The sequence below is a fragment of the Xenorhabdus sp. TH1 genome (genome assembly GCF_037260955.1).
Classification (GTDB): domain Bacteria; phylum Pseudomonadota; class Gammaproteobacteria; order Enterobacterales; family Enterobacteriaceae; genus Xenorhabdus; species Xenorhabdus griffiniae.
Map to the genome: position 1 here is coordinate 1,644,352 of NZ_CP147734.1, position 57,671 is coordinate 1,702,022.

46 protein-coding genes and 1 pseudogene (1 of these 47 running past the window's edge) are annotated in these 57,671 nt (G+C 48.7%); 38 read left to right on the top strand and 9 right to left on the bottom strand.

The features are described from left to right. Positions 1 to 64: 64 nt before the first annotated feature. The 35 genes and pseudogenes from WDV74_RS07590 to WDV74_RS07760 form a co-directional block, all read left to right on the top strand. A pseudogene (locus tag WDV74_RS07590) lies at positions 65 to 322 on the top strand (site-specific DNA-methyltransferase); the annotation flags it as partial. Between the two features lie 139 nt (positions 323 to 461). Continuing rightward, the gene (locus WDV74_RS07595; RefSeq protein ID WP_273559885.1) at positions 462 to 1,229 is read left to right on the top strand and encodes an MW1434 family type I TA system toxin; all 768 of its coding nucleotides are present in this window, start codon (positions 462 to 464) and stop codon (positions 1,227 to 1,229) included. A gap of 259 nt (positions 1,230 to 1,488) precedes the next feature. Beyond that, on the top strand, positions 1,489 to 1,803 hold the full coding sequence (locus WDV74_RS07600; protein ID WP_338885557.1) for a phage holin, lambda family: 315 nt from the start codon (positions 1,489 to 1,491) through the stop codon (positions 1,801 to 1,803). Then, positions 1,803 to 2,198, top strand: coding sequence for a structural protein (locus WDV74_RS07605; protein ID WP_338885558.1), 396 nt, complete (start codon positions 1,803 to 1,805; stop codon positions 2,196 to 2,198). Before WDV74_RS07600 ends, WDV74_RS07605 begins: the two co-directional genes overlap by 1 nt. Next, entirely contained in the window at positions 2,195 to 2,587 is a 393-nt protein-coding gene (locus WDV74_RS07610; protein ID WP_338885301.1) for a hypothetical protein, read from the top strand. Before WDV74_RS07605 ends, WDV74_RS07610 begins: the two co-directional genes overlap by 4 nt. Before the next feature lie 28 nt (positions 2,588 to 2,615). Further along, the gene (locus WDV74_RS07615; RefSeq protein ID WP_338885302.1) at positions 2,616 to 2,738 is read left to right on the top strand and encodes a hypothetical protein; all 123 of its coding nucleotides are present in this window, start codon (positions 2,616 to 2,618) and stop codon (positions 2,736 to 2,738) included. An 884-nt stretch (positions 2,739 to 3,622) separates the two neighbouring features. Beyond that, positions 3,623 to 3,778 (top strand): hypothetical protein, encoded by a 156-nt coding sequence (locus tag WDV74_RS07620; RefSeq protein ID WP_338885303.1) that lies wholly within the window; start codon positions 3,623 to 3,625, stop codon positions 3,776 to 3,778. Next, positions 3,756 to 4,166, top strand: a complete 411-nt coding sequence (locus WDV74_RS07625) for a KilA-N domain-containing protein (protein ID WP_338885304.1) — start codon at positions 3,756 to 3,758, stop codon at positions 4,164 to 4,166. Before WDV74_RS07620 ends, WDV74_RS07625 begins: the two co-directional genes overlap by 23 nt. 309 nt (positions 4,167 to 4,475) lie before the next feature. Then, on the top strand, positions 4,476 to 4,655 hold the full coding sequence (locus tag WDV74_RS07630) for a hypothetical protein (protein ID WP_273559872.1): 180 nt from the start codon (positions 4,476 to 4,478) through the stop codon (positions 4,653 to 4,655). Between the two features lie 12 nt (positions 4,656 to 4,667). Then, a complete protein-coding gene (locus WDV74_RS07635) occupies positions 4,668 to 5,150 on the top strand; it encodes a DNA-packaging protein (RefSeq protein ID WP_338885305.1) in 483 nt (160 codons plus the stop codon). Beyond that, positions 5,131 to 6,357, top strand: coding sequence for a PBSX family phage terminase large subunit (locus WDV74_RS07640; protein ID WP_338885306.1), 1,227 nt, complete (start codon positions 5,131 to 5,133; stop codon positions 6,355 to 6,357). Before WDV74_RS07635 ends, WDV74_RS07640 begins: the two co-directional genes overlap by 20 nt. Before the next feature lie 4 nt (positions 6,358 to 6,361). After that, the gene (locus tag WDV74_RS07645) at positions 6,362 to 7,849 is read left to right on the top strand and encodes a DUF1073 domain-containing protein (RefSeq protein WP_338885307.1); all 1,488 of its coding nucleotides are present in this window, start codon (positions 6,362 to 6,364) and stop codon (positions 7,847 to 7,849) included. 37 nt (positions 7,850 to 7,886) lie between these two features. Continuing rightward, entirely contained in the window at positions 7,887 to 8,600 is a 714-nt protein-coding gene (locus tag WDV74_RS07650; protein ID WP_338885308.1) for a phage minor head protein, read from the top strand. Between the two features lies 1 nt (position 8,601). Next, on the top strand, positions 8,602 to 9,879 hold the full coding sequence (locus tag WDV74_RS07655) for a DUF2213 domain-containing protein (RefSeq protein ID WP_338885309.1): 1,278 nt from the start codon (positions 8,602 to 8,604) through the stop codon (positions 9,877 to 9,879). A gap of 2 nt (positions 9,880 to 9,881) precedes the next feature. Continuing rightward, entirely contained in the window at positions 9,882 to 10,376 is a 495-nt protein-coding gene (locus WDV74_RS07660; RefSeq protein ID WP_338885310.1) for a hypothetical protein, read from the top strand. 2 nt (positions 10,377 to 10,378) lie between these two features. Further along, complete coding sequence (locus WDV74_RS07665) at positions 10,379 to 11,446, top strand: major capsid family protein (RefSeq protein ID WP_338885311.1); 1,068 nt, start codon at positions 10,379 to 10,381, stop codon at positions 11,444 to 11,446. A gap of 54 nt (positions 11,447 to 11,500) precedes the next feature. After that, positions 11,501 to 11,851, top strand: coding sequence for a hypothetical protein (locus WDV74_RS07670; RefSeq protein WP_338885312.1), 351 nt, complete (start codon positions 11,501 to 11,503; stop codon positions 11,849 to 11,851). A gap of 2 nt (positions 11,852 to 11,853) precedes the next feature. After that, positions 11,854 to 12,291 carry a DUF4054 domain-containing protein gene (locus WDV74_RS07675; protein ID WP_338885313.1) on the top strand — a complete coding sequence of 146 codons (438 nt, stop codon included), beginning with the start codon at positions 11,854 to 11,856 and terminating at the stop codon, positions 12,289 to 12,291. Then, entirely contained in the window at positions 12,282 to 12,743 is a 462-nt protein-coding gene (locus WDV74_RS07680) for a hypothetical protein (RefSeq protein ID WP_338885314.1), read from the top strand. The genes WDV74_RS07675 and WDV74_RS07680 overlap by 10 nt, the downstream gene beginning before the upstream one ends. 2 nt (positions 12,744 to 12,745) lie before the next feature. Next, positions 12,746 to 13,114, top strand: a complete 369-nt coding sequence (locus WDV74_RS07685) for a hypothetical protein (RefSeq protein ID WP_338885315.1) — start codon at positions 12,746 to 12,748, stop codon at positions 13,112 to 13,114. Then, positions 13,104 to 13,616: a hypothetical protein gene (locus WDV74_RS07690; protein ID WP_338885316.1), complete on the top strand. Its 513-nt coding sequence runs from the start codon at positions 13,104 to 13,106 to the stop codon at positions 13,614 to 13,616. Before WDV74_RS07685 ends, WDV74_RS07690 begins: the two co-directional genes overlap by 11 nt. A gap of 9 nt (positions 13,617 to 13,625) precedes the next feature. After that, on the top strand, positions 13,626 to 15,113 hold the full coding sequence (locus tag WDV74_RS07695) for a DUF3383 domain-containing protein (protein ID WP_338885317.1): 1,488 nt from the start codon (positions 13,626 to 13,628) through the stop codon (positions 15,111 to 15,113). Positions 15,114 to 15,123: 10 nt separating this feature from the next. Continuing rightward, positions 15,124 to 15,576: a hypothetical protein gene (locus WDV74_RS07700; protein WP_047961534.1), complete on the top strand. Its 453-nt coding sequence runs from the start codon at positions 15,124 to 15,126 to the stop codon at positions 15,574 to 15,576. Between the two features lie 55 nt (positions 15,577 to 15,631). Beyond that, on the top strand, positions 15,632 to 16,090 hold the full coding sequence (locus WDV74_RS07705; RefSeq protein WP_338885318.1) for a hypothetical protein: 459 nt from the start codon (positions 15,632 to 15,634) through the stop codon (positions 16,088 to 16,090). Between the two features lie 94 nt (positions 16,091 to 16,184). Next, positions 16,185 to 18,401 (top strand): hypothetical protein, encoded by a 2,217-nt coding sequence (locus WDV74_RS07710; protein ID WP_338885370.1) that lies wholly within the window; start codon positions 16,185 to 16,187, stop codon positions 18,399 to 18,401. Further along, positions 18,398 to 18,934: a phage baseplate protein gene (locus WDV74_RS07715; protein ID WP_338885320.1), complete on the top strand. Its 537-nt coding sequence runs from the start codon at positions 18,398 to 18,400 to the stop codon at positions 18,932 to 18,934. Before WDV74_RS07710 ends, WDV74_RS07715 begins: the two co-directional genes overlap by 4 nt. Next, on the top strand, positions 18,934 to 19,251 hold the full coding sequence (locus WDV74_RS07720; protein WP_338885321.1) for a hypothetical protein: 318 nt from the start codon (positions 18,934 to 18,936) through the stop codon (positions 19,249 to 19,251). Before WDV74_RS07715 ends, WDV74_RS07720 begins: the two co-directional genes overlap by 1 nt. Next, positions 19,217 to 20,032 (top strand): hypothetical protein, encoded by an 816-nt coding sequence (locus WDV74_RS07725; protein WP_338885322.1) that lies wholly within the window; start codon positions 19,217 to 19,219, stop codon positions 20,030 to 20,032. Before WDV74_RS07720 ends, WDV74_RS07725 begins: the two co-directional genes overlap by 35 nt. Before the next feature lie 2 nt (positions 20,033 to 20,034). Next, on the top strand, positions 20,035 to 20,730 hold the full coding sequence (locus WDV74_RS07730) for a Gp138 family membrane-puncturing spike protein (RefSeq protein ID WP_338885323.1): 696 nt from the start codon (positions 20,035 to 20,037) through the stop codon (positions 20,728 to 20,730). Beyond that, complete coding sequence (locus WDV74_RS07735) at positions 20,727 to 21,071, top strand: hypothetical protein (protein WP_338885371.1); 345 nt, start codon at positions 20,727 to 20,729, stop codon at positions 21,069 to 21,071. The genes WDV74_RS07730 and WDV74_RS07735 overlap by 4 nt, the downstream gene beginning before the upstream one ends. Continuing rightward, complete coding sequence (locus WDV74_RS07740) at positions 21,064 to 22,251, top strand: baseplate J/gp47 family protein (protein WP_338885372.1); 1,188 nt, start codon at positions 21,064 to 21,066, stop codon at positions 22,249 to 22,251. Before WDV74_RS07735 ends, WDV74_RS07740 begins: the two co-directional genes overlap by 8 nt. Next, positions 22,248 to 22,901 carry a DUF2612 domain-containing protein gene (locus WDV74_RS07745; RefSeq protein ID WP_338885326.1) on the top strand — a complete coding sequence of 218 codons (654 nt, stop codon included), beginning with the start codon at positions 22,248 to 22,250 and terminating at the stop codon, positions 22,899 to 22,901. Before WDV74_RS07740 ends, WDV74_RS07745 begins: the two co-directional genes overlap by 4 nt. A gap of 1 nt (position 22,902) precedes the next feature. Then, positions 22,903 to 24,105, top strand: a complete 1,203-nt coding sequence (locus WDV74_RS07750; protein WP_338885373.1) for a hypothetical protein — start codon at positions 22,903 to 22,905, stop codon at positions 24,103 to 24,105. Positions 24,106 to 24,458: 353 nt separating this feature from the next. Next, positions 24,459 to 24,635 carry a hypothetical protein gene (locus tag WDV74_RS07755; protein ID WP_338885374.1) on the top strand — a complete coding sequence of 59 codons (177 nt, stop codon included), beginning with the start codon at positions 24,459 to 24,461 and terminating at the stop codon, positions 24,633 to 24,635. Between the two features lie 4 nt (positions 24,636 to 24,639). Continuing rightward, on the top strand, positions 24,640 to 25,704 hold the full coding sequence (locus WDV74_RS07760; protein WP_338885375.1) for a hypothetical protein: 1,065 nt from the start codon (positions 24,640 to 24,642) through the stop codon (positions 25,702 to 25,704). Between the two features lie 73 nt (positions 25,705 to 25,777). Here the strand turns inward: WDV74_RS07760 and WDV74_RS07765 are convergent, their stop codons facing one another. The 5 genes from WDV74_RS07765 to guaB all read right to left on the bottom strand — a co-directional run bounded on the left by WDV74_RS07765 (position 25,778) and on the right by guaB (position 32,820). After that, entirely contained in the window at positions 25,778 to 26,434 is a 657-nt protein-coding gene (locus tag WDV74_RS07765; protein ID WP_338885376.1) for a glycosyltransferase, read from the bottom strand. Beyond that, positions 26,418 to 27,458, bottom strand: coding sequence for an IS630 family transposase (locus WDV74_RS07770; protein WP_338883023.1), 1,041 nt, complete (start codon positions 27,456 to 27,458; stop codon positions 26,418 to 26,420). Before WDV74_RS07770 ends, WDV74_RS07765 begins: the two co-directional genes overlap by 17 nt. Before the next feature lie 95 nt (positions 27,459 to 27,553). After that, positions 27,554 to 28,102, bottom strand: a complete 549-nt coding sequence (locus tag WDV74_RS07775) for a hypothetical protein (RefSeq protein WP_338885378.1) — start codon at positions 28,100 to 28,102, stop codon at positions 27,554 to 27,556. Positions 28,103 to 29,694: 1,592 nt separating this feature from the next. Continuing rightward, positions 29,695 to 31,272, bottom strand: coding sequence for a glutamine-hydrolyzing GMP synthase (gene guaA, locus WDV74_RS07780; protein WP_338885380.1), 1,578 nt, complete (start codon positions 31,270 to 31,272; stop codon positions 29,695 to 29,697). Between the two features lie 81 nt (positions 31,273 to 31,353). Continuing rightward, the gene (guaB, locus tag WDV74_RS07785) at positions 31,354 to 32,820 is read right to left on the bottom strand and encodes an IMP dehydrogenase (RefSeq protein WP_338885381.1); all 1,467 of its coding nucleotides are present in this window, start codon (positions 32,818 to 32,820) and stop codon (positions 31,354 to 31,356) included. 173 nt (positions 32,821 to 32,993) lie between these two features. Here guaB and xseA point away from each other — a divergent pair, with 173 nt between their 5' ends. Further along, positions 32,994 to 34,343, top strand: a complete 1,350-nt coding sequence (gene xseA, locus WDV74_RS07790; protein WP_338885382.1) for an exodeoxyribonuclease VII large subunit — start codon at positions 32,994 to 32,996, stop codon at positions 34,341 to 34,343. A 33-nt stretch (positions 34,344 to 34,376) separates the two neighbouring features. After that, positions 34,377 to 35,285 carry an alpha/beta fold hydrolase gene (locus WDV74_RS07795; RefSeq protein ID WP_338885559.1) on the top strand — a complete coding sequence of 303 codons (909 nt, stop codon included), beginning with the start codon at positions 34,377 to 34,379 and terminating at the stop codon, positions 35,283 to 35,285. A 22-nt stretch (positions 35,286 to 35,307) separates the two neighbouring features. On the opposite strand, the gene fghA is transcribed toward WDV74_RS07795, so the two are convergent. Both fghA and WDV74_RS07805 read right to left on the bottom strand, forming a co-directional pair. Next, a complete protein-coding gene (fghA, locus tag WDV74_RS07800) occupies positions 35,308 to 36,171 on the bottom strand; it encodes an S-formylglutathione hydrolase (protein WP_338885383.1) in 864 nt (287 codons plus the stop codon). Positions 36,172 to 36,271: 100 nt separating this feature from the next. Beyond that, on the bottom strand, positions 36,272 to 37,381 hold the full coding sequence (locus WDV74_RS07805) for an S-(hydroxymethyl)glutathione dehydrogenase/class III alcohol dehydrogenase (RefSeq protein ID WP_273557401.1): 1,110 nt from the start codon (positions 37,379 to 37,381) through the stop codon (positions 36,272 to 36,274). Between the two features lie 651 nt (positions 37,382 to 38,032). Here WDV74_RS07805 and sfnG point away from each other — a divergent pair. Further along, entirely contained in the window at positions 38,033 to 39,115 is a 1,083-nt protein-coding gene (gene sfnG / locus WDV74_RS07810) for a dimethylsulfone monooxygenase SfnG (protein WP_273557402.1), read from the top strand. A 146-nt stretch (positions 39,116 to 39,261) separates the two neighbouring features. Here the strand turns inward: sfnG and WDV74_RS07815 are convergent, their stop codons facing one another. Both WDV74_RS07815 and WDV74_RS07820 read right to left on the bottom strand, forming a co-directional pair. Beyond that, positions 39,262 to 50,754 carry an amino acid adenylation domain-containing protein gene (locus WDV74_RS07815; RefSeq protein WP_338885384.1) on the bottom strand — a complete coding sequence of 3,831 codons (11,493 nt, stop codon included), beginning with the start codon at positions 50,752 to 50,754 and terminating at the stop codon, positions 39,262 to 39,264. Next, positions 50,754 to 57,671, bottom strand: the end of a protein-coding gene (locus WDV74_RS07820) for a non-ribosomal peptide synthase/polyketide synthase (protein ID WP_338885385.1). The gene runs 15,747 nt beyond the window's last position; only the last 6,918 of its 22,665 coding nucleotides appear in the window; the start codon falls outside the window, past its right edge — the gene reads right to left on this strand; its stop codon occupies positions 50,754 to 50,756. Before WDV74_RS07820 ends, WDV74_RS07815 begins: the two co-directional genes overlap by 1 nt.

The following is a 57,671-nucleotide window of genomic DNA, read 5'->3' on the forward strand; positions in this document are numbered from 1 at the left end:
AAACACTACTTAGATTTTTCACGTCAGTATAAAGAATTATGACAGGAATATGATTCATGTAACTTATACCGATGTCTGGCATTTTGTTCCTGTGCAGTATTATCCCGGCAAACACCCCTGCGAAAAGCCGGCTGACCTGATGGCACATATTATCCAGTCCAGCAGCCGTGAAGGGGATATGGTCGCCGATTTCTTTATGGGGTCTGGGGCAACACTGAAAGCGGCTTTGAAGTTGAATCGTCGCGTGTTGGGTGTTGAACTGGAAAAAGCGCGGTTTAAGCAGACGGAGCAAGAGATCAACTTAGAGTTGACCACTCAATAAGGCACCATCGTCTATCAAATTTTATGCCTATCGATAGGGAAGATATCGTTGAGATAAAAATTTGGCTTAAATAAAATTTCTGGTTATTTAGCAGCGGAATGAAATGGCCTTTATTAATTCATCGTTAAATGAGGTGCTTATGTCTGAAGTTAATAATCCAGAAAAGCAGTGCAAAATTATTCCCGCACAATACAAGATTAACACAGTAACCGCGCCTGTCGGCTCTTGTCCGTGGGCGATCATACAGGTGTACCTGGGAAATAAATTACACCGCAGTGATTGGGATGCGCCGGGTGAACACATGCGTCTGACGTCTCAATCATCAGTTGATGAACCTGTTTATATAGAAAAGAGCAATAAGCATGGTGAATGGTTTCCTTGGCAGCCCACCCCCGATGACCTGATGGCATGTGACTGGCATCTGGTGAACTCAGGGGTAAAACCACAGCCTGCTGATTGTATGCTGAGCTTTGATCTTGCAGTGGATACGGGATCTTTTTCTAACAAAGATCAAATGTGGGGATACCTGGCTGACGCTGAATTTGAACCTGCTGGTGAACATCTAGGTCCTTTCGGTACATTGATTAACCTCCAAAATAAAACAATTATCACAAAATTCTCGTTGTTCGTATGGGATGGGTTAAACCAGAAAATCTTTATCCGAGTTTCTTCGGATAATAATCAAGACGGTTATCAGAAGCTGGTGGATTTATTTAAGAAAAGCCTCACGATAACGGTGGACGGCGTCGCTTATCAATTGGGTGGCAGTATCGACAGCCATTTATTTGGTAAGCACGAATACGAGTTTATTGGCGAGTATGATAACAGTGATGCCAAAAAGTTAGGTAGTCTATTGCAACAACCAAATGCAGGCAATCCGCTTCCTTACTGTTTCAACTGGAAATAACTCGCCTCAATTTACACGTTGAGTTTTGGGCTGCGCTTCATTTGGCGTAGCTTTTTTATCGCCACTTTCCGTTTTTGCTCCCTCATTTGAGGGGGGAAATAAGAAGTGGCCATCAATTCATTAATCGAATTTGCCACCGCAATCACTCACAGAACCTCAGTATCGCTATTGCGGCTGGCAACCCACTTACTACAACTCACAGGGGCGAACCTATTTCACCCCACGGACGCCCATTATTCTAATGGGGTGGAATATGAAGATGAAAGAAAATCCTGATTTATGGGCTGACATGTTAAATGGCCTAAAAAACTCGTGGCCGCAAATATCCGGCTCAGTGTTGGCAATAGCCATTTGTTACGGCCGACTAATTTACGACGGTGTGGAACGTAAGAACCGCTGGGTAGAGGCGCTGCTTTGTGGGGCCTTATCATGGAGTGTATCCAGTGGTCTGGAGATGTTTGGCATTCCTATCAATTTTGCACCGGCTATCGGGGGCGCCGTTGGTTTTATTGGCGTTGAGAAAATACGCGAGTTTGCTGTTCGTGCGATTAACAAACGGTTGGGGGATAAATGATGCCCAGAGGCATTGGCAATAACAATCCGGGCAATATCCGCCACGGTGACCAATGGCAGGGACTGTGCAGCAGGCAGACTGATCAGTCATTCTGTCAGTTTATTGCACCAGAGTACGGTATTCGGGCGATGATCAAGATCCTGCGCAATTACGTGAAACTCTATGATGACAGGACCATCCGCCAATTTATTTCCCGTTGGGCGCCACCGAGTGAGAATGATACCGAGAGTTACATCACCTATGTGAGCCGCTCAGTCGGTATCGATAGTTGTGCAGTGATTGATGTTAACGATCAGCGTGTTATGACAGTATTAGTCAAGGCGATGATCCAGATGGAGAACGGCCAGCAACCCTATTCACCGGAGACGTTCGAACGGGCGTTTGAGTTGCTATGAAATGGCAATTGAAATTTGGCGTTGTGATTATAGGTATCGCGCTGATTGGTTATGCTGCACACTCCGTCTATTCGGTATATGCAGAAAACGGTCGGCTGGCGAGTGAAAATGAATCACTGACCCAGCAGAACCAGCGCCAGCAGTCCATCACCGATAACGCCTACCACTCTATCAGGTTATTCAATGACATCTCACGCATTAATAGCGAAAACCGACAGCGGTCAGCCGTGGATTCTGAGAAAACGCAGGCTGCCATCAAAACGGTTGTTGTCAATCATGATTGTGCCCATCGTACTATTCCTGATGGGGTTGTTAGCCGGTTGCAGCAGCACACGAACCGAATACGTTCAGATTCCGCCAATACCGATCCCGGCGCATCTGCTCGCTGACTGTCAGCCGCCTGCAATACCGGACAAAATGACATGGGGTGACAGCCTGATTTTAAATGAACGGTTATTGACGGTGATTGAACAGTGCAATCTGGATAAACGGGCGATACGGGAAATTGAAGAGAGCACCCCACCACCTCAGAGCAAATAATACTGAGGTGGTGGGGTGCATTCAGATACAGTGTCAAGTTAGTTGTGATTAAATTATCGGGTTGGGGGATATCCATGCATTACCCAATTTAATACACTTTGTTCTACTAAGGTGTTTTTAGTTGGATAGTCAAGGCTATTAATTGCAGCACCATATATTTGTTCAGTATGCGCACGCTGGGTATAATCAGCTAGCTGCTTAACCCTCTCACAAAAGCGTGAACTGTTAAACGCTGTGGTGGACATGTATGGAAGTACATCTTGTCGGTATCTATTAATAGTTATATTTATGGTGTGTGGACATTGTGGACATAAAACATATTTAGCCATGGCACCAGTAGCTCCGCGACCATGCTCCGACATGAATCCCAAGCAAGCAAGATAGGATCTTATAAAAGTATAAGAGCAAGAAGTGCCCCATGCGTCGTTAATTGTTTGATTTACACGTGTGGCGATTTCACACCGCAGAGAAATAACTCCATTGCGTCGGTATTCTGATACAAATCCATGCGCGACTAATCTTTCAAAAAATTCGCGACAGTTCATAAGAAAAGGCTCCCTAAGAAATCTTTGCATTCAAAAATATCTACCCATCCTCAACCAATAACAAGCGAATAATGCTTAACAATTAGTTACTCACTGAAACTAAACCCAATATTTCTCTATCCATTCCCTGAGTGACTACAGAAATAACCCATGCTGCCACCCGTTCCTATCGCGTACGGCTGGTGGCATTTTTTATATCTGAATTTCACCGCGCATTCGTACGCGCACATCTAATCCGAGAACCTTCCAGAAAGTGAGCCTGAGAAAACCGCTAATAGCGTAGTTGTCTCGGGGCGGCCTTTCTGTACGAACAGGTTCACTTTCTATAAGGAACTACGCATGAAAACACTGACTTTGTTTAATACCCCTGTCCGCATCAATGATGATGGAATGGTTTGTTTAACTGACATGTGGCGTATAGCTAAAGCCAGAGTCGAAGCGGGTGATAATGATTTCTTGGGTGGCAGGGATATTGAAAAACCTTCGCCCAAGTAAATTCAAACGACTGGAATCAACTCAATTATTTATCAAGGAGTTATCTAAATGGGATTCAAAAGCCCATTTAGAAACTATACAAGGAAAGCATGGCGGTACATTCGGAAGTCGATTTGTTGCTTATGAGTTTGCTGGTCATATTGATCCGGCATTCAAAGTTGGTGTGTATACCGTTCTTGATAAATATTTCTCTGGTGAATTGATTTCAGTAGCGAGTTACATGGCAGAGGCAAATATGGCTGCGTACACCTACAACCAAGAAGCTACAATTGTCAGCGATTGCGCCCGCACTCTTAATTATTGGGGAAGAGGTGGACGTAAGGCTCATTTGCTCGATAACAAGAAACAAGCGGAAAACAGATTACAGCTCGCCATGCAATATAAATAACAGGCAGGCTCTAAAATTGGAGCCTCCTCAAAATTGAGTGGACTGATTTCATTAGTGAAAATGGGAATGCTGTCGAGGTCCTCAGTTTGGTGACCTCGGGGTATATCGATATCGATACTCCTTTGTGTCGGGGTATTGCTTGCCCGTATTAGCAATGCAGCCAGACCAAAGTCCAATTATCGGATATTGGACGATAAATCACTTTCTGAACATTTTCTCAGCATTTTATATCACCACAGTGCAAAAATTGTCGGGGTTATATCAACCGAGGCAGTTGTTTATTCTGAATTCAGCAACAGAGAGGTAAATATGCCTGAGCACCAGATACGGACACGTATTACTGCACCAGGACTAATACGGGACCTTGCATCCAAGGAAGAACGAAAAGCCAGGATGTTGCTGGGTATCGTCAAACTAAAGCGATATCACGGACTCAATAATGAAGAACTCGAGCAAGTGATGAAAATAGCTTGTGAATTATCGAAGTAAAAGGAAACGAAAATGGCCGCGCCAAAGGGCAATCGGTTTTGGGAGGTCCGAAGCAGTCATGGGCGGAACCCGAAGTTTGGTTCGCCTGAGGAACTGTGGAAGGCATGTTGTGAATACTTTGCATGGGTAGAAGAAAATCCGCTGTATGAGACAAAGGCGTTTCATAATCAGGGTGAAATCGTCTACGCGAAGATGGCAAAAATGCGGGCGATGACCTTATCCGGTCTGTGTATTTTTCTGGATATTTCACGCTCAACATGGACGGAATATACCAAGCGCGAAGATTTTTCGAATATCACTACGCGCGTGGAACAAATTATCTACGACCAGAAGTTTTCAGGTGCAGCCGCGGATTTACTCAATGCGAATATCATTGCGCGGGATTTGGGGCTGAAAGAGCAAACGGTGAATGATCACCTTTCCACTGACGGCTCAATGTCTCCCGCCAAAATCATTCTGGTTGCCGGAGGCCAGCATGACGACAGCACGGATTGAACTGCCACCGAAATTGATCCCGGTATTCAGTGGTAATTATCGTTATCGTGGTTCATACGGTGGACGTGGTTCGGCAAAGACGCGAACTTTTGCATTAATGACAGCCATCCGTGGCTACATGGCTGCACAGAATGGACAATCAGGCGTGATACTCTGCGCTCGTGAATACATGAACTCTCTTGAAGAATCCTCAATGGAGGAAGTGAAACAAGCAATACGCTCTGTTCCGTGGCTGGCTAGCTTCTACGATATTGGCGAGAAGTACATTCGGACAAAGTGCAGGTCAGTCAGCTATGTCTTTGCCGGCTTACGTCACAATCTCGACAGTATCAAATCAAAGGCCCGAATCTTAATCGCATGGGTCGATGAGGCGGAGTCAGTCTCTGAAATAGCCTGGACAAAACTCACTCCAACCGTGCGTGAAGAAGACTCTGAGATTTGGGTGACATGGAACCCCGAAAGAGACGGCAGTGCTACCGATAAACGGTTCAGAAAGAACCCGCCGAAAAATTCAATCATTGTTGAAATGAACTATGGCGATAATCCGTGGTTCCCGTCTGTGTTGGAAGAGGAGCGACTGAGTGATCAGTCACGTCTTGACCCGAATGCTTATGCTTGGGTTTGGGAAGGTGCGTATCTGGAGAACTCAGATAAACAGGTACTGGCGAACAAATACCAAATTAAGGATTTTCCGGATGAGCTGTGGCAGCAGGCTGACCGCTTGTTATTCGGGGGCGACTTCGGTTTTGCCAAAGACCCCAGCACACTGATCCGCATGTTTACGCTAAATGATTGCCTGTATATCGACTATGAGGCTTATGGTGTTGGCGTAGAGCTGGACCACATGCCTGCGTTTTATGATCAAGTGCCGGAGTCACGTAAATGGCCTATTAAAGCCGATTCTGCCCGACCGGAAACCATCAGCTATCTGCGCCGACAGGGGTTTAATATCTCCGCCGCTAAAAAGTGGCAAGGTAGCGTTGAAGATGGTATCAGCTATTTACGCGGCTTTAAGCAAATCATCATTCACCCGCGCTGTAAGCACACAGCAAAAGAAGCCCGGCTCTATGCCTACAAGACAGACCGTATTACCGGCGAAGTGCTGCCGGTGATTGAGGATGCGAACAACCATTGTTGGGATGCGAGCCGTTACGGGTTGGATGGCTATATCAAGAAAAAAGGCAGTTTCTTTACAACCAAGAGGTAATGTTATGTGGCCATTCTCAAAACGAAAGCCTATGGCACCCCCTGTCCAGCGTTCAGCATTTTCCACCGATTTATACCCAGCGCTTGTTAAAGATAATGGCTTTAAGGGGCTGGAATTGCCACAACCCACAATGGCAGGCGTGGCGATGGATTCCGTGGATGGCTCGATCCCCTCATTTAAAGCAGGCAGCTTATACGGTGTGCCGGAAGCACAAGCCGCGTGGTATAGCAATCAGCTCTTTATCGGTAATAACTTGTGTGCGGTGATTGCCAAGCACTGGCTGGTGGATAAAGCTTGCAATATGCCTGCCCGTGATGCTATTCGACAGAGCTACGACATTGACTGTGAAGACAGCGCCATTATCGACAGACTGAAAAAGCGCGATAAAAAGTACCGTATCAACAATGCCATGAAAGAGTTGGTGCATTTCGGGCGCGTATACGGCGGACGCATTGCGCTGTTTGTGGTGGAAACCTCTAACCCGAAGGAATTCTACGAAAACCCGTTCAATCCTGATGGTATCCAGAAAGGGGCATACAAAGGTATCAAACAGATTGATCCCCAATGGGTGACACCGGAACTGACCGCCGATAATGTGCAAGACCCAGCGTCGCTGAACTTCTACGAACCGACTTATTATCGCATTGGCGGGCGGCGTTATCACAAATCCCATCTGGTGAAGTTTGTCCCGTTCCCCGTGCCGAATGTCTTAAAGCCGATGTACAACTATTTTGGCGTTTCTGTACCGGAGCGGGTCTACGAACGGGTCTATGCCTCCGAACGCACCGCCAACGAAGCCCCGCAACTGGCGATGACTAAACGCTTACTAACACTGGGGATGGCCGATGCAGAAAATGCTGATAAGGGCGTGATTGCGGAGAATATCGAGTATTTCGCCTTGATGCGGGATAACTATGGGGTACAGGTCACGAGCAATCAAGACACCGTTCAGCAGTTTGATACGTCACTGGCCGATTTGGACGCCACCATTATGACGCAATATCAGCTTGTCGCGGCTGCCGCTAACGTGCCTGCCACCAAATTATTGGGTACCACGCCCAAAGGCTTTAATTCCAGTGGCGAGTATGAAGAAGCGGCCTACCGCGAAGAACTGGAGAGCATTCAGGCTAACGATTTGGAAGACCTGCTCCAACGTCATTATGAAATCCTGTTACGCAGTGAGGGGTTGCCGGTTGTCGATATCAGTATCTCATGGCGACCGCTAGACAGCCCAACCGGCGCCGAATATGCCGATATCGAGCTGAAGAACTCCCAGACGGCCGTCAACTACGCCAATATTGGTGCGGTGGATGGTCATGATATCCGTCAGAAACTGGCAGCGGATAAAGAATCCAGTTACTTCGGTTTAGACATGAGCGAGGATGATGATGTTGAAGCAGATCCGCCTGAAGAAGAGCCGGGCACAATGGGCCACGGCGCGGCAGGCGGTTATGAAGGGCAAGCCGCTGCACTATTCGGCGGCGGCAACTGACCGTTACCAGCGTGACCTGTCACGATTAATCAAACGGATGCTCAGGGATTATGAGCAGACGTTAACCCGGTTACAGGATGATGTCGAACCGATGGCGATGGATGCCAGCATTGCCAGCCAAACCCGTATTTGGCTCAACAAGTTAAAACGCCGCTGGGACGGTATTTTTAACCGTAAGGCCACAGAGATGGCAAATAGATTGGTCAGCCAGACCGATTTAAACGCCAAACGCAATCTGGATGATTCGCTCAAACAACTCTCTGGGGGTTTAACCATTAAAACTCTGGTCATGCCAGCCGCCATGAAAGACCGACTCACCGCCGCCACCGCTGAAAATGTCGCCCTGATCAAATCCATTCCACAACAGTTTCACTTTCGTATTGAAAGTGCGGCGCTGCGTTCAATTAGTCAGGCGGGTGAGGGGGCAAAAACCTTGCTGGAGGAAATCAAAGCCATTGGCGGCGTGACCGAGAAACGGGCGCAGTTTATCGCCGTTGACCAGACCCGCAAGATCACCACGGCGGCGAACTATGAGCGCATGAAATCAGCAGGCATTAAAAAGGCGGTCTGGCATCACTCCGGCGGCAGTGCTGAACCGCGCAAACTGCATCAAAAGCTGGATGGTCAGGTTTTTGACCTGGATAACCCGCCAATTATCGACGAACGAACCGGTCAACGCGGTTTACCGGGCGAATTACCGAACTGCAAATGCTTCTGGACGCCCATCATTGATTTTGGAGACAACGGATGACATGAGTAAACGCACTTACGACCTGAACGGCTGGCTGGAAGTCAAAGACAACCCCATCTCAAAAGTGGGGGTTTTTGATTATTTGGGGGCGGAAATTGGCGCACCGGTCGCCGATAAAATTTACAAGGTATTGCGCCCGCAAGAAGAACTGGAAAACCTCGCAACCATTAACTCTTTCAAACTGATGCCCTTTGTGAATGAGCACGAGATGTTAGGCCGGGAAGCTACACCCGCCGAACAGAAAGGCATTGAGGGCGTGATCGGCGAGAACGTTTATTTTGAGTACCCGTACCTCAAAGGCAATATCAAGATCTTATCCAACTCAGCGTTAAGCCAAATCAACAGCGGAAAGATTGAACTCTCACCGGGTTATCGTTGCCGCTATGACTTTACGCCCGGCACCTTTAACGGCGAGCACTATGACGCCATTCAGCGCGACATCCGCGCCAATCATCTTGCCCTGGTGGACGAGGGACGAACCGGCCACGATGTCGCCGTGCAGGATCAACGCATTATCACTATCGATACCAAGGAGTTAGTCACTATGGCTACCGAAGAAGACAAAGACAAAAAAGACACCATCGACGATAACGGTTTCACCCCGGAGCAACTCGAACAGTTGAAGGCACTGATTACTCAGACAATCGCCGGACAACAAGCCCCTGCAACGGATGACGACCCGGAGAAGAAAGAGACCAGTGATAATGATCCTGACCCCGATAAGACCTCACAGGATGAAGAAGAGAAAGCTGAAGACGCGGTAGAAGAAGCGGAATCCGCCGCCGAAACTGCCGAATCTGGTGACCCGGAAGCCGTGGAGAATGCCGAAGTTGCCATTGAAGCGGCAGAGCAGGCGATTGAGGAAGCGAAAGAACATTTGGATCAGGCTACGACCGACAGCCTGAACCGCCGCCTTAAGCGTCTGCGCCGTGGCATGCAGGCAATGGATGATATTTCCCGCCTGAAACGCAAGGTGAATAAGCTGGAGAAAGCCAAACCGACTTATGACACGGGTGATTTGATCAAACAATTGGCAGGCCGTGACACGCTGGCGCACAAATTGACCCCGTTTGTGGGGGTATTTGACCATAGCAGCCTGACCAAGCAGGGCGTGGCGGAATACGGCGTCAAACAACTTGGTATTCCCTGCCAGAAAGGGCAAGAATTGGTCGCACTCGATGCCTGGATGCACGGGCGTGTACCGGACTCGCAAAAACCGACCAGTACGATGGACAGCATTACCCCCCAACAATCCATCAAAGACAAGTGGAGTAACTAATCATGGCAATACCCAACAGCATTCTTAACGGGCTGGTTAGTGGCGTAGTCGGGGAACTTTCCCATACTGGGCCAATCCGTGTCACCAGCGCCGTACTGGCCTCCGATGACGAAACCCAAAATCTATTTGGACGGGCTTACACCTACCATGATTTTGGCGTGGAATCGGTGCAGGTCGGTGGCACAGGTGCATTTGCAGGCATCATGATTAACCCCAAAGCCTACCGTATTGGTGCCCTGTATGCCGAAAACGGCAGCACGGGTGAATTTCTTACGATGGGCGAAGTAAACGTGCAACTGGAAGCTGGCATCAAGCGCATTAACGCGCCCGTGGTGTTTGATGTTTCCGGCAAACTGTCTGCCAAAGACAGCATTAGTGACGGGGACAGAGTCATTGGTTTTGTTTCCCGTCATCTGGAGTCAGCCGAAAACCCACACCTGTGTGTCATACGTTTGACCGAAATCCCTTATACCTCAACCCGCAAGGACGGTAACTAATTATGGCTGTCAGCAAAGAAAAGTTTTATCAGTCAGGCCGCGAAATTCGCCAGCGCGGCGCACTCAATATCAAGCCTGACCAGAAGTGGACGTATGGCGAACTGGCGCAAATCGGTTTCGGCGGATTGCAGGCAATGGATAGCGCGCTAACCGGTCCGGCAGGCGCGGGCGGTTTTATTCAGCGTCATATGCTGCAGCATGTGTTGCCGGGGCTGGTACGCACTGCCACTCGTATTCGCATTCTGGATGAAATCACTGGCGTGATGACGGCGGGCGAATGGCATCATGAAGAAATTGTGCTCAATGTCGCCACACCCTCAGCGAAAGCCGAGCTGTACGGTGATTATACCAATATTCCGCTGGCCAGCTATGAGAATGATATCGAACGTCGGGGAATTGTGCGTTACGAACAGGGTTTTCAGGTCGGTAAACTAGAAGAGGCGCGCCAAAATGCTGCCGGGTTCGAAGCCGCTGCTGAAAAACGCAACGCGGCGACCGAATCGTTGGAAATGTCCCGAGAGCGCACCGGCTACTTTGGCTTTAACAGCGCGGATACGCGGGTGTTTGGTCTGCTCAACGATCCGAACTTGCCTGCCTATGAAACCAGCCAGAAAAAATGGCAGGATGCCACCTTTGCTGAGATCACGCGTGATATTACCGCGATGTTCTCACGCATTGAGCTGTCGTCCGGCGGGCGTATTAAAGACGACACGCCAATGACCCAAGTGTTACCGCTAGGCTTTCGTTCGGTACTGAATATCGCTAACCCGGTGGCACGCGGGGAAACCGTCATGCAGTGGGTGAAGGAGAACTACCCGAATCTGCGCTTTGTCTTCTCGCCGGAGTTCCGTGAGGCCAATGGCGGGGCCAATATCACATACTTGTTTGCTGATAGCGTAGACGATGGCTCTACTGCCACCAATGCTACGCTGTTGCAGGTCGTGCCAGTCAAATATCAACTGCTGGGTTCCGACAATGGCATCAAGGGCTATCTGGAAGATGCGACCAATGCCACTGCTGGTATTTTTGTGACACGCCCGTGGGCGATCACCCGCTTAACCGGTATTTAATCTCAGCCCTCGGCTGAGGGCATTTTGTTTATTCTTTAAGGCAGGAGTTTCTTCATGTCTCAATCTCTCTACGTCTATTGCACGCTGTCCAACGACCAGAACTATGCCGTGCGTAATGGTGCGGTGTTTATCCACGGGCAGGCCAATATTCTGACCAAAGCGCTGCATACCCCACGTGGGCGCGTGACCGAAGTCAGTGCTGAGCAGTATGCGCAACTGAAAGACAACCACGTCTTTAAGCTGCACAAAGAAAACGGCTTTATTTTGGTCGAAAGTTGCAAAACCGAACCGGAAAAAGTGGCCACCAATATGGAAGCCAGCGATCAGTCTGCACCCGATACGCCGGAATCACTGGAAGCGGAAGGTAAAGACACCCCGAAAACCAATAAAGGTAAGGGCAAATAATTATGGAGGCGAGCACATTTCCGCTTAAATCATTCCGTGTGCTCCGCCCACAATTCAATGCGGTGCCCGATGATGACGTATTAATTATTGCCCAATCCGCCTTGAATTATTTTTCCCCTTGTCGTGGTGTCTGCACCAATGAGCTGTGGCAATTGGTCGTGGCCCATATGCTGGACTTAGGCCGGTTAATGGCTCAGGGTGAATCGCCCACCGGTGTTGTCACTGCGGCAACCATCGGCAGTGTGAATGTGTCGTTTACTGCACCGCCGGTGGGTTCCAATACCTCTCACTGGTTCAACCTGACCCCCTTTGGTCAGCAATACCTGGCGCTGCTCAACCGTTGTGGCCGGGCACCGATGTATGTGGGTGGTAGAGGCGAACGGTCGGCCTTTCGCAGCGTCGGGGGGCGTTTTCCCAATGGGGGGCGGGTATGGCGATAAAGCTGGCACACCTTAAGCAGATCTATGACGAGCTGGGTAAAAAGCAAATCAAGGTCGGCTTCTTTGAACACAGTCAATATCCCGATGGCACACCGATGGCGTATGTCGCCGCCATTCAGGAGCTGGGCTATCCGGCCGGCAATATTCCCCCGCGTCCCTTTATGCGCCCGGCAATACGGGATAATCAGGCCAAATATGCGGATCTGATGTTTCGTGCGGCTAAAGCGGCGATTAACGGCAATATCACCGTATCGGAGGGCCTGACCCAAATTGGCGATGTGGCAGCAGGCGATATCAAGATCGCTATTCAATCTGTCACGACACCGCCACTGAAAGACAGCACCGTAAAAGCGCGGGCAAATCGTCACAGTAAAGGTAAAGCAACCAATAAGCCTCTGGTCGACAGCGGGTTGATGTTGCAATCCGTCAATTCCAGCGTGGAGGATAAATAACCATGTTTGGCAATTTACAGCGCATTGCATCGCGTTATATTCCGCAACAAACCGTGCTCTGGTATCGCTTTAAGGCGCGTGAGTTGGACGAGCTAGGCCGATGGCAAAATACTTATCACTACCCCATTCCCATCAGAGGAAGCTGGCAGGCGGTCGATACGCAGGATGTGCAGGAGATGGGGCTGGATACGACGAAAGTCTACCGTAAGCTCTACACCACGCATGATATTCGCCATATTCAGCGGGGTACATCACCGGATTTTCTGGTCTTCGCTGAACGTCGCTACGATGTAATGGGTGATGCCGACTGGTATGCCCAAGATGGCTGGTTGTCGATTGTCTGCATTGAGGCCGGTGTGTATGACGGATAATCAGGTTTATGCTGCAATCCGGGCGCAACTGCTGAAACAGCTAGCCGAAGCCGGGATCTCAGTTCCCGTGGTGGCGGGTTTTCAGTCCACCAAACAGGGGCGGGAAGACAGCTTTGTGATGTTTTTTCCCATTACTGAAAACGCCTATGGCTGGCAGGGGCGCAATTATCACATCGTTGGTCGTGATGCGAATCACAGCGAAACCCAACTTGTGGAGAAAACGCTACAGGTACAGGGCATCGGTGGGTTCGAACAGTTCACGGCGGGGGATATTACCGCCACTGTGCGTATGATTATGAACTCATTGCCTTTTGTGGAAGCCTTACGCAAGCAGGGGATCGGCATTCAACGTGCAGGGAACTTAAGGATGCCGTTCTTTATTAACGATCAGGGCAATTATGAGCTGTCACCTTCGTTTGACATCAACATCACCCATTCACGTGGCATCAAACCCAACACAGCCACCGTCAGTGTGCTGTTTCCCGATATTTATCGAATTTAAGGTCATTTTATGCCGATAAAACAAACCCGATACGTCGATATCGCCAGTGCGGTGATCGGCGCATCCAGCGTTCCCATGCGTAAACTCACGGGGCGCATCTTTTCCACGAACCCCAAAATTCCGGCGGGCAAGGTATTAGAATTTGCATCCGGTCAGGTCGATGATTTGCTCGGTTCTGACTCTCTGGAAGCCAAATTCGCTCGCCAGTATTTCAGTTATGTGAGTCCCGCGCCCGTCAGCAAACCGAAAGAGTTGCAGATTGCGGCCTATGAGCCAATAGGCCGTGCACCCGCGATTTATGGCACGAAAGCTGCCGTATTGGATGAACTGAAAGCGTTAGTGGATGGCACCATCACGGTGACGATTGGCGGGGTGACGAAAACCTTCCCCGATATCGATTTATCGAAAGCGACGTCATACGCGGATATTGCTTCCGTCGTGCAGGCCAAACTGAACGCCGAGAAGACACCGCAATTTTCCAATGCCTATCTGACATTTAACGCGATGGACAGCGCCTTTGTCTTAAGCGGCGGGGTACAGGAGAAAGCCGAGATCAACGTGGCCTATTCGGTGCTGGCTGATGCCATGGGACTCTCTTCCGGTAGCTGTTCGGCAGGTAATGCCGCGCAATCGCCATTGGATGCCTTTATTGCGGCTGAAAAAATCTCGGATTCGTTTGGCAGTGCCACGTTCCTAACGGATATCGCGTTAACGCAGGCGGCTGAACTGGCACAGTACGTGGCAGGCGAAAATGTCAAATACCAGTTACATCTGGCCGTGACGCCAGAAAACGCCGAAGACTGGAGCGCCGCGCTAATGGGAACGGCTTCAACAGGCTTAAACCTGAAAACTGAGGACGACCATTTTGTCCAGGCATTGCCGATGGCGATTATGGCCGCAACCGATTATGACCGCACCAATGCGACTACCAACTATATGTATCGCCAGTTTGGTGTGACTTTCCCGTCACAAATCAGTACTGATCTGGATGCGGACCGGTTCGATAAGTTGCGCGTCAACTATTACGGCGAAACAGCCGTTGCGGGTTCACAAATTCGCTTCTATCAGCGCGGCTTCCTGTGCGGTTCATCGTTGAATCCGCTGGATATGAGCGTTCACGCTAACGAACAGTGGTTAAAAGCCCATATTACCCAGCAATGGTTCAGTTTAATGATGAGTACACGTGGACTGCCGGGAAATAAAGACGGTGCAGCCCGTGCAATGACCGTGATTGCAGGTGCGGTCACGAAGGCCCTCAATAACGGCACGATTTTACCGGGCAAAACCTTAACCGAAGTGCAAAAACTTGCCGTAGCGGATGCCGCCGGGGACGATTTAGCCTGGCATGATGTGCAGGACAAGGGTTATTGGTATAACACGCAGATCGTAGAACAGACAGGCCCATCGGGGTTGCCCGAATACGTGATGAAATACGTGTTGATTTACAGCAAGGGCGACTGGGTACGTAAAGTCGATGGCTCACATAATCTGGTTTAAGGAGTAGACAATGTACGATGTTTCCGCCACCGGCTTAAGTCTGGTAATTCAGGCCAGTACCACTTTCCCATCAGGGATTACCATTACCCAATTTGCCGATGATGCCGATCCGCTGGACTTACCCGCTGTCGATATTGCTCAGACCGGCATGGATATCAACGGCAACCTGAACTATTGGTCAACACCGACGCCGCAAACCATCACCATTAACGTGCTGGCCGGCAGTGAAGAAGATGAAAACCTCGCCATTTTGTTAGAGGCTAACATAGCTAAGCGCGGTCGCCGTCATGCCGGCGATATTATCACGCTGGTGGCCTCTTATGGGGATGGTTCAACCACCACCGCGCGTAACGGCAAGATCACCAATGGCAGCCGGGGTAACTCTGCCGCCAGTGCCGGGCGCCTGAAATCCAAGCAGTACACCTTTGTATTCCAGGATTTTGACCGTACCCGAGCACGTTAATACTTTTTTATCAACAGACTGGCGGTTTGTCCGCCTTTTTTGATCTGAGGCCATGATGTTAATCAAACCCAAAACCATCACGATCACCGATGCTGACCGTGAAGCGCATACTTTTATTATCAGCCGCTTGCCTGCTACGGTCGGGCGCGAAATTCTGGCGAAATACCCGCTGTCCAATGCGCCCAAAATCGGCGATTACGCTGTCAGCCATGAAGCCATGCTGAAGATGCTGCGTTATGTTGCCGTTGAACGAGACGGCGACGAAATTCTGCTGAAAACCCAGACCCTGATTGATAACCATGTGCCGGACGGCGAAGCCCTGATCCGCCTTGAACTCGAAATGCTGCGGTATAACACCAGTTTTTTCGGGGCCGACGGGAGCCGCGGTTTCCTCCAATTCCTGCTGGACAAAATCAGCGGTTCACTCCCGTCGATTATCAAAACGCTGATGGGTTCATTGCCGTTATCGTCAGCGCAGGCTACGCCACCCTCACCGAACTCAAAACGTCGATAGATTTGGAAGAGGCATTCGACCTGTGGGAGATCGCCATCACCAACCGCTATAACGAAGCGTTAGCGGCATCCATGGACAGAACGAGGTAACACACATGTCACTGCTCGATACCTTTGTTCAGGTATTTGAATTTGATACCCGGCAGGCGGACGCGGCGTTTGAACAATTCCGCCGCGCCACCGATGACATGATCGCCGACATGAAAAAAGCGCAGCAGGCCGCCGAAGCAGGTTCAGCCGGGGTTGGTCAGTTTGTGCAGGAACTGGCCGCCTCCTTGCAGGAAATATCAGGCGGCGGGGGCGTCGATATTGATGTTGATCTGCATGACACGCAGGAAAAACTGACATCCGTGCGGGAAAAAATCCGTGAGCTGGAAACCGCGCTTGCCACACTGGACAGCCAGCGCGAACAGGCCAGTCTTGGCTTGCAGGACAGCGGCGCAACCGTCAGCGAACTGACAGCACAGTATGACCAGCTCCAAGGGGAACTCAGTATTCTCAATGGCGAGCTGGCCAGTCTGACGGAAGCCGAGCAAAAGAACGCCAAAGCGAAAGAGGCGGTTAACGCGATTGTCGAGGCATTACAGGCCGATTACGCCAAGTTTGTCGCCACCATGCGCACGCAAGGCATTCAGGCCGCCATTGAGGAAACCAAAGCCCAGACCCAGTTGCAACGTGCGTTAACCGACACGGAGGGCAAATATCAGGCGGCGGGGGAATCGGTCGCGGGTTTTGCTACCAAAGCCCTCGGTGCAGTCGGTATTGTCATGAGCATTGGCGGGATTTTTACCGATGCCGTATCACGCTCACAGGAAATCGAGGCACTGGATAAACTGGGTAAGAAAATCGGGATTGCCACGGAAGATGTCGATGCGTTTGGTGGGGCACTGGCAGAACTGGGCGGCTCACGGGATGCTGCGCAAGCTGACCTTGAGGCGATGTCACAGGCGTTCGGCAAGACTACGAATAAGATGGAAAAAATCCTCGCTACCGCCGACAAAGTGCAGGGCATGAAATTTGACAAGGCAAAGGCCACACTTGCTGATCTTGGTGTGTCTGATGACAAGACCGTCGAACTGATGATGAAAGGCCGTAAAGAGCTGGAACGGGTGATGGGGATTCAGAAAGAGTACTCTGGTATCACCAAGGAAAGCATCGAAAAGTCTGTCAAGTTTAATGCTGCCATGAATAAGTTTCAGCAATCTTCCGGCCTGCTCAAAAACAGCTTTCTGGAGATGGTGATCCCCATTTTGTCCAAAGGGATGGACTGGCTTTCCCTATTTATTGGCTTCTGCAAAGAAAACAAGAACCTGATTATTGGTTTCTTTCTTGCCATTGGTCTTGCGGTGGCCGCGTTTTACGTGCCGCCGATGTTAGCCGCCGCCGCGGCTACTTTAGCCGCGACATGGCCAATATTGGCGATTATCGCCATCATTGCATTATTGGCCGCCGCGTTCGCGATTGTTTACGACGATATTATGAACTTTATCGACGGCAATGATTCGTTGATCGGTCGCATACTGGATAAGTACCCGCTGCTCAAAAAAGTGGTGCTGATGCTGTGGAATGCATGGCAAACCCTGTTTGGCTATCTCAAAACAGCAGTGAAGTTTGTCACCGATATCGTCATCGCCGCCTTTAACACCATGGATCAGAAGATCACGGCATTTATCAACTGGCTGTTGGGTTCGGTTGCTTCTTTGGCTAAATGGGGCGGTCAGTTCAGTGGCGTGTTTGATACCGTCTCGGATGTGGTGGTCGGTGCGTTTAAATGGATGTGGGAGCAGGTGCAGAAAGTGATTGGCTGGATAAGCAACGGGCTGGATGCGGTTTCTAAAGGCATCAGTACGGTCAAAGGCTGGTTTGGCTTTGGGGGGGATAAACAAGTCAACCTGGAGCAGAACGTGGATCAACAAGTTACGACCCAAGACGCGGAACAATACCTGGATGTGCTGGCTGACAAACGTAAAAGCGCACAAGAGTCGGGCATCGATACGGGGGAGTTGGATAAAGAGATCCGGTTACTGCGTCAGCAATTGGCAGACGGGAACAATGCGGCTGACGTGGTAGCGGGCATTGAGGCGGCGAATAAAAAACTGACGATGGCGGCGCAAAACCCGTTAAATCCGGTCACCAGCCAGGCTATCAGCAACCAGTCACACCAGACCCATGAAACCAATACGCAGATCGGCGAAGTCAATATCACGACGCAGGCCACGGATGCGCAGGGCGTCGCCCAGGATATGAAAGGTGAATTGAATAACCAACTGAAAGATTTAGGCCAGCAAACGTCAACGGGAGTCGCTAAATGATCACTGAGGTGAAAATTTTCAATGTGAATACCTTTGCCACTGTGTTTGAAAGTGCCAGTCCGATACAACTCAGTATCCGGGATGAACATAAGGTCACGAAGTTTCAGGTGGAGAACGGCGAAACCCGCAGCGATCATGTGGTCGTTGAAGCCGTTGAGATTGGCATGGAATTGTTGCTGACCGGCGAATTGAAAAACAGTTTCTCGGCTATGCAGCAAGCCTACGATACCCATCAGTTAGTTGGCATACAGACACGGGTGAAAACTTACCAGCCGATGCTTCTCGTCAACTTCTACCATGATGAAATCGCGGAGATGGCGGACGCGATCAAGTTGTCTCTACGGTTCAGTGAGTGGCGCACGGTTGAGCCAGAATACGGTGAACTGCCGCCCCGGAAAGTGGCGAAAAAAAGCCAATCTGGCACGGTCAACCGGGGCAATGTCCAGACCAGGGACGTTGAGGGCAAGAAAAAATCTGTTGCCACCAAAATCATGGATGGCGAGAGTCTATTTGGAAAAAGTGGAGGCCAATAATGCGCGAAATCCCGTTACGGGCTATTCCTAATCAGCGACTGGCGGTGACATTAGATGATGCCAATTGGGTGATCACCCTCAAAGCCGCCAGAAACATGATGCTATGCGATATCCAGCGCGATGAGGTGATAGTGGTTCAGGGTAGCCGCTTAGTGCCTAATACGCGGTTAATTCCTTATGCCTATCTTAGCACCGGCAATTTTGTTTTGTTGACCGAAAATCACGAATTGCCCTGGTGGGAAAAGTTCGAATCCACCCAAACGTTAATTTACTGGAGTCCCGATGATAGATCTGCGACGCATCCGGCTGGGGATTGAAGTCAGCGGGCGGCTGAACTGGTACGAAGGCATGCGTATCTCGGCTTCCGGCACCAAGTACGCCAATCCCCTGCAAAATGAATGCACCGTGAATATTGATGGCTTAAGCAGCGACACCCGCGATTTTCTCCTTACCCAAACCAGCCCTTACACCAAAAGCAAGCAACCGCGCCGCCTGATACTGGAAGCGGGGCGGGTGAATACGGGGCTGTTTCGGGTGTTTGTTGGCGATATTGTCAGCGCTGAAATTGCCTCGCCACCGGATGTCACACTGACACTGAAAGCCAAAACGGGTAACAGCCGCAGTGGCGATATTGTTTCCTCCTCTGGCGGGGCACTGAAAAAACTGTCCGAGATAGCACAGGGCATTGCCAATGACTGTAAGGTCAAACTGGATTTTCAGGCCACCGATAAGCAGATTGCCAATTGGTATTACTGCGGGGCGGCCTTGTCGCAAATTACCCGCTTACAGGAAGCAGGCGGCGTCAAAGTCTTTATTGATGATGAGGTGCTGTACGTCAAAGACAGCGATAAGGCGTTGAAAAATCGCTTGCGTATTCTGAACATGAAGTCCGGCATGGTGGGTATTCCCAAAGCCACCGAAAAGGGTTTAGATGTCAGTTTTCTGATTGACGGTGAATCTTTTCTGGGCGGCCTGTTGCGGCTGGACAGCAAACTGAATAAGTCGCTGAACGGCGATTACATTATCGAGCAACTGAAGTTCGATATTGCCTCTCATGATGATGCCTTTTTCTACACCGCCACTTGCAAACGAGCCTAACGATGAACAATCAACCCAATAGCGATATGGCGAGCGAAGGCAGTCTCGCCGGGCAGTTTATGGCGGCATTCCGTAACCTACTGCTCAATGTCGAAGATATGCTGCCTGCCACCGTCGTCAGTTATGACGAGGCGACCAACCGTGCCGTCATCAAACCGCTGGTGATGATGGCGACCACGGAGGGCCAAACGATATCTCGTGCGCCGGTGCATAACATTCCGGTGTTTCGTTTTGGCGGGGGCGGTTTCTTTCTACGTGTGCCGCTTAAACCTGGGGATTTTGGCTGGCTGAAAGCCAATGACCGTGATATCAGCCTGATATTCCAGCGCGGTGGACAGGAAGATCAGCCCAACACCGCCCGGCTCCATTCGTTCAGCGATGCGATGTTTTTTCCTGACACGATAAAAGGCTGGGTCATTGATGGCAAAAATCTGGATGCGCTGGTTATCCAGTCGCTGGACGGCCGCGTTTGCCTTTCTCTTCACAGCGATAAAGCCGTACTGGACACGCCGAAATTCGAGATCAACGCGCCTGAAACGATATTCACTGGCAATGTCACCATCAATGGTAACCATGCGGTCAACGGTAACAGCGATTCTTATGGCGGCACAATGCGGCATAACGGCCACAATATCGGGGATACCCATCAACACAGCGGGGTACGAACCGGTGATGGCAATACGGGGACGCCACTATGATCACGTTTTCTGTGGATGACAATAACGATTTAATGCTGGGCGATGACGGTAATCTGTCGCTTTGCCAAGGTGAACAGGCGGTTAAAAACCTGTGTATCCACTACGCCCGTGCATTACGGGGCGAGATGCTGCACAAGGTGGATAAGGGTATTCCTTACTGGAAAACCACCTTCGGGCGTCACGCGGATATTCCGATGTTTGAAGCGGCGTTCCGTGAGCGGATGCGTGAGGTGGACGGGGTAGATGAGGTCGCTTCCTTTCAGGCTGAAATGGTGGATGACGAACTGCGTTATGTTACCGTGATCCGCTCAATATATGGGAGTTTTACCCTCAATGGCTGATTATCATTACATTACCCGACAGGGCGTGATTGTACCGGATACGGCAGACTTGCGCGACGCCGTGGAAGCCGATTTTCGCGCAGCGTTCGGGCAGGACATCGATCTGTCACCGGAAACCCCACAGGGTGTACTGGTGACGATGGAAACCGAGAACCGCGACGCGATGGTCAGAAACAACGCGGAGCTGGCTAACCAGATTAACCCCGATATCGCGGGCGGAATATTTCTGGATGCGATTTGGGCGTTGATGGGTGGCAGTCGTTTTGCGGCCACCCGTTCTTACCTGTCCAATGTTGAATTTGGCGGCGTGCCCGATACCGTTATCCCTCAAGGAGCGCAGGCGGAATCAGTCACCGGTGTACGGTTTGAAACCATCAGTACCCTGATTATCGGTAAAGAGGGTAAAACCACCGGCGATATGCGGGCGGTCTTGTTCGGCGCAATTGAATGTAAGGCCGGCCACCTTGAACGGGTGGTCAGTTCTATTCTGGGTTGGGAAACCGTCAGCAATCCTACCCATGCGGTGGTGGGGCGGGAAGCTGAATCCGATATCAGCGCGCGACAGCGGCGCAAACAGACGCTGGCAAAAAATACCGTCAGCGTGGGTGAGGCGATCACCTCGTCGCTGTACGAACTGGAGGGGGTGAATTCGTTGTCATTTCGTGAAAACTATTCCCCTCAAATCATCACGGTTGATGGCATTAAATTGTTGCCTCATAGCGTCTATGTCTGCGTGGAAGGGGGTGACCGTGAAGAAATTGCCCGGGCCTTATTGCGGACCAAAACCATCGGTGCAGCCTATAACGGCAAGGAAATCGTCACCGTGACCGAACGCGTGAGTGGTCAGGAGTATGAGATCCGCTTTGACCGTCCAACGGAAAAAATTACCTTCTGTCGTGTTACCGTGAAAAAATCCACGATGGATGCACAAAGTATTATTCCTGCCGCTATTGAGCGGTGGGTACGGGGAGAGCTGGAAGGTGATAGCGGGCTGGTGGTCGGGCGTGAAGTGTCGCCGTTTGAAATCTCTGCCGCGATCAACAGCATTGAACCCCGGCTCTTTATCACCAAGGTGGAGCTGTCAACCGAGGGTCAGAACTGGTTGATAGGGACGATCCCCATCAAACTCAATGAAGTAGCACGGCTGCATCGGGGCTCAGTACAGGTGGTGATCGTATGAAGATACAACAATTGGATTTTCATTCTGACCTGCTGCGCGCCATCCTCTGGCAATACGAAAATGCGCCGAAACTCAACACACTGGCACACCGCAAAGCCGCGTATTTTGAGCAGAGTAATGTCGCGTTCTGGCGCAACTGGTATCGCAATGTCTTCAATATCGACACCGCTAACGATTTCGGGTTGGCCGTCTGGGCGCGTATCCTGGATGTATCTTTGGGTATTGATGTGGCACCCAGTGACAAAACCAAAATCGGCTTGGGTTTCGGCAAGAAACGCAACTTTAAGGGGAATTTCCGGCGTAATGCCGATTACACCCTGATGCTAACCACCAGCCAGAAGCGCCTAATCATTCGTATGCGTTATTTTAACCTGACGCAAAGCCCTACGGTTGTCAATATCAACACGTTTCTGGCGCGTTTTTTCTGGCGTGATGACAGTAAAGTGTTTGTACTCGATCCGCTCGACATGACCTATATGTATTACGTCTTCAACTTCAACCCTGATGAAAACTTGCGGGTGTTGTTGGAAAACTTTGACCTGATGCCACGTCCTTCTGGCGTGGGTGTCAAATACCGCGTTGTCACCAAAAAAGCCTTTGGCTTTGGCAAAAAACACACCAACTACTTAAGCAGTAACTTCGGAGCTTAATATGACAAAAATCTTTAAAACTCCCTTTGCGGCGCAAGGGGACAAGGTTGCTATTCCTAATGAAGTCCAGCCAGACGGCGCAGTTTCTTATACACAAGGTTACGGCTACGATTACGAACGTGATCAGAATACCGATCCAGCAGCGAAAGATATCGAACGCGAGAAAATGAATGGCATTTTCCACGATATCACCGAAGCGGTGGGAGAGATGCAGACCTTTGGCGCGGCGCAATGGACAGTAGAGGCACAGCCTTACCCGTTACGTGGGCTGGTCTACCATAAGCAAAAGCTGTGGCAGTCACGGATTGAGAATAACAAGGAAGAGCCAACTGCTGGTAATGCCTGGATTGAGTTAAAAGCCGATTTGACTGCAGGTGAAGTGGGGGCGTACAACAAAGAAGAGGCTAATCAGCGCTTCCAGCCATTGGGGAACTATACACCTGCAGGGCACAGCTATAGCAAGGAAGAGTCCGATACCCGTTTTCAGCCGAAAGGCAACTACCAACCTACAGGTAATTACTCGCTGAAAGGGGAGAGTTATCTTAAGTCAGAATCAGATGTGAAATACCAGCCGATGGGGAATTATCTGACTGCCGGGTATAGCTATTCGAAAGATGAGAGTGATGGACGTTTCCAGCCAAAAGGCAACTATGCCCCTACCGGGAACTACGCCATGAAAGGGGAAAGTTACACCAGACCGGAATCGGACAATAAGTACCAACCTAAAGGTAGTTATCAGCCTGCAGGTAATTACGCCGTTCGCGGGGAAAGCTACACAAAAAGGGAGTCTGATGATAAATATCAGCCACGAGGGAATTATCAACCAGCCGGAAGTTATCAACCCAAAGGAAATTACCAGCCTGCAGGGAATTATGCGGTTAGAGGAGAGTGTTATACCAGAGGGGAGAGTGATAATAGGTATCTCAAATCCAGAGGGGGAACAACGCTTGTTTATAACGGACCGGGGATTACTGATGGTCAAGCTGCATCACTCAGCCAAGATTACCGAGGGCGTTTTATGTTTTTTCAGGATGCAGATGGTGATTATACTACGTTGGCAATTTTTCCCGAAGACTGGGCAACTATGGGGGTTACATCTGGAAGTAACGGATATGCACATTTGAGATTAGAAAATAATGGCAGAACATTACGGTGTGTATATCAAGGGAGTAACGCCAAAGTATCCAAGGTATGGGTTCTCTGAATTATATAAAACTTGCCTGTTAGTTTTCCGTGAATAAAAAAAGTTATTGTAAACTGTTTTTGTATTTTTTAAGGAGCTATAAATTCTTATTCAAGTCTATTTTTACATTACTTGCCAGTTAAATGTGCTGTTTTATTAATTGTGAAATGAATTTTATTAGTTGTTTTCTTGGTGTTGAATATCATTTTTATGTTATAAAATGTGACGCATGAATGTCTAATCTATTCATTGAAAAACAACTAAATAGATTCTTCCGTATTGATAAACCGAATTATTGATGTTTATAGGCGGAAATGACCAACCGCCTTCATATTATTTAGCAATGTATTTTGTTGATTAAATGAGGGTTAAATATGAATACTCAAGATAGCAAACCTGATAAGGCACCGAAAAAAGATAATGTGTTTCCTGATATCCCAATCAGGAAAAAACAAATTGCCACGTTAAGCCAAGCTGAAAGCGGTGTCAGTAATATCTTTGGCTTTGGCTATTCACATGCCAATTTTTTCAACAGCCACTTCGGAGCCTAATACCATGACAAAAACATTTAAAGTGCCCTTTGCAGTTCAGGGAGATAGATTTTCTATTCCTGATGAAGTTCAAGCTGATGGTGCTGTTTCCTATACACAAGGTTATGGTAGTGGATATGGACTTGATCCAAACGAAGATCCCACCGCAATGAATATTGAACGTGAAAAGATGAACGGGATTTTTCACGATATCACCGAAGCCGTGGGTGAAATGCAGACTTTTGGAGCCGCGCAATGGGCAGTTGAGGCACAGCCTTATCCTCTGCGAACACTGGTCTATCACAATAAAAAAATCTGGCAATCACGTATTGAAAACAATAAGGAAGAACCAACGGTAGGCAATGCCTGGATAGAGCTTAAAGCCGATCTGACTGCCGATGAGGTGGGGGCGTATAGCAAAGAAGAGTCCAATAAGCGCTTCCAACCTCTGGGTAATTACACGCCAGCGGGTTATGGTTACAGCAAGGAGGAGTCGGATACTCGTTTTCAACGGAAAGGTAACTATCAACCTGCCGGGAACTATGCTCTGAAAGGCGAAGGTTATACCAAACCAGAATCTGATGCTAGGTATCAGCCCAAAGGTAATTACCAACCAGCAGGGAATTATGCCGTTCGTGGGGAAAGTTACACGAGACGGGAATCCGATGGTAAATATCAACCGCGTGGAAATTACCAACAGGCAGGGAACTATCAGCCAGCAGGGAATTACCAACCAGCTGGGAATTATGCACTGAGAGGAGAAAGTTATACGAAAGGGGAAAGTGATAGGCGGTATCTTGCTTTAGGTGCTAGAGGAGTAACAACGTTAGCTTCAAGATTAAACCTTAATGATAACCAAACAGTATACCTTGGTCGTGACTGCAGAGGAAAAGTCATATGGGTGTATGGAAATGAAGAAAGTTATATTGGAGGTGCAATGACTATAATTCCTAGTGATTATTACTCCGTGACAACACATCATGGGGGAGATGGTAGAATGACATTAACACTAATAAACAATGGTACAACACTAAAGGTAATTTATACGCAAAATAATACAAGATTGACCAGGGTTGATGTTTGGGATTAATATAAATTCTGTTGCTCTATTTTAATTTATTGAGCAACAGGTGTTTTTATGATTCTTATTTTATAATGCGATCTTAACTGGGTGTGTTATTTTTCACGGTATTTTTCAATGCATCCTCAAATTTAATTTTGAATTTTTCATAGTTCATATTTTCTTTAGACCACTGAAAAGCATTTTTACTCATTGATTCATACAAAGATGTTTTTTTGAGTAAATGTATAATTTCAACAACACAATCAATATGTGAAAGTAACTTAGGCTCTGTTAATTGATCATTAATTGGGTCATATACTTGGTGGGGAAAATCTACATCAATACCCGTCAGTTTCTTATGTTCATCAATTGAAATGGTGGGTTTTAAACCTATACCACAATATCCGTTTTTAATGGCTTCAGGCTGGCCATCTACAAATGGGAATATAACAGGAACTCCATATGACAATGCTTCAATGCATGATAAACCGAATGGTTCAGTAACAGGAGTACTTAGATATATATCAATCTTCTTATAAAATGATGTCATATCAGACTGATAACCAAGAAATTTAACTTTGTCTTCTATTCCTAATTTATAAGTTAATTCTTCCAAATTCTTTCTTATTTCACCGTCTCCAGCTATAAGCAGAGTGGCATTTATGCCTTTTTTAGTTAATTCATGAGTTATTAATATGGAAATACTTATACCTTTTAAACCAACCAACCTAAATAAACTTTCATAATAACGATACACTCATTTTTTTCATTCCCGGTTGTTGCCCGAATGAAAATGCAATCATAAATTCTTCAACGCACGCTAAGAGTTGCCACATATACTGACAGCAATGATTTCGGGTGACGGTTTCATGCAAGGATTGCCACAAGCGTTCAATCTTATTTAGCCATGGCGAATAGACCGGTAAAAATAACAGGTTAAATTGAGGATTTTGTTTTAGCCATTCCCTGACCTTATGGCTTTTGTGAATACCATAATTATCCAAAATCAACGTGATACTTTTGGCTTGACGATACTGACGATTAATTTTCTCTAACATATTGATAAATAAATCAGCGTTTTTCTTTATACCACCGACATAAGTCACTTGACCTGTTCGGACATCAAGGCAGCCTGCAAGGTAGTGCTTTTGGTTTTTCCCCGGTGTCATCACGCGTTTTTGTTGTCCTTTTAGACACCAGTCTGCCCCGATTTTAGGATTCAGATCGATATCGACTTCATCTTCATAAAAAACAAGATGTTGCTCTGATGCGTTGGCTAAGGCTTCGGTGATTTTTGCCATTTTTTCGTCATACTCCGGATCAGGCTTTTTGACAGTAGGCGCCGCTCTTCGCCAGACAATACCCACCTGACAAAAGTAACGATAAAGCGTACTTTTCGACAGTGATACCCCTAATAATTCATTGATTATCTGAGTGATAAGTTCAATACTCCAGCGTGAACGCAAACAGTCAAAATCCTGCGGGGAGTGTGATAATAAGAACGACAACAAGCTAAAAATCGGGGCTAAATTCCATCGAGTAGGCCTTCCTCTCGGTAAGCTTTTTAATCCTTCCAGCCCATATAACGTTAACCAATTTATCCAACGATGGACGGAAGAACGTGAACAATGAAGGGTTCTGGCGATGTAAGAAACGGTCTGACCTTCATGTAACATCAAGAGTGCCATGAGTCGGCGGGCGTAATCTTTATCCCGGGTTTTATGAATAAATTTTTTCATCTGACGTCGTTCATTTCGGGGTATTGGTGCTATGATTCGCATCACTCAGTCCATTTTGGGATTTTTTTGATTTGGCGATTAATCAGATCGCAAAAATTGGACTGAGTTCCCTTCAAGTGATCTACTATTTTGAAAGCTTATTTAGATGCAGTTCCAAGAATAACATGTTTTTTGAGAGATTTTTGAGTATTTTCTTTGATCTTAATAGGCAATCTATTAATTACTTTATGAATGGGAAAGGTTGGGTTAAATCTTAATTCCATTATACGATATGATGCATGAGATGCTGCTATTCCACAATCAACCATAGAATAAAACTCCAATGTTTTTTTATTTATAGGATAGCGCCATGAACAACCATGATCATAATAAACTATATTGCCAGTTGGTTTTTTGAAAAACTTTGGAATAAAGTCCCATACTATAATTAAATCTGCATTCATTTTCTTTATTTTTTTGTTGAAAAATATTTTTCTTATAAATGTAGGGTATCGAATATCTAAGAAATTAAAAATTCTATTTGCATAGATAATTTTAAACTCAGACAGCTCAGGAAGAATATTTTTATTAATTTTATTGCTAGAACATATTACACAATTTTCAAAAGAGCTGTTCTTTAAATACTCAATAAATAGACGCTCAGCTCCACCAAATCCGTGTAAGTTAATCAGATGTAACAGTTTCATATAATTACTCCGTTATGGTTTTATTCTTTTCACACAATTTCTAATAAAAAATGTATAAAACATAATTTTTATTATTATTTTAAGGCTTTCTTTTTATAACTGGTTATGTATTGACAGTTTGAGATCTATATTTTTTCAAATTTAATAATAAAAACCTTCATACCACACCATATTAAGTTTTTATTAATTATATTAGTTGGGTTTTATGTTTCGTCAATGTAGGCAGTGAACTGATACGTTGTAGAGGTGATATCTAATCTAGGATCAGTGCAGAAGCTACTGAGTCATACTGATTAGCAATCAGCAAACAATTGCTGTTCATTTTAAGTTCTCTTTATTCCTAATTACGAAGGAGAAATATTCGTAACAGATTGGTTTTCAAGGGTATTAATAAGGGTTTATATTAGGAAGAAGTGATTTAATTTATTGATTTTATTGGAAATAACAACGAATTTAAAATCCCTCGACCTTACTTTTGATAGCTCAAGAAAAATCGCTGAACGGACTTATCGACGTTCAGAGTGCATAATCGTATTGTCCGACGTCTGGCTGCTTGAATTCGTAAGAGGCTCGCCGCGAAATACACGCGGTGGTATCCAATTGTCTGCCGGATTTTCCTTTTTCTTGCTATTAAATTGTTCCAAAGTCAGGTTCTCCAGTAAATGAGTCGATAGCGTTTGAACGTGGTTTATTGAAATGCCTCCATGTGGTACGAGGGAGTTTTACGGGGTTATTTTGGAATTTGATAAATGCTGTACAAAAAAAAGTCATCAATCAGGTTGCGTAATTACAAGAGTCGATATATTGTGATTAAAGTGATAGCTATATCACGTAGCTTATTGGCTTTTCTCGAATGGTGAGAAACAGTGACATAGTGTTATCACAGGTTTATTTATTTCAGACACTTTACCTCGCTTCGGCGAGGTTTTTTATTTTCTGGGGGAATGAAAATGGTTAAGGTGAACGTCAGCATTATCGTTGCTTGTCTTGTCACCGTACTTTTCAGATAGTTAGGGATATCACTATGTTCCTGCATCTGATGTGAATAGCAATATTGGGGTTATTGACAACTGACCAGCCTCAGTTCAGCCATTAACTTGCCTGCCCGCCGTCTGACCTTAAGAAGCCGTTTCAGAGATTGTATCAAGAAGACTGGGGGAGTAGTCGGTAGCCGGGTTCAGGGTATGTTATTGAAGGTGGGAGATGTTAGGAGAAAGTGTGTTAATGAGGGTAGGAACAGTACGCCCCTCTTTCAGTAAGAATCTAATCGAGGGGCGTTTTACTAGGCGGGTAGTCAGAGTTCATTTAATCATCCCATCTGAGGCTCATCATGGCAGCAAAAAGACCAGACGCACAGATTAAGCCAAGAATTAATAGAAACATAATAACCTCTTTGAATTGTATTTAACGCATTTCGATAGAAATACCTCGCTGAGCTTATAACGGTGAAGTGCATAGATAACGACTAGATTCTAGCTGAATAAATCAATATGGCAACCTTTTACTGAGTGACAAACAAAAAAAACCATCAGTAACTTACTGATGGTTTCAAATTTATAAACGCTTAAATTTTATTGTCAATTTATCGTAAACTATTCCCACTCAATCGTTGCTGGCGGTTTACCACTGATGTCATAGACTACTCGTGAAATACCATCAATTTCATTAATGATTCTGTTCGAGACACGGCCCAAGAAGTCATATGGCAGATGCGCCCAATGAGCGGTCATAAAGTCAATAGTTTCTACCGCACGCAAGGATACAACCCAGTCGTATTTACGGCCATCTCCCATAACACCCACAGAGCGAACTGGCAGGAATACGGTAAATGCCTGGCTGACTTTATGGTACAGATCTGCCTTATGCAGTTCTTCGATAAAGATAGCATCAGCACGGCGTAGCAGGTCACAATATTCTTTTTTCACTTCGCCCAATACGCGAACACCAAGGCCTGGTCCTGGGAATGGATGGCGATACAGCATGTCATATGGCAGGCCTAATTCCAGACCGATACGGCGTACTTCGTCTTTGAACAATTCTTTCAGTGGTTCAACCAGACCCAGTTTCATATCTTCTGGCAGGCCGCCAACATTGTGGTGAGATTTAATCACATGGGCGTTGCCAGTTGCAGATGCTGCGGACTCGATGACATCTGGATAAATCGTGCCCTGTGCCAACCATTTCACCTGAGTTTGTTTCGATGCTTCTTCGTCAAACACATCAATAAATACGTGACCGATAGTTTTGCGTTTAGCTTCTGGCTCATCAATGCCTGCCAGTGCAGACAGGAAGCGCTCTTCCGCTTTAACATGCACGATGTTCAGGTCAAATTTACCTGCAAACATCTCCATCACTTGATCCGCTTCGTTCAAACGCAGCAAACCATTATCGACGAAAACGCAAGTTAAGCGCTTACCAATTGCACGGTTCAACAGCAGTGCGGTGACCGAAGAATCCACGCCGCCAGACAGAGCCAAAATAACATGGTCATCACCAATCTGCGTACGCAGACGTTCTACGATATCATCGATGATAGAAGCAGGCGTCCACAAAGCTTCACATTGACAAATATCCAGTACAAAACGTTGCAGGATATTCAGGCCTTGGTGAGTATGGGTGACTTCAGGATGGAACTGTACGCCATAAAAACGTTTTTCATCGTTAGCCATGATAGCAAACGGGCAAGTATCTGTGCTGGCAATGGTTGTAAAGTCAGCAGGGATTGCCGTTACTTTGTCACCATGGCTCATCCATACATCCAGCAGCGGTTTGCCGGTTTCGCTCAGGGCATCTTGGATATCGCGGAATAGTTCACAATGATTCTTGATTTCAACCTGCGCATAACCAAATTCGCGCTCATTAGAGTTGGAAACTTGACCGCCCAATTGCATAGACATGGTTTGCATACCGTAGCAAATACCCAACACAGGTACACCTGCATTGAAAACATACTCCGGCGCACGTGGGCTATTGTGCTCAGTCGTACTTTCTGGTCCACCAGAAAGGATAATACCATTCGGATTAAATTCACGAATTTGTTCTTCAGTGACATTCCATGTCCAAAGTTCACAATAAACACCGATTTCACGAATGCGGCGAGCAATAAGCTGGGTATACTGCGAGCCAAAATCAAGGATCAGAATGCGATGCTGATGGATATTAGTTGTCATTTTGAGGTGAATTCCAAAAACAAGTGGCGATTAAAAAATAAAAAAAGTCAGTGGCCCAATGATGGGCCACTCTGAATAAAATTACAGACCTAAACGATAGTTTGGTGATTCTTTGGTGATCGTCACGTCATGAACGTGGCTTTCCTGAATACCTGCACCACTGATACGAACGAATTCGGCTTTAGTTCTTAGTTCATCAATGGTTGCACAACCCGTCAGTCCCATACAAGAACGTAAACCGCCCATTTGCTGGTGAACGATGGTTTTCAGCAGCCCCTTGTAAGCCACACGACCTTCAATACCTTCAGGAACCAGTTTGTCAGCCGCATTATCAGATTGGAAGTAACGATCTGAAGAGCCTTTGGACATTGCGCCCAAAGAACCCATGCCGCGATAAGATTTGAAAGAACGGCCTTGGTAAAGTTCGATTTCACCTGGAGATTCTTCTGTTCCTGCCAGCATGGAGCCAACCATCACACATGATGCACCCGCCGCAATTGCTTTAGCAATGTCACCAGAGAAACGGATACCACCGTCTGCAATAACAGGAATACCAGTGCCATTCAGTGCTTCAACTGCATCTGCAATGGCCGTGATTTGAGGAACACCGACACCAGTAACGATACGGGTTGTACAAATAGAACCAGGACCGATACCTACCTTAACGGCGTTCACACCTGCTTCTACTAGTGCCTTGGCACCTTCACCTGTCGCTACGTTACCGCCGATGATGGGCAGATCAGGATACTTAGCGCGAGTTTCACGAATACGCTGCAATACACCTTCAGAATGGCCATGGGAAGAGTCAATAAGCAGAACATCTACCCCCGCAGCAACCAATGCGTCAATACGTTCTTCGTTGCCAGAACCTGCTCCTACCGCAGCGCCAACCCGCAGGCGACCTTGTTCGTCTTTACATGCGTTTGGTTTACGCTCTGCTTTCTGGAAATCTTTCACGGTAATCAAGCCAAGCAAGTGGAAGTTATCATCAACAACCAGCGCTTTTTCAACACGTTGCTCGTGCATTTTTTGCAAAACCACTTCACGGGCTTCACCTTCTTTTACCGTCACCAAACGCTCTTTAGGCGTCATCACCGCAGTCACAGGTTGTTCCAGATCAGTCACAAAGCGCACATCACGACCAGTAATGATACCTACTAGTTCGTTTTTTCCTGTTACCACTGGGTAACCCGCAAAACCATTACGTTTGGCCAGTTCATGAACTTCGCGCAGAGTCGTTTGTGGCGTGACAGTGACAGGATCAGTCACCACACCGCTTTCATGTTTCTTCACGCGGCTGACTTCTTCAGCTTGGCGTTCAATTGACATATTTTTATGAATGAAGCCAATGCCCCCTTCTTGTGCCAGTGCGATTGCCAGTGAAGATTCCGTCACAGTATCCATGGCTGCGGAAAGCATAGGTATGTTCAGGCGAATAGCGGAAGTTAATTGAGTGGACAAATCTGCTGTGTTAGGCAAGACTGTTGAGTGGGCAGGAACCAACAATACATCGTCAAAAGTTAATGCTTCTTTTTTAATTCGTAACATGGGCAATATCTCACCAGGCTATGGAGCAATAAGAGGGATAAAATATTGCCGCGGCATTATACAGGCCGAAATCGGTTGCCTCCAGCATTTTTTGAAAAAAATTCTTGATTAGTAATATGATGGGATTAATATCAATCGATTAAGTCATTGTTTTAAAATTTGATCTAGCTCACATGTCACTACCAATCAATACCGGAATTTTTTCCGTTAGCCGTTTAAACCAGACTGTTCGTCAGTTACTTGAGTTGGAAATGGGCAGAATTTGGTTATCCGCCGAAATATCCAATTTTTCTCAGCCATCGTCAGGGCATTGGTACTTCACATTAAAAGATGAGCGAGCACAGGTTCGTGCGGCCATGTTTCGCAGCCACAATTTGAGGGCAACGTTTCGTCCACAAAATGGTCAGCAGGTATTGGTGCGGGCACAAATCACATTGTATGAGCCTAGGGGTGACTATCAACTGATTGTAGAAAGTATCCAGCCTGCCGGAGATGGTTTGCTGCAACAACAGTTTGAAATGTTAAAACAAAAGCTTTCTACTGAAGGCTTGTTCGATCAAATTCATAAAAAATCATTGCCTTCTCCGGCCAAACGACTCGGTGTTATCACTTCCATCAGTGGGGCAGCACTGCATGATATTTTGCATATCCTGAAACGCCGTGATCCTGCCTTGCCAATCGTCATTTATCCTACGGCTGTTCAGGGAGCCGAAGCGCCATTACAGATTATTCGGGCAATCGAACTAGCAAATGTACGACAAGAGTGTGATGTTTTGATTGTCGGGCGAGGGGGCGGATCTTTGGAAGATTTGTGGTGTTTCAATGATGAACACGTGGCACGGGCAATATTCCAAAGCCATATTCCCATTGTTAGTGCTGTCGGTCATGAAACCGATGTCACTATTGCGGATTTTGTCGCTGATTTACGCGCGCCAACACCTTCTGCGGCAGCAGAGTTAGTTAGCCGCAATCAAATAGAGTTATTGCGACAAATACAATCCCTGCAACAACGCCTGGAAATGGCAATGGATTATTTCTTTGCTCAAAAACAACAAAGAGTTAATGTATTGCAGCATCGCCTCCAGCAACAACGTCCTGATTTACAACTGGCGCGTCAGCAGAATCATTTAGCTGAATTACGGCAAAAATTGATTGATAGTTTTTCACATTGTCTAAAACAGCATTCAATTTCATATGAGAAGTTGAATCAGAGATTGCTGCAAATCCATCCTGAGCAGAGGATCCAGCGTCACAGCCAATCTATCCAGCAATTTGATTTTCGTTTGAAACAAGCCATTGAACGGCAATTGGGGCGTTATCGGGAAAAATTTGCGGTTTCTTGTTCACACCTGGAAGCTGTTAGCCCGCTGGCAACGTTGAGCCGCGGTTACAGTATTAGTGAAGCTCCTGATGGAAAGTTACTGAGACAGGTTAAGCAAGTGAAAGCAGGTGATATGCTGAAAACACGGTTGCAAGATGGCTGTATTGAGAGTCAGGTGATACAGGTTAAAAAAGCGAAGTAACATCCAATTAAAATAGAGAAGGAATTCAGATTGATGGATTTTAGCGGCTACATAGACAAGATCACTTATTACACTCATATATTAGGTAGAGAGACAAACTGTATTGCAGGAAGCGTAGAAGGCCTGAGTTATAAGTTGTACCAATCTATGGAGCAAGTGATGGGAGTGGTTATAGCCTATCATGGAGGTGGTGTAAACAGTCAGGCTGGCTATGGTATTTTCGCCCAGAAATTGAGCACGATGGCTCCTGTGGCCGTTTGCCTGGTAGATATTCGCGGCCATGGGCAATCTGACGGTGTAAGAGGCACGGTGGATTATCCAGAGAGAATTTGGCGTGATGTAGATATTATGCTTCAGGAGATGAAGCGTCTTTTCCCACTGGCGCGTCTCTATTTGTTTGGTCATTCTAGCGGTGCAGGCATGTTGTTGAATTATTTCACTCGTCATCGCCCGCAACATAAAGTTGATGGCTTATTTATGCTGGCATGTGAGCTAGGGCCGTTTGCCAACTTTAAACGCCAGCCTGATGATGCCCCGCCTTTTGCTGAAATAAGCCGATGGCCGTTTATCGTAAATACGTTGAGTAGGGGGCTGTTTTGCGGGCAAACTTTTGCCGTTAAATTCCGTTTTTCTGAAGAAGCACTTGCATCTATGGATGGTTTTGTTGAGCGCTATAGCGTCAATATGGCGAATGCCTTGACGCCGCGCTATCCAGATAAACAATTGGCTGCTTTGTCTTTACCTTCACATTTTTTAATTGCTGAAAAGGATGAGTTGTTTTCTCCCACGGCGATGAAAGAATTTGCCACTCGCTATGGTTCTTCATACCTCAAGGTGAGTGTTTTACCAAGGTGTTCCCATCTAGATTGTATTTTTGCCGTTGCTCCTTACTTATGTAAAAACTTAACTCAAGATTGGTCTAGTTTGCGGGAGACAAAATAATACCGGAGACGGAAATTGTGGTTTATCTCGGTTTGAGGCTCATTTTTTCCTCAGTATACTTTTGCATTGCTTTGGCATGATAAGTGATATGATCTTCAATAAAGCTGGCGATAAAGTAGTAGCTATGATCATATCCTGGCCGAAGATTTATCGTCACTGGATAACCGGTTTCATCGCAAATATCTTGCAACAAATGGGGGCGTAACTGTTCATCCAAAAAGTCGTCATTGAGGCCTTGATCTACCAAGATAGGAAGCAGTTCTTTCGCATTCTTAATCAGTTCCACCGTATCATATTGTTTCCAATCTGATATATCTTCACCAAGATAGGCTGAAAATGCTTTTATTCCCCATGGAACCTGGCTAGGAGCCACAATGGGTGAAAATGCTGACACACTGCAATAACGTCCTGGATTTTTCAATGCAATGGTCATTGCGCCATGACCGCCCATTGAGTGCCCACTGATTGCTCGTATATTCGTTACTTCGAAGTGGGTTTCAATCAGGTTGGGGAGTTCTGAAACAACATAATCATACATACGATAGTGTGAAACCCAAGGATGTTTTAATGCATTGAGATAAAAGCCAGCACCTTTGCCAAGATCATAGGCGGGATCGTCAGCAACCTCATCCCCTCGTGGGCTGGTATCTGGAGCCACAATAACGATACCCTGTTCAGCAGCATAATGTTGTGCACCTGATTTTGTAATAAAATTTTGCTCGTTGCAGGTCAAACCAGAAAGCCAGTAAAGAACAGGTAATCTTCTTTCTTTAATCTGAGGGGGTAAGAAAATTGCAAAACGCATCTGGCAACCCAAAACGTTTGATTCATGTTGATAGACATCCTGCCATCCCCCAAAACAGGCGTGATGTTCGATTCTTTCCATGATTTCCTCTCTAAAATTATTTGTTACAGTGATTATTTTATTACTTGTCAGATACCGTGTTGGCCGGCAACACGGTTTCCTGTCTACGATCCAAATTGAATCAGTAGTAAATGACGGTTCGGATTGATTTACCTTCATGCATCAGATCGAAAGCCTCATTAATGGATTCCAGAGGCATCGTATGGCTAACGAAAGGTGCCAGTTCGATTTCACCTTTCATTGCTTTTTCCACCATTCCCGGCAACTGGCTGCGTCCTTTTACGCCCCCGAAAGCGGTGCCTTTCCATGTACGTCCGGTAATAAGTTGGAATGGTCGGGTGGAAATTTCTTGTCCAGCACCCGCGACACCGATGATGACTGATTGTCCCCATCCTCGGTGTGCACATTCCAGAGCGGCACGCATGACATTGACATTACCGATACATTCGAAAGTATGATCAACACCCCATTGGGTCATTTCCAGAATGACCTGCTGGATTGGCTTATCGTAGTCATTGGGATTGAGGCAATCAGTGGCACCAAATTGCCTGGCAAGTTCAAATTTAGTTGGATTGGTATCAATGGCAATAATGCGTCCGGCCTTTGCCTGTCGAGCGCCCTGAACAACGGCCAGGCCAATCCCACCCAGTCCGAAAACGGCAACAGAATCTCCCGGCTGCACTTTGGCTGTGTTGTGTACGGCACCGATACCCGTAGTGACACCACAACCCAATAGGCAAACTTGTTCATGGTTTGCCGTTGGATTTATTTTTGCCACGGAGACTTCAGCAACGACAGTGTATTCACTGAATGTAGAACACCCCATGTAGTGATAGACAGGTTGTCCATTGTAAGAAAAGCGTGTTGTGCCATCTGGCATGAGGCCCTTGCCTTGTGTTTCACGGACTGCGATGCAAAGGTTTGTTTTCCCAGACTGACAGAACTCACATTTACCACATTCTGCCGCATATAATGGAATGACATGGTCACCGGGTTTGACACTTGTGACACCTTCACCCACTTCGACAACGACACCGGCACCTTCATGCCCCAGGATAACGGGGAATATGCCTTCAGGATCGCTACCTGAAAGGGTAAAGGCATCTGTATGGCAGACACCTGTATGGCTGATTTTTATCATTACTTCACCGGCTTTTGGTGGAGCAACATCAATTTCGATAATTTCGAGTGGCTTGTTTGGCCCAAAGGCGACGGCAGCACGTGATTTCATATAATCCCTCTTTGATTTTTTTGTACAGAATATTTTAATGCTTCTATTTGTCTGGATATTATCCGTATTGTTTGATTTTATTTTTGAGCTATGACCAATCAATCAATAAAAAATATTTATACACATCAATATCACTATCATTATGTAATATTGCCGGCTTCTGAAATTAATTCAATCTTAATAAAATTAGCGAGTTTGTGTATTTTTTTACAAATAAAATCGAAGTTATCGTATGGATTTTTATCAAATATTTTTTGTTATCAGCGTTTGGTTAAGTGGATATGCTAAGTGAACAATTTTCATAAAAACCCCATACCAATCGCCTTTCAAGATGCGTCTTATATCTTCCCGCTAAGCTGCAATTTGAGGTTGGATTGGTATATAACCATAGCGTTGTCAATTGACTTTAAACAGAGGAATAATGTCTTTTGTAAATTATTTAAAATAAAATGATAACTTTTATTGAGACCTGCTAATAATAAGCCCATCGACTAACCCATTTTATATCGTTCTATAAAAATCATTGAAGATGATATATCAATCGTCTTGCAAGATGCGTTTTATAATTTGCAAGCTGCAACTTGACGTTGGATTGGTATAAACGCCCTTACCAAGTAGCTCTATATTCTGATTTCAAATCATGGAGGTTTAATGGCTGAATTCAATTCTCAACCCATTAAATTTGCTTATTGGGTACCAAATGTTTCAGGTGGATTGGTTATAAGTAAAATCCCGCAACGTACCAACTGGGATCATACTTATAATCGCAGTCTGGCTCAAATCGCCGAAAGTGTAGGTTTTGACTACGCATTGACCCAAATTAGATTTACTGCTGGATATGGTGCTGAAAACCAGCATGAATCGATGACTTTTTCGCAAGATCTGCTTTCGGTAACCAATAAATTGAAAATCATTGCTGCCCTTTTACCTGGGCCCTGGAAACCGGTGTTGGCCGCTAAACAGATAGCAACAATCAGTCAACTTTATGGCGCCCGTATTGCGGTTAATATTGTTAGCGGTTGGTTTCGCGGTGAATTTAAAGCGATTGGTGAACCGTGGTTGGATCACGAAGAACGCTATTTACGTTCTGAAGAATTTATCCGTTGCTTGAAAGGGATCTGGTCACAACCTGCGTTCAGTTTTTCTGGTGATTTTTATCGTTTTCATGATTATATTTTAAACCCCAAGCCACAGACACCCTTACCGGAAATTTTTCAAGGAGGGAGTTCCAGAGCTGCCAGAGACATGGCTGCGCGCGTTTCTGATTGGTATTTTACTAATGGCGGCAGTGTGGAATATATTCAAAAACAAATTGACGATATCAGGGCTAAGGCGTTATTGAATCATCATCAGGTAAAAATAGGCGTTAACGGTTTTGCTATTGCCCGTGATAATGAGAAAGAAGCTCGCGCAGTATTACAGGATATTTTAGATAATAGTGATTTTGACGCGGTGAAAAGTTTCCATCATGAAGTTCAAAATGCGGGAAATGCATCACCAGAAAAAGAAGGGAACTGGGCAAAATCAACTTTTGAAGATCTTGTGCAGTATAATGACGGCTTTAAAACCAACCTTATTGGCACGCCATTACAAATAGCCCAACGAATTATTGAATATAAAAAAGTTGGCGTAAACCTGATGTTGCTTGGATTTTTGCATATGCAGGAAGAGCTAGAGTATTTTGGCAAAAATGTCATTCCACTTGTTAGAGAATTGGAACAACAAGCCGATTGAATAACGATTTATTGATTTTAAACGACAGTTTGAAATCTATTGGCTATATATCAATTTAACTTCAGGATGCGTGTGATTTCTCCCCCCGCGAAGCGGGGGAGAAACAATATGTATCTTGAAGCTTGAAGTGAGATCGAAATATCAGATCATCCATTCAACTGACTAAGTTTCTCAATATTCTGCCATAAGCGGGTTACCCATTGCTCGACATGGGGGGCAGACAATAGGGTCATATGATTGCCGGGCACAACGATCGTATCGAGTTCTGCCACCAGAAGACGCCATTGGGTTTCACGAGTTCTCCTTTCATCCTTATCGCCTTCCTCGGCATTAACCAGATGGACACGCCCCTCATAACGATCACGAGGAATATAACGGGTGTTCAGATTAGCCTGCATAACGTGAACAATCCCTTGCAACAATGATACTGGTGTTTTGGCCGGGAAAAGGCCTGCTTTGATCAGGGCACTGTGCAGATACTGAATTTGTTCATCCGCGGCCAGGTTAGCAAAATCTTGCCTGCTGAGCGGAAGCGGCTGATTTAATATCATATTATAGATATCGATCAACTCCATAATTGTCTCAATACGGTCGACTGACTTGAGGGCACTCCCTTGCTGGTCAGGCTCATCGGTATCGATAAGGATCAGATTAGATACCTGTTCTCCTTCCGCTTGCAATTGCAAGGCGATTTCAAAAGCAATCCAGCCGCCAAAAGAGTGGCCTAGCAGGTGATAAGGGCCATGAGGTTGGATTTGCCGGATATTTTGGATATAGGCACGAGCCGCGCCTTCAACACTGCGGTAAGGGGAATGATGTTCAATCGTGAACCCACGTGCCTGTAAAGCATATACCGGAAGTTGTGGTGGGAACGATAGGGCCAGTTCGAGCAGGCTGGACGGGCTAGCACCGGCACCCGGCAGGCAAAAGAGTGGCGATACGGATGGCGTACCCTGCTGGATCATAACCCGTGGATCGAAGGAAGGCATATCCGGTAAATTTTCAGTGATTGAATCCACGATTTGGTTGAGCAGGGGCGGGTGCATAATGGAAAAATGCGTCCCGCCGATAGGGTAGAGCACTGAATCGTGACCGACAATGCCATGCCAGCCGTGCCAACTGTCGCTGTTAACTAACTCCTCCGCCGTATAGAGGTGGACAGGTAAGGCGGATTTTTGCGCGCTATGCCTCCGACCAAGCTGTGAAATTATCTCAGCGGTATAGACACGCAGAAGAATATCTTCGCGTGTGATACCTGTCGGTAACCACTGGCGTTCGATACAGTGATTAAGTACCTGTTCCACGTTACTGAAATGGCGCAGCTCTGCCAACGCTTTCTCATCGTCAATCATCTTTTGGGTATACAGTGTGTGAATGATGAGTTCTATTCGTCTTGCTTCCTCGTTTACCGAGGATTCGACAGTGATTGAGGGTACACTATTCTCTTGGTGGGAATGATTATAGGAATCGATCATACCGAGAAACTCGACTGTTTCACCGTCACGGGTTAATTGTTGGGCTATTTCATAGGCAATCTCTCCGCCAATCGACCAGCCCATCAGACGATAAGGCCCTTGTGGTTGGAGGTGGCGAATGGCCTGAATATGGCAGGTGGCAAGTGCTTCAAGCGACTCTGGAGGATGTTCCAATGTATGAATACCAAGTGCCTGTAAGGCGTAGACCGGAAGTTCAGGGGGTAACAGGGTAGCCAAAGGAGAATATACCAAGGGATCGCCGGAAGTTTCGTGCACTAAGAATAAAGGCCGCAACGTGCCTGCCGGACTGAGTGGGACAGGATTTTCATCAAATGGGGATACGGGCATGACGAATGGTTCCTTAACAGTCAAGGCCAGATCACATAAGGTTGGATGGGCGAACAGGGTGGCCAATGAAACCTGCATATTTTGTTCGCGCATGTGATTCAACAACTGTACCGCGAGCAGTGAATGTCCACCAAGCTCAAAGAAATGGTCATGACGGCTAATCCTCTCCAGTCCTAGTAAATCTTGCCAGATTTTGGCCAAAGTGATTTCGGTCTTATCAATGGGAGATTCATAGCCCCGCACCGCGAAAGCGGACTGATCGGGAACAGGTAACGCCTGCCGGTCGAGTTTGCCATTAGGGGTGAGTGGGAAAGCGTCTAACGTAACAAAGGCACTGGGCAGCATATAGTCGGCAAGATATTGGGCGAGTTGCTGGCGCAGTTCCACAGGCACTAATTCACTCCCTTCTTGCGGTAACAGGTAAGCGACCAGTCGTTTTTGGCCGGGTTCATCTTCGCGGGCAATCACCGCCGCCTCACGTACTCCGTCACATTGCGTCAGTTTGGCTTCGATTTCTCCCAATTCAATGCGGAACCCGCGTAGTTTGACCTGAAAATCATTGCGGCCAAGGTATTCAATATTGCCATCCGGTAGCCAGCGGCCGAGGTCACCGGTTTTGTACATACGGGCGTCTGGTTGCGAAACGAAGGGATCAGTCAGGAAGCGCTCGGCGGTGAGTTCAGGCCGGTTCAGATAACCGCGCGCCACACCGGCACCGGCAATATAAATTTCCCCCGTTACGCCGCGCGGAACAGGCTGACCGTGTGCATCCAGAATATAAATCCGGGTATTGGCGATCGGACGACCAATCGGTGGTGGATTATCCTCTGCGGTGGCAACACAGGGATAGAGTGTGGCACAGACCGTGGTTTCCGTTGGTCCATAGGCATTAAGCATTTGCCGCCCGGGTGACCAGCGTTTGACCAGGGTTGGCGGACAGGCTTCGCCTCCCACTAGCAAAGTTTGCAAGGTATCGGGCAGGGAATCCATCGCGGCTAACGCAGTGGGTGACAAGAGAACATGGCTGATAGCCTGCTCGGTTAAGTAGTGAGACAGTATGGTTCCGGGCAAGAGATCAGCCCGTTTGGCCAAATAGAGACGAGCACCCGCCATTAAGGCCATGCAAGATTCCCAAATACAGGCATCGAAACTGTTTGAGGCAAACTGTAAAACGCGACTGTTGACGGTGAGTGCCAACGTATGTTGCTGGGTGGTGATTAAGTTGCACAGGCTTTGGTGTTCAATCATCACCCCTTTGGGTTGACCGGTCGAACCGGAAGTATAAATAACATAAGCCAGATGGTGTGATGCTAAACCCAATGCCTGCGCGTCTGGATTGCTGGTGGGTTGGGTTGACAGGCACGGTTCAGGGTTATCCAGCAAGACGGTGGGTAGGGTGTTAAACTGAACGAGCCACTCTGACTGGACCAACCCTGATTGGGTCAGTAAAGCCACCGGAGCGGCATCTTCCAGCATATAGGCCAGTCGTTCGGACGGGTAGGCCGGATCAAGTGGCACATAAGCTCCGCCCGCTTTGAGGATAGCCAGCAAGCCGACCACCATCTCCAGGCTGCGCTCGGCACAGAGGGCGACCCGATCATCCGGATGCACGCCCAATGCAATCAGATAATGGGCCAACTGATTGGCGCGGTGGTTTAACTCACCATAGCTCAGTGTCTGGTCTTCATAGACAACGGCAATCGCTTCGGGATGCTGGGCGGTTTGCATCTCAAACAATTGGTGGATCAACGCCTCTTGGGGGAAATCGGTTTGAGTCGTGTTGAAATCTGCCAGCACTTGTTGCCGCTCTGCCGCCGGTAAGATAGGGATATCCCGGATCGCTTGTTGTGGGTTGTGAATTAAGGCATCAACCAAACTGCTGATGGCAGTCGCCAGATAGGTGGTGATCCGTTCCGGTGCAATTTCACTGACAGTCAGCGCCGTGAGTTGGAAGCCGTTCCCCAAATCATCCACTGACAGGGTGATGGGATAGTTAGTGCGTTCCTTTGCGGTCAAAATACGTATGCCTGCCCAAGTAGTGTCAACTGCCTCGGTTTCACCCTCTGCCGTTTCATTCGAAGGGCCATGACGATAATTGAACAACGTGCTGAACAGCGGCATAGGTAACTCTACGCCACTGCACTGTTGTGCCAGCACCAATGGAGACTGCTCATGCTCCAGCAAGGTGGTCAGGTTGTGATAGGTATCTTGCACGATGTCTTGTACCGTGCGCCCAGCCAGAGAAATACGCAGGGGCAGGGTATTGATAAACATCCCCAATATTTGGTCAGATCCCGCGCCACCTTGCAAACGTCCCAGAAGTACGGAGCCAAACACCACATCATCCCGGCCGCTGGTGTGTGCTAACACTTGTGCCCACGCAACATGAAACAACACACTGGGGCTGACACCGAAACGACGTGCCTGAGTACGGATGGCTTTGGCCAGATCCGGTGCGATAGAGAGATGGCCCTCGGTAATAAGGTCGTTGTCAGTTTGTACCTTAAGTATCCCAAAGGGTGCGGTGGGTTCATTAATATCAGCCAGTTGGGCGCGGAAATAAGCCTCGTGGTCGGTGGTGGGTGTGCTCAAAATTTGGGCGATAAAATTACGATAAGGCAGTACCGTTGGCAGCTTCTCCGTCTTGCCTTGCAAGATAAGCGTAATTTCCGCCAAAATCAGCTCCAGTGTCAGATGGTCACTGACCAGATGATGAAAGCGCAGCGCCAGCAACCATTCATCTTGTGCCGGATTCGGGGCGATATCAGCAGTAAAGAGAGGAGCCTGGTTCAAATTGGTACGGTGCTGGCGTGGATCGGTGTGAGCCAGTAACTGCGCTGGAATGTCATCCGCCGAGGCAGGGATGAACTCATGGACAATCAGTGGTGCCTGGCGCCAGACCACTTGCACCGGTTGTGCCAGATCTTGCCAATAAGCGGCGGTGCGCAGGATATCATGCCGATCGATGACGTGTTGCAGCGCCGCTAAAAAGGCATTCAGGCGCTCACGGGTATCAAAAGCAAGCAAGCTTTGCAGCAGATAATTATCCCCTTGTGCCTGTAACAAATGATGGAACAGGATACCTTCCTGCAAGGGAGCCAGTGGATAGATATCCTGTACATTGCCTGCGCCACCGGGGATCTGCTCAACGAGGGTATCGATCTCAGCCTGAGAAAGAGAGACTAAAGGCAGCATATCGGGCGTGATAGCCGTACAATCTTCGGGGATACGGTTGGGTGGCACGACAAAGGCGCAGACCTCACGCTGGATAGCCTGAGCCATATCGGTAAGGACAGGTGAGGAGAATACGCTGCGAATATCGAGTTGCCAGCCCAGCTTACGTAGCTCTTCGGTTAGGCTGACAATCATCAGTGAATGGCCGCCGAGTTCAAAGAAATGGTCATGGCGGCTGACCTGTTTCAATCCCAAAAGTTTTTGCCAGATTTGGGCTAAGGCGATTTCTGTCTCACCGACAGGGGCTTCATAGCCGCGAGCAACAACCGCCGATAAATCGGGCGCTGGCAGAGCCTGGCGGTCGAGTTTACCGTTAGGGGTGAGCGGGAAAGTCTCTAAAGTGACAAAGGCGCTGGGCAGCATATAATCAGCGAGGTGCTGAGTCAGTTGCTGACGCAGTTTAGCCGGAACCAGTTCAGCCCCCTCTAACGGGCGCAAATAGGCCACCAGCCGTTTCTGGCCTGGCTCATCTTCACGGGCCAGTACCACGGCCTCGCGCACGCCGTCACATTGGTTGAGTCTGGCTTCGATTTCCCCCAGTTCAATGCGGAAGCCCCGTAGTTTGACCTGAAAATCATTGCGGCCAAGATATTCGATATTGCCATCGGACAGCCAGCGGCCGAGGTCGCCGGTTTTATACAGACGGGCATCAGGTTTTGAAGAGAACGGATCGGGCAGGAAGCGTTCAGCCGTGAGTTCAGGGCGATTCAGATAACCGCGGGCGACACCCACCCCGCCAATATAAATTTCCCCCGCTACCCCCATTGGAACGATTTCCCCGTGGGTATCCAGAATATGGATTTGGATATTGGCAATAGGCTGTCCAATCGGCACGTGCCCGATATAGCAATCCGGCACACACTGCCAGGCCGTGACATCAATAGCCGCCTCGGTGGGGCCATATAAATTGTGCAGTGCACTGTGAGGCAAGTGGGACAGACAGTGTTGTTGCAAGGCATAAGGCAGTGCTTCCCCACTGCATAAAATTTGGCGCAGGGAAAGACAGCGGCCGGCCGGAATGTAATGGAGGAAAATTTGCAACATGGATGGCACAAAATGGATCGTCGTGATGTGGCGGTTTTCTATCTCTTCCAATAAATAGTGTGGTTCTTGGTGGCCGCCGGGACGAGCCATCACTAATTGGGCACCAGACATCAGGGGAAGGAAGAATTCCCAAACAGAAACATCAAAACTAAACGGCGTTTTTTGTAAGACGCGATCGTGCGGGGTTAATTGGTAAGTCTCCTGTGCCCAGAGTAAACGGTTAACCACACCGCGGTGTTCATTCATCACGCCTTTGGGCTGCCCCGTGGAGCCAGAGGTGTAGATAACATAGGCCAGATGACGGGATGTCAGCCCCAGCGCCTGCGCGTCTGGATTATCAGCCGGTTGTGCGGCCAGAAACGATCCAGGGTTATTCAGGATCTTATCCAGCAAGATCACCGGCACGGTGCTGTCAAGTTTATCGCATAACGTGGCCTGCGTCAGTAAAACCACCGGTGCCGCATCGTCCAGCATATAGGTCAAACGCTCAGTGGGATAAGCGGGATCGAGTGGCACATAAGCGCCACCAGCCTTGAGGATAGCCAGTAACCCCACCACCATTTCCAGACTGCGTTCGGCACAAATGGCTATCCGATCGTCATGGTGGACACCCTGTTCAATCAGGTGATGCGCCAGACGATTAGCATGACGGTTCAATGCCTCATAGCTGAGAGACTGATCGCCACAAACGACGGCGGTTGCATTGGGTGTTTTTGCCACTTGTGCTTCAATTAATTGATGGAGCAGTGTCTCTTGCGGGAAATCAACTTGAGTGGCATTAAAACCGGTGAGCAGTTGTTGCCGTTCTGCTGCTGGTAAGATAGGAATATCCCGGATCCGCTGTTGTGGATTGTGAACCAGGGCATCGATCAAACCGCTGATGGCGGTCGCCAGATAGGTATTAATTCGTTCTGGTGCAATTTCGCTGACAGTCTGCGTCGTGAGCTGGAAGCCGTTCCCTAAATCATCCACTGACAGGGTGATGGGATAGTTAGTGCGCTCCTCTGCGGACAACGTCCGTATGCCTGTCCAAATGGTATCAACCGCCTCTGTTTCGCCAGAGGAACTATGACGATAATTGAGCAAGGAGCTGAACAGTGGCATGGGCTGTTCCACGCCACTGCAACGCTGTGCCAGCACTAACGGTGCTTGTTCATGTTCCAGCAAGGTGATCAAATTATGGTAGGTCTCCTGCACGATGTCTTGTACTGAACGCCCGTCCAGAGAGATACGCAGGGGCAGGGTGTTGATAAACATCCCCAGTATGCGATCAGCCCCCGCGCCACCTTGCAGTCGACCCAGTAGCACGGAGCCAAATACCACATCATCGCGGCCGCTGGTGTGGGCCAATACCTGCGCCCAGGCGACATGGAACAACACACTGGGACTGATTCCCAGCCGACGCGCTTGAGAGCGAATTGCCTTCGCTAACGTAGGGTTAAGCGGGAGACGGTGTGTGTTGATGACACTATTATCGCTGGGTACGTTGAGTATGCCGAAGGGGGTGGTGGGTTCATCAATATCCGCCAGTTGATCACGGAAATAGGCTTCATGTTCGGCTACTGGCACACTTAATGTTTGGGCAATAAAATTGCGGTAGGGCAGCATGGTGGGCAGTGTTTTTGCATTGCCCCGTAGGATTTGGGCAATTTCCGTTAAAATAAGCTCCAGGGTCAGATGGTCACTGACCAGATGATGGAAACGCAAGGCCAACAGCCATTCATCCTGTAGCGGATCATGGGCGATATCGGCGATAAACAGTGGGGCATGATTCAGATTGATACGGTGCTGACGCGGATCGGTGTAAGCCTGCAACTGTGCTGAAATATCATCTTGCGCAGCAGTTGGGGTAAAAATCTTGATATCCAATTGTGCCTGACGCCAAACCACTTGAACCGGTTGTTCCAATCCTTGCCAGAAGATAGCGGTACGCAGGATATCATGGCGGTTGATAACCTGTTGCAAGGCCGCCAGAAAGCTATCGAGGCGATCACGGGTATCGAAAGCGAGTAAACTTCGCAGCAGATAATTATCTCCCTGTGTTTGTAACAGATGATGGAACAGGATCCCTTCCTGCAATGGGGCTAGTGGGTAAATATCCTGTACATTACAGGCTCCACCGGAAACGCTATCAACGATGGCCTCGATCTCAGCTTGGGAAAGCGAAACCAATGGCAGCATATCGGGGGTAATGGCCGTACAATCTTCCGGGATCAGGTTGGGTGGCACCACGAAAGCTTGGGTGTCATGCTGGATAGCCTGGGCCATATCAGTGAGGACAGGAGAGGCGAACACGCTGCGGACATCGAGCAGCCAGCCCAAATTGCGCAGTTCTTCAACCAGGTTGACAATCATCAACGAATGGCCGCCGAGTTCAAAGAAATGGTCATGGCGGCTGACTTGTTTCAGATCTAAGAGTTTTTGCCAAATCTGTGCCAGGGCGATTTCTCTCTCTCCAACGGGCGCGGCATAGATGCGGGCGACGACGGCCGATAAATCCGGTGCCGGCAGCGCCTGACGGTTAAGTTTTCCATTGGGGGTGAGCGGGAACGTGTCTAACATGACAAACGCACTGGGTAACATGTATTCAGCAAGATGCTGGGTCAGTTGCTGGCGCAGTTCAGCCGGCACCAGTTCAATCCCCTCTTGTGGCCGCAGATAGGCCACCAGCCGTTTCTGGCCGGGTTCATCTTCGCGCGCCAGCACGACCGCTTCGCGTACGCCGTCACATTGGGTGAGCCTGGCTTCGATTTCCCCCAGTTCGATACGGAAGCCCCGTAACTTGACCTGAAAGTCATTGCGGCCAAGGTATTCAATATTGCCATCGGGCAGCCAGCGAGCCAGGTCGCCGGTTTTGTACATGCGGGCATCGGATTGCGAGGAAAACGGATCGGGCAGGAAGCGTTCGGCAGTCAGTTCAGGGCGATTGAGGTAACCGCGGGCTATGCCGTCACCGGCAATATAAATTTCACCTGCTACCCCGATAGGAACGGGTTGCCCCTGCGTATCCAAAATATAAATTTGGGTATTTGCGATGGGGCGCCCTATGGGGATTTTTCTGCTTTTACCTTCAACGTCCTCGTCTTCCATAACAGGAATTTCATAGGCGGTGGCAAACGTGGTTGTCTCGGTTGGCCCATACACATGCAGTAAGTATTTGGGGGGATGTTCGGTTCTGAGACGAATAGCCGGGCGGTTATCCGCCTGCTCACCGCCGAACAGGACATAGCGTAAGCCAGAGAGGGATGGCCCAATGAGTTCCGCGTATTGGTTAAACAAAGCGGTGGTCAGGAACAGGGCAGTGACCCCTTCCGATGACAGACACTGACCAAACTGTGTGGGCTGGAGCAAGACTTTTTCCGGGATAAGCACAATACGCGCCCCATGCACCAGCCCCGCCCATATTTCCCAGGTGGCGGCGTCAAATGAAACATTGGCGCAATGGGCAATACAGTCGTCAGGGCCAATCTCAGCAAAGCCACTGTTAATGATAAGACGCAGGACATTGCGATGTTCGACCATCACGCCTTTGGGTTGTCCCGTCGAGCCGGAGGTGTAAATCACATAAGCCAGATGGCGTGATGTCAGCCCCAATGTCTGGGTTTGCGGATTGTGCGTTGGCTGGGTTTCCAGTAACGCTTCCTGCGCATCAAGCATGATGATAGGCACCGTTGCAGTGACGCTGTCACGCAATCTATCGTATTGTGCGGTCTGGGTGAGTAACACCACCGGGGCGGCATCGTCCAGCATATAAGCCAGCCGGTCGGTGGGATAAGTTGGATCGAGCGGCACATAGGCGCCACCGGCCTTAAGGATGCCCAGCAAGCCCACGATGGCGTCCAGACTGCGTTCAGCACACATCGCCACCCGATCATCCGGCCGCACGCCGACAGTCATCAAGTAATGGGCCAACTGGTTAGCACGATGATTTAACTCACTGTAGCTCAGGGTCTGGTTTTCATAGGTGACCGCAATGCGGTCGGGATGCTGCGCCGCTTGTGCTTCAAACAGCGAGTGGATCAACGCGTTTTGCGGGAAATCGGCCTGAGTGGCATTAAAATCCACCAGCAGTTGTTGCCGTTCTGGGGTGGGCAGCAGGGGCAACGTGGCAATGCGTTGGGTGTCATCCGCCACTATTGCAGCCAGCACGTTGTTGAAATAACCAGCTATCCGCTCAACGGTAGCGGCATCGAATAAATCGGTGGCATATTCCAGCTCACCAACCAGACCGGTCTCGGTTTCACTCAGTGATAAGGTTAAGTCAAAATGTGCACTATAATGCTTCTGGGTAATCGTCGTCAGTTGCAACCCCGGCAGGGTCAACTCTTGGGCTGGGGTGTTGTTTAAGGCCAGCATCACCTGAAAGAGCGGATTGTAGCTTAAACTGCGTTCCGGCTGGAGCGCTTCTACCACCTGCTCGAAGGGCAGATCCTGATGGCTATAGGCGGCCAGCGCCCGCTCCCGCACCTGGGCCAGTAAATCGGCCACACTGAGATCATCATTGAAGGTAATGCGTAAGGCCAGCGTATTAACAAAGAATCCCATCAACCCTTCCAGTTCCTGGTGTGGACGGTTAGCGACGGGGGTGCCAATAACAATATCATTCTGCCCACTAAGCCGAGCCAGTACCAGACTCCAGGCACTGAGCACCGTCATAAACAAGGTAGTATGATGACGCTGTCCAAGTTCCTTCAGTGAAGCCAATAAGTTTGCATCAATGTGCACTGGCACTTGGTTGCCCGCATAGGTTTGTACTGCCGGACGTGGCCGGTCGGTTGGGAGGGTGAGTAAGGCCGGCGCGTCAGCAAGCTGGGTGCACCAGAAATCACGTTGTTTAGTGAAGGCCATGCCTTGTAACTGCTCCTGTTGCCAGACCGCATAATCAGCATACTGGATCGGCAGGGGAGGCAAAGGATCAGGCTGGCCGTCAAGGGCTGCACGGTAAAAGGTGACCAGTTCTTGCACCAACACACCGACAGACCAGCCGTCAGTGATAATGTGATGCAGGGTCAGCAACAGCACATGCTCGTCGTCGGCCAGTTGCAGCAGTTGGCCACGGATCAGCGGGCCTTGGGCAAAATCGAAGGGCGCCTGTGCCTCGCTATTGGCGAGTTCGGCAACACGCTGGGTACGCAAGACGGGATCGATCGGGCGCAGGTCGTGGCAGGACAGGGCAAAACCGATATCAGCCGGATCGATATGCTGGCGGGGCTGGCCTGCTACCAGAACAAAACGGGTACGCAGGCTTTCATGACGGGCAATCAGGCGATCCAGTGCTGCTTTCAGCACAGGGTAGTTTAGCTGGCCAGTGAGGCGTAATGACACTGGCAGATGATAAGCCTGGCTGGCTGCCGGATCGAGCTGGCTGATAAACCACAGCCGCTGCTGGGCAAAAGAAAGTGGCAGGGGTTGATGCCTGTCCGTGGGTTTAATGAATGCCGGTTGCTGTTGCCCCTCGCGGGCTTTCAGTTGTTCTTCAAGTTTTTTCTCCAGAACCGCACGTTTCAACTCATCGATATTCATATTGATCTTCGTCATTATTTACTGCCTCCACGGGTCTCTTTCCCGCTTAAAATGGCCATCAATTCTTCTGCTGACAGTGAGTCAAGATCGTCTTGGATGGACTCAAGTTCGTTTCCCCCTACGACATTCATTTGCGCTGAGAGAATGACGTTGGCTTGCTCGATTAATGTGGGGGAGGTGAATAACGCTGTCAGAGGGATATTGACCAAGAATCTGTCTTGTATGCGGGTTATCAGTCTGACGACCATCAGCGAGTGGCCGCCGAGTTCGAAGAAGTGGTCGTAGCGACTGACACGCTCCAGTCCTAGCAGGTCTTGCCAGATTTGCGCCAACGCGGTTTCTATTCCACCTTGTGGCGGTTCGTAACCTTGGGTGACCACAGCCGCCAGATCCGGCGCAGGCAGGGCCTGACGGTCAAGTTTGCCATTGGGGGTCAGGGGGAAATCCGTGAGCGTGACAAAGGCACTGGGCAACATATAGTCAGCAAGATGTTGGGCGAGTTGCTGGCGCAGCTCCGCCGGCGCTAATTCAACCCCTTCCTGCGGTAACAGGTAAGCGACCAGCCGTTTCTGGCCGGGTTCATCTTCGCGCGCCAACACAATTGCTTCGCGCACACCATCACATTGGCTGAGTCGGGTTTCAATTTCCCCCAGTTCGATACGGAAGCCACGCAGCTTGACCTGAAAATCATTACGGCCAAGGTATTCAATATTGCCATCGGGCAGCCAGCGGCCGAGATCGCCGGTTTTGTACATGCGGTCATCGGGTTGCGAAGAGAACGGATCGGGCAGGAAGCGCTCGGCGGTGAGTTCAGGTCGGTTCAGATAACCACGCGCCACACCGGCACCGGCAATATAAATTTCTCCTGCCACACCACGAGGAACGGGCTGGCCGTGTGCATCCAGAATATAAATTCGGGTATTGGCGATCGGGCGGCCAATCGGTGGCGGATTATCTGTTGCACTCTCATCGGAAGAGGTACAAGGGTAGAGTGTGGCACAGATCGTGGTTTCCGTTGGCCCATAGGCATTAAGCATTTGCCGCCCGGGTGACCAGCGTTTGACCAGGGTTGGCGGACAAGCCTCTCCCCCTACCAGTAGGGTTTGCAAGGTATTGGGCAGGGAATCCATTGCAGCCAACGCAGTCGGTGACAAGAGAACATGGCTGATGGCCTGGTCTGTTAAGTAACTGGACAGTATGGCTCCCGGCAACAAATGGGTTCGTTTGGCCAGATAGAGACGAGCACCCGCCATTAAAGCCATACAACATTCCCAGACACTGGCATCGAAGCTGTTTGAGGCAAACTGTAAGACGCGACTGTCGGTGGTGAGTGACAGGGTATGTTGCTGGGTGGCTATCAAATTGCACAGGCTTTGGTGTTCAATCATCACCCCTTTCGGTTGCCCGGTTGAACCAGAAGTATAAATAACATAAGCCAGATGGTGTGATGCCAAACCCAGTGTTTGTGCATCTGGATTATCAGCGGATTGTAGTGCCAGGCGCGGTTCATGGTCATCCAGCAAGAGGGTTGGCAAGGTATCAATCTGAGTGAGCCATTCTGACTGAGCCAGCCCTGATTGGGTCAATAAAGCCACGGGGGCGGCATCGTCCAGCATATAGACCAACCGTTCAGCCGGATAAGCGGGATCGAGTGGCACATAAGCGCCGCCGGCTTTGAGGACAGCCAGTAAGCCAACCACCATTTCCAAACTGCGCTCAGTACAGAGGGCGACCCGATCATCCGGCCGCACGCCCAGCGCAATCAGATAATGGGCCAACTGATTGGCGCGATGGTTTAATTCACCATAACTCAGTGTCTGGTCTTCGTAGATGACAGCAAGGGTATCGGGATGCTGTGCGGCCTGTGCCTCAATGAGTTGGTGAATCAACGTTGCTTGTGGGAAATCAACTTGGGTGGCGTTGAAATCGGTCAGCACTTGTTGCTGCTCTGCTGCCGGTAAGATGGAAATATCCCGGATCGCTTGTTGCGGATTGTGAATTAGGGCATCTATCAAGCCGCTGATAGCCGTCGCCAGATAGGCGTTGATTTGTTCTGGCACAATTTCAGTGATGGTCAGAGCCGTTAATTGGAAATCCTCCCCTAAATCATCGATTGATAAGGAGATAGGATAATTAGTCCGCTCTTCTGCCGACAAAACACGTATACCTGCCCAAGTGTTCTCAACCGCCTCGGTTTCCCCTGCTTCCGTTCCATTCGAAAAGCTGTGACGATAATTCAGTAAGGTGCTAAACAGCGGCATGGGTTGCTCCACGCCACTGCACTGTTGTGCCAACACTAATGGGGCTTGCTCATGCTCCAGCAAGGCGGTCAGGTTGTGGTAGGTTTCCTGCACAATGTCTTGTACCGTGCGCCCGTCCAGAGAAATACGCAAGGGCAGGGTATTGATAAACATCCCCAGTATTTGATCCGCTCCCGCACCGCCTTGCAGACGGCCCAGTAGTACGGAACCAAACACCACGTCATCGCGGCCGCTGGTCTGTGCCAGCACCTGCGCCCACGCAATATGGAACAACACACTGGGGCTGACACCAAAACGACGCGCCTGCGTACGAATGGCTTTAGCCAGATCCGGTGCGATAGCGAGATGCGCTTTAGTGACAAGGTCGTTGCCAATTTTGACATTCAGTACCCCAAACGGCGCAGTGGGTTCGTCAATATCCGCCAGTTGGGCGCGGAAATAAGCTTCATGCTCGGTGGTTGGCGTATTCAAGGTTTGGGCAATAAAGTTGCGGTAAGGCGATATCGGTGGCAACTTCTCTGACTTTGCCTGCAAGATAAGCGCAATTTCCGCAAAAATCAGCTCCAGTGTCAGATGGTCACTGACCAGATGATGGAAGCGGAGTGCCAGTAACCATTCATCTTGTGCCGGATCATGGGCGATATCGGTGGCAAAGAGGGGCGCCTGGTTCAAATTGATGCGGTACTGGCGGGGATCGGTGTGAGCCAGTAATTGTGCTGGAATATCGTCCGTCGTCGCAGCGGGGAATTCACGGAGAGTCAGTTGTGCTTGGCGCCAGACCACCTGCACCGGCTGTTCCAGTCCTTGCCAATAAATTGCCGTGCGCAGGATATCATGGCGGTTGATAACCTGCTGCAAGGCTTTCAGGAAGCTGTCGAGACGATCACGGGTATCGAAAGCGAGTAAGCTTTGTTGCAGATAATTATCCCCCTGGGTTTGTAGCAGATGATGGAACAGGATGCCTTCCTGTAACGGCGCCAGTGGATAGATATCCTGTACATTGTCTGCACCCCCGGGGATCTGCTCAACGAGGGTATCAATCTCAACTTGGGAGAGCGCGATTAAAGGCAGCATATCGGGCGTGATAGACGTACAATCTTTGGGGATACGATTAGGTGGTACGACAAATATGCTGGCCTCCCGCTGGATAACTTGTGCCATATCAACGAGGATCGGGGCAACAAAAACACTGCGAACATCAAGTTGCCAGCCCAGCTTGCGCAGCTCTTCGATCAGACTGACAATCATCAGCGAATGGCCGCCAAGTTCAAAGAAATGGTCATGGCGGCTGACCTGTTTCAACCCCAGGAGTCTTTGCCAGATTTGGGCTAAGGCGATTTCTGTCTCACCAATGGGGGCTTCATAGCTGCGTGTGGCAACCGCCGATAAATCAGGAGCAGGCAAGGCCTGACGGTCGAGTTTACCGTTAGGGGTGAGCGGGAAAGTCTCTAAAATGACAAAGGCGCTGGGTAGCATATAGTCAGCGAGGTATTGAGCGAGTTGCTGGCGTAGTTCAGTGGGGACTGGTTCAATTCCCTCCAGCGGCCGCAGATAAGCAACCAACCGTTTCTGGCCGGGCTCATCTTCGCGGGCCAGCACTACCGCCTCACGCACACCGTGACACTGCATGAGCCGTGCCTCGATTTCCCCCAGTTCGATACGGAAGCCGCGCAACTTGACCTGAAAATCATTGCGGCCGAGGTATTCGATATTGCCGTCGGGCAGCCAACGGCCGAGATCGCCAGTTTTGTACATGCGGGCATCGGGCTGTGAAGAGAACGGATCGGCCAGGAAGCGTTCAACGGTGAGTTCAGGGCGATTCAGATAACCGCGGGCAATACCCAACCCGCCAATATAAATTTCGCCCGTCACACCAAGCGGAACGGGTTGACCTTGTGTATCCAGAATATAAATTTGCGTATTCGCGATAGGCCGGCCTATCGGTGGGACTCTTTCATCCTGGGGATCACATGGGGTGAGAGTCGCACAGACAGTGGATTCCGTCGGCCCATAAGCATTGATAATGATCCGCTGGTCTGTTGCCCAACGCTTGATCAACGACGATGGGCAAGCCTCACCGGCCAGCACCAGAGTGGTCAGGTTGGGTAATTCAGCATCCGGCGTTAAGGCACTGGCGGCCACGGGGGGTAGGGTGACATGCGTGATCGCCTGAGTTTTCAAGGTATTCATCAGCGCTTCACCGGGTAATAGCGCTTCACGGGATGCCAGGACAAGACAGGCTCCTTGGCACAGTGTAGTAGCAATTTCAGAGATACAGGCATCAAAGCTGAAAGAAGCAAATTGCAATAGACGGGTATTGGCTGTGATATGGAATGCCTCAATTTGTGCCTGAGTGAGGTTGTACAGCCCACGGTGCTCAACCATCACGCCTTTGGGCTGACCCGTGGAGCCAGAGGTGTAGATAACATAGGCCAGATGGTGTGAAGTTAACCCCAGTGCACAGGCATCAGGATCACTGATTGCGCAGGTATCGAGAGAGACGGTGTCAAGCAGCACGGTAGGCAGGTCGCTGCTGAGTGTCCCAACTAACGACACTTGGGTAAGCAACGCCACGGGAGAAGCATCATCCAACATATAGGCCAGCCGTTCGGCTGGATAGGCCGGATCGAGCGGCACATAAGCTGCCCCAGCCTTAAGAATACCCAGTAATCCCACCACCATCTCCAAACTGCGTTCGACACAGATGGCGATTCGATCATCCGGACGCACGCCCAGCGCAATCAGGTAATGGGCTAACTGATTGGCACGGCGGTTTAACTCACCATAGCTGATCGTTTGTTCCCCAAAAACAACGGCGGTCGCTTGAGGACACCGTGCTGCCTGTGCTTCAAACTGCTGGTGGATCAACGCGTCTTGTGGGAAGTCCACCTGAGTGGCATTGAAGTCCACCAGCAATTGTTGCCGTTCTGATGCGGGCAGCATTGGCAACGTGGCAATCCGCTGTGTTTCATCTGCCACCATGGCGGTCAGCACATTGTTGAAATAACCGGCTATGCGTTCAACAGTTACGGTGTCGAATAAATCGGTGACATATTCCAGCTCACCAATCAGACCAGTTTCGGTTTCAGTCAATGACAAGGTCAAATCAAAGTGAGCGCTGGGGTGCATTTGTTCAATCGGCGCGCATTGGACATCAGGAAATGCCAGCGACTGGGCAGGGGTATTATTTAAGGCCAGCATTACCTGGAAAATCGGGCTATAGCTAAGATTGCGTTCGGGTTGTAGCGCTTCCACTACCTGCTCAAAGGGCAAATCTTGATGGGCATAAGCCGCCAGCGCCCGCTCCCGAACTTGGGCAAGCAGATCGGCCACACTGAGATCATCATTGAAGGTGACGCGTAAAGCCAGCGTATTAACGAAGAAACCGATTAGCCCTTCAAGCTCATGGTGCGGACGATTAGCAACCGGTGTGCCGATCACGATATCATCTTGACCACTGAGCCGGGCTAGCACGATGCTCCAGGCACTGAGCACCGTCATAAACAACGTTGAGTGATGGCGTAGTCCCAGTTTTTTCAGTGAGTCCAATAAATCGGCATTAACGTATACAGGAACTCGGCTGCCAACAAAGGATTGTACTGCCGGGCGTGGCCGGTCGGTCGGGAGCGTCAGTAAGGCAGGCGTTCCTGCCAGTTGGGTGCACCAGAAATCACGTTGTGTCGTGAGTGCGCCCTCTTGCAGCCAATGACGTTGCCAGACGGTATAATCAGCATACTGAATGGGCAGTGGCGGTAAAGGCGTATCTTGACCATCAAGGATGGCACGGTAAAAAACACTGAGTTCATGTACCAGTACACCAATGGACCAGCCATCAGAAATAATATGATGCTGCGTGAGCAACAAGACATGTTCTTCGTCTGCCAATTGCAGCAAATGGCCACGGATCAGCTGTTCTTGGGTGAAGTCAAAAGGCGTCTGTGCTTCGAGTGCCGTTAATTCCGCAATGCAGCTATCTTGTGCTTGCGGTGCCAATAGGCGCAGATCTTGGTAAGGCAGGGTGAAGCCAATATCCGCCGGATCAATGTGCTGGCAAGGTTGGCCGTCAACCAGCACAAAGCGGGTACGCAAGTTTTCATGGCGGGTGATTAATTGGTTGAATGCACCGGTTACGGCCGGACGATGAAGCGCCCCTGTCAGGCGCAATGCCACAGGAATATGATAAGCCAGGCTGGCCGCCGGATCGAGTTGGCCGAGGAACCAGAGCCTTTGTTGAGCAAAGGACAGGGGCAACGGCTGGCTGCGATCAGCAACGGGGATCACGATCTGCGCCATTGTTGAAGCACCAGTGAGTGTTTGTGCTAAATGCATCAAAACGGGTTGGTCAAAAAGTTGCTGTAGTGACAAATCCCGGGCTAACTTTTGGTGTATCTGTGTGACGAGTTGGATAGCAAGCAGGGAATGGCCGCCAAGTTCAAAGAAATGATCATGACGCCCCACGCGTTCTAAGCCTAACAATGCTTGCCAAATCTGGGCTAAGGTGATTTCTATTTCGCCCACCGGAGCGACATAATCTTGCGCTACCACTGCCGATAAATCCGGTGCTGGCAGGGCCTTGCGATCCAGTTTGCCATTGGGAGTCAGTGGGAAAGACGCCAGCGTGACAAAGGCGCTGGGGAGCATGTATTCCATTAAACTGGCACTCAATTGTTC

What these genes read in the sequence shown, in the direction of transcription:
- WDV74_RS07655 (WP_338885309.1), top strand. Translation starts at nt 8,602, where the DNA reads ATGAGTAAACGCACTTACGACCTGAACGGCTGGCTGGAAGTCAAAGAC.
- WDV74_RS07600 (WP_338885557.1), top strand. Translation starts at nt 1,489, where the DNA reads ATGAAAGAAAATCCTGATTTATGGGCTGACATGTTAAATGGCCTAAAA.
- WDV74_RS07670 (WP_338885312.1), top strand. Translation starts at nt 11,501, where the DNA reads ATGTCTCAATCTCTCTACGTCTATTGCACGCTGTCCAACGACCAGAAC.
- WDV74_RS07700 (WP_047961534.1), top strand. Translation starts at nt 15,124, where the DNA reads ATGTACGATGTTTCCGCCACCGGCTTAAGTCTGGTAATTCAGGCCAGT.
- WDV74_RS07685 (WP_338885315.1), top strand. Translation starts at nt 12,746, where the DNA reads ATGTTTGGCAATTTACAGCGCATTGCATCGCGTTATATTCCGCAACAA.
- WDV74_RS07650 (WP_338885308.1), top strand. Translation starts at nt 7,887, where the DNA reads ATGCTCAGGGATTATGAGCAGACGTTAACCCGGTTACAGGATGATGTC.
- WDV74_RS07675 (WP_338885313.1), top strand. Translation starts at nt 11,854, where the DNA reads ATGGAGGCGAGCACATTTCCGCTTAAATCATTCCGTGTGCTCCGCCCA.
- WDV74_RS07640 (WP_338885306.1), top strand. Translation starts at nt 5,131, where the DNA reads ATGACGACAGCACGGATTGAACTGCCACCGAAATTGATCCCGGTATTC.
- WDV74_RS07795 (WP_338885559.1), top strand. Translation starts at nt 34,377, where the DNA reads ATGGATTTTAGCGGCTACATAGACAAGATCACTTATTACACTCATATA.
- WDV74_RS07680 (WP_338885314.1), top strand. Translation starts at nt 12,282, where the DNA reads ATGGCGATAAAGCTGGCACACCTTAAGCAGATCTATGACGAGCTGGGT.
- WDV74_RS07610 (WP_338885301.1), top strand. Translation starts at nt 2,195, where the DNA reads ATGAAATGGCAATTGAAATTTGGCGTTGTGATTATAGGTATCGCGCTG.
- WDV74_RS07660 (WP_338885310.1), top strand. Translation starts at nt 9,882, where the DNA reads ATGGCAATACCCAACAGCATTCTTAACGGGCTGGTTAGTGGCGTAGTC.
- WDV74_RS07705 (WP_338885318.1), top strand. Translation starts at nt 15,632, where the DNA reads ATGTTAATCAAACCCAAAACCATCACGATCACCGATGCTGACCGTGAA.
- WDV74_RS07645 (WP_338885307.1), top strand. Translation starts at nt 6,362, where the DNA reads ATGTGGCCATTCTCAAAACGAAAGCCTATGGCACCCCCTGTCCAGCGT.
- guaA (WP_338885380.1), bottom strand. Translation starts at nt 31,272, where the DNA reads ATGACAACTAATATCCATCAGCATCGCATTCTGATCCTTGATTTTGGC.
- WDV74_RS07710 (WP_338885370.1), top strand. Translation starts at nt 16,185, where the DNA reads ATGTCACTGCTCGATACCTTTGTTCAGGTATTTGAATTTGATACCCGG.
- WDV74_RS07605 (WP_338885558.1), top strand. Translation starts at nt 1,803, where the DNA reads ATGCCCAGAGGCATTGGCAATAACAATCCGGGCAATATCCGCCACGGT.
- WDV74_RS07630 (WP_273559872.1), top strand. Translation starts at nt 4,476, where the DNA reads ATGCCTGAGCACCAGATACGGACACGTATTACTGCACCAGGACTAATA.
- xseA (WP_338885382.1), top strand. Translation starts at nt 32,994, where the DNA reads ATGTCACTACCAATCAATACCGGAATTTTTTCCGTTAGCCGTTTAAAC.
- WDV74_RS07740 (WP_338885372.1), top strand. Translation starts at nt 21,064, where the DNA reads ATGGCTGATTATCATTACATTACCCGACAGGGCGTGATTGTACCGGAT.
- WDV74_RS07720 (WP_338885321.1), top strand. Translation starts at nt 18,934, where the DNA reads ATGCGCGAAATCCCGTTACGGGCTATTCCTAATCAGCGACTGGCGGTG.
- WDV74_RS07750 (WP_338885373.1), top strand. Translation starts at nt 22,903, where the DNA reads ATGACAAAAATCTTTAAAACTCCCTTTGCGGCGCAAGGGGACAAGGTT.
- WDV74_RS07730 (WP_338885323.1), top strand. Translation starts at nt 20,035, where the DNA reads ATGAACAATCAACCCAATAGCGATATGGCGAGCGAAGGCAGTCTCGCC.
- WDV74_RS07595 (WP_273559885.1), top strand. Translation starts at nt 462, where the DNA reads ATGTCTGAAGTTAATAATCCAGAAAAGCAGTGCAAAATTATTCCCGCA.
- WDV74_RS07770 (WP_338883023.1), bottom strand. Translation starts at nt 27,458, where the DNA reads ATGCGAATCATAGCACCAATACCCCGAAATGAACGACGTCAGATGAAA.
- WDV74_RS07615 (WP_338885302.1), top strand. Translation starts at nt 2,616, where the DNA reads ATGACATGGGGTGACAGCCTGATTTTAAATGAACGGTTATTGACGGTG.
- sfnG (WP_273557402.1), top strand. Translation starts at nt 38,033, where the DNA reads ATGGCTGAATTCAATTCTCAACCCATTAAATTTGCTTATTGGGTACCA.
- WDV74_RS07805 (WP_273557401.1), bottom strand. Translation starts at nt 37,381, where the DNA reads ATGAAATCACGTGCTGCCGTCGCCTTTGGGCCAAACAAGCCACTCGAA.
- WDV74_RS07665 (WP_338885311.1), top strand. Translation starts at nt 10,379, where the DNA reads ATGGCTGTCAGCAAAGAAAAGTTTTATCAGTCAGGCCGCGAAATTCGC.
- WDV74_RS07620 (WP_338885303.1), top strand. Translation starts at nt 3,623, where the DNA reads ATGAAAACACTGACTTTGTTTAATACCCCTGTCCGCATCAATGATGAT.
- guaB (WP_338885381.1), bottom strand. Translation starts at nt 32,820, where the DNA reads ATGTTACGAATTAAAAAAGAAGCATTAACTTTTGACGATGTATTGTTG.
- WDV74_RS07775 (WP_338885378.1), bottom strand. Translation starts at nt 28,102, where the DNA reads ATGAAACTGTTACATCTGATTAACTTACACGGATTTGGTGGAGCTGAG.
- WDV74_RS07755 (WP_338885374.1), top strand. Translation starts at nt 24,459, where the DNA reads ATGAATACTCAAGATAGCAAACCTGATAAGGCACCGAAAAAAGATAAT.
- WDV74_RS07690 (WP_338885316.1), top strand. Translation starts at nt 13,104, where the DNA reads ATGACGGATAATCAGGTTTATGCTGCAATCCGGGCGCAACTGCTGAAA.
- WDV74_RS07635 (WP_338885305.1), top strand. Translation starts at nt 4,668, where the DNA reads ATGGCCGCGCCAAAGGGCAATCGGTTTTGGGAGGTCCGAAGCAGTCAT.
- fghA (WP_338885383.1), bottom strand. Translation starts at nt 36,171, where the DNA reads ATGGAAAGAATCGAACATCACGCCTGTTTTGGGGGATGGCAGGATGTC.
- WDV74_RS07760 (WP_338885375.1), top strand. Translation starts at nt 24,640, where the DNA reads ATGACAAAAACATTTAAAGTGCCCTTTGCAGTTCAGGGAGATAGATTT.
- WDV74_RS07735 (WP_338885371.1), top strand. Translation starts at nt 20,727, where the DNA reads ATGATCACGTTTTCTGTGGATGACAATAACGATTTAATGCTGGGCGAT.
- WDV74_RS07745 (WP_338885326.1), top strand. Translation starts at nt 22,248, where the DNA reads ATGAAGATACAACAATTGGATTTTCATTCTGACCTGCTGCGCGCCATC.
- WDV74_RS07815 (WP_338885384.1), bottom strand. Translation starts at nt 50,754, where the DNA reads ATGACGAAGATCAATATGAATATCGATGAGTTGAAACGTGCGGTTCTG.
- WDV74_RS07715 (WP_338885320.1), top strand. Translation starts at nt 18,398, where the DNA reads ATGATCACTGAGGTGAAAATTTTCAATGTGAATACCTTTGCCACTGTG.
- WDV74_RS07725 (WP_338885322.1), top strand. Translation starts at nt 19,217, where the DNA reads ATGATAGATCTGCGACGCATCCGGCTGGGGATTGAAGTCAGCGGGCGG.
- WDV74_RS07695 (WP_338885317.1), top strand. Translation starts at nt 13,626, where the DNA reads ATGCCGATAAAACAAACCCGATACGTCGATATCGCCAGTGCGGTGATC.